The sequence below is a fragment of the Paenibacillus sp. cl141a genome (genome assembly GCF_900109305.1).
Taxonomy (GTDB): domain Bacteria; phylum Bacillota; class Bacilli; order Paenibacillales; family Paenibacillaceae; genus Paenibacillus_AQ; species Paenibacillus_AQ lautus_A.
The window spans coordinates 745599-803269 of the sequence record NZ_FNZO01000002.1; the positions used below are offsets into that span (position 1 = coordinate 745599).

Sequence of the window (57671 nt, forward strand, 5' to 3'; positions counted from 1 at the left end):
GTGACTGTTGATTATGAGGACCAAGGTTCCGCTATTTGATCTTAGATGGCGAGTTTTGGGTTATATGAGGACACCAGATCCGCTATTACTCAAAAAATGGCTGTTAATCGAGGTGTTTAGAGTAAATAGCGGATCCTGTGTCCGGAAGATCGGAAAAAGTGGCTGTTTTTTTCTAAATAACGGATCTGGTGTCCACTTAGTGTAACTAATATTCTCTCATGGATATCTGCAATATCGCCGGTACCCAATTCACAAGCTCCCTCCTTGCTGTCTTCATATTCTCACTTGGAAGAACGCATGCCTTCCTTCTTCTTCCCTGAACTGTTGTATTCCCCCATCATTACTACCATTTACAAGCGGAGTTTATAGGTCCGGGCTCGTTGTTCTCCGTTTGCGATGTCCAGAATCTGCAGCTCGACCAGTTTATGCAATAAGCGTCGGGTGTGTCGATCACTCACCCTAAGATGATTAGCAAGCTCCAAAGGGGTTATCGGGCGCAGAAGTCGCCGGGCAAATCGCACGGCTTCTGCCTCAAGCCAGCTTAATGACGCAGGTACATCGGTTGCAACGAATCTGCCGACGAAGGATAGGATGAGCTGCTGGCACTGCTTTGGCTCTTCGACGATGGAGGGATAGGCTATGGGAAGGAATGTCCAGCCATCCAGTGCCAATAAACAGTGGCGACGGCATAAATCCTTAAACCTTCTGACGTCCAGATCGCGGGCATGCGGTCCGTATCCTTGTATTTCGATGCCTCCTCTAGCATCGCCGGGCATATAAGCGAGGTCCAAATAACGATAACCATTGCTGAAATCGCGTACCTCCCATTCCGGATGCAAGTCATTGAAATGACCGATCGCTGGAAACCAAACGGCACGTAGAAACTCGACGGTGCCATGGCCTAGGCCTTTATTAAGGATTTCGAGCCTGCGGGGATTCTTCTCATTGAGGATATTTGTGTGTATCCAGAGCTCATATTGTTGATCGAACCGTGACATGATCAGTTGCCCTCCTCAGTATAAGACAGATTTTGCTAGAACATAAAAAAGCCGCCCCATACAATGCAACCCCAATCCTTCATTGGGGCACTTTGCATAGAAGCGGCGTGTACTTCACGTCCTTATGTTGGCTAGTATAACTTGTGTTTTGCAGGTTTAGCAATAAGTATTGTTCTCATGATTGAATGGATACCGATATTCGGATCGTAATTACATCAGTCTATATCGACCATGAAAAAATGTCCCTGATGAGAAGCCGATGCAATGGCTGCCTATATCAAGTGGCTTTTTTATTGCGGTCAATAAGCACCTTGCGGATATCAGATGGACGTGAATCTTTCAGTTACCTCTGTACGAGCTCATTGGTATAAGAAAGAAGGTGCATTATCCCAACCAGCACAAGCGATTAAAAACTCAATGACTGCGACATTTTCGCTCCACAAGGCATGATAGACACTGAGGAGACACGGAACGAAAGTCTATTTAATATGACGTCATATATGATGAAAATAACTATTTTTTTAATATATATTGTGTATTATATATTTATGGTGTACATTAATTACAACCGATTCATATATAACATGCTTAATTGGAGGTGAATCGAACCCAAAGAGAAGAAGCGGAAATGGAGGTTCGGTCTGTAGGTAAGCAGGAAGCATATGGCTGGGAAGTTCTGAACACAAATCTGATACCAAGAGAGGATGAGTGAAGCATGAACCATTCCGTTAAAAAGGTGAATATGGGTGTCATCCTATGCAGACATTGCAACGCTCTAATCGATACGGTAGATACGAATCGAATCGCGACCTTTTATGGCGTATGCAATCAACCGGAATGCCGGCAGCAGCGCAGCGCTACGAATGCGTCGATACGTGATGTAACAGAAGAAGAGTAAACGGACAGGAACCGGCTATTATTCTCAAGTGAACGCGCCACTTTTATGTGGTGCGTTTTTGTGTTATGCGAATACGGCGAGGATCCACCCGGCTTGGCAAAAAAGAGCTTGTAGTGCGCTTGACTTGATTTGGCTGCTTCCGGGTTAACCGTGTTGATCATCTGCGCCGGGGATGAATTGGCACGGTCTGCCCGATGAAAAGTGGCCCTTAAGGATGCTTATCCATCATGCTAAGATGGAACTGCAATTCCAATTTCCGACAGGACCAGGGCCCCTTAATGTCTTTCACTCTCGAAGGGTTCCATTCATTTTATATCTAACGAACAGGAGGTTGTCAGTTTATATGAACATATTTGTTGCAGGCTCTACGGGAGTCATCGGCCAGCGGCTGCTTCCCAAGCTGGTGCAAGCCGGTCATGAGGTTACAGGCATGACCCGCAATAATCAGGGTAAAGGGTTGATCGAATCCTGGGGAGCAAGAGGGATCGTTGCGGATGCTTTTGACCGCGAAGGAATGATCGCCGCAATCGGGGAGATCCGGCCGGATGTCATTATCCATCAGCTTACTTCGTTAAGCCAATGGAATCTGGAGGATAATGCCAGGATTCGGATAGAGGGAACGCGTCATTTGGTGGAAGCCGCCCAAATCCATGGCGTTAAGCGAATGATTGCCCAGAGCATTTCTTGGGCGTACGAGCCGGGAGAGCATCCCGCCACCGAAGACGCCCCCCTGGATGTCCAAGCGCCTGCACCTCGCAAGTCGACGATAGACGGTATCGTATCGCTGGAGCATGCCGTTGCCCAAATGCCGAGCCACGTCATTCTAAGGTACGGAATGTTCTACGGACCCGGCACGTGGTACGACGCCAACGGAATCATGGCGGAAAAAGTACGAAGTCGAGCTCTGCCGGCAACGGATGGCGTTCAGTCCTTTCTCCATGTCGAGGATGCGGCGATTGCCGCTCTGCTGGCATTGGACTGGCCGTCAGGCCCGGTCAACATCGTTGACGATGAGCCTGCCGTGGGAACGGCATGGCTGCCGGTGTATGCCGATGCGCTGCAAGCGCCAGCTCCAGCCTATCAAGCAGGGAGCAAGCGCGGCGAGCGCGGCGCATCCAACGCCAAAGCCCGGAAGGAGTATGGCTGGCAGCCGCTCTATCCCACGTGGCGAACCGGGCTAGCGCAATCGCTGAGGTGAAAGAGCTTAACTGTCCGTCGCCAGGCTGGCGTTTAAGAGTCGATACGCTCGGAGTATGCTATTCCCCTTTCTCGCGTTCATTTTTCTGCATGAACAACTCCCTGATGTAACAGGTTTTGTATATCGTGCGCACTGCTCCCTGCGCGCACGATGCGTGGTTCGGGGCATGCTCGGATGGCTGGTTGCCATATGCCTTTCATGAAGGATCGCTATTTTCGGTAATATGCGTTTCCGTCGAATATTGCGTATTCATAGACGTTAACGGATCTCGCCTTTCTTGTGGTGATAGATCCCGAAGATAAGAGAGCTCCTTGTTGATATGGGAATGAAAAGAAAGCTATAGTTAATAGAGGAAATTCATGGCCATGAGAAAACAGGCCGGGCTCCAGCTGAGGTCGGCTTATCATAGAATAGTAGCCAGGATCCATCTGATTTGACTAACACCCAATAAGGAGGGGCTATGATGACTGAACGGCTGCCATGCCGAAGCGAAGGATGCTCGGCAACGATATTGCCGGCAACCGCGGCCAAAACCGACGGTTATTGCATGCCGTGCAAGCAGGAGATGGAGCGCGCAGAACGGCAGCGTTACATAGAACAGCACCGGAGAGATATCGACTTATACGAGGGGATAACAGACCCGGTAGAGATTCTTAAGATCATGCATACCCCCGTGAAACGGGATCCATTCATCCGATATATTCCCTATCATCTGAAAAGAGAAGAGGTATATTCCGCTTTATCTGCGGGTGATGCCGACCGCATGCTGAATGCAGCCCTTGAACTGCTGGAATCGGGCGATGAGGACACTTGCCAGGAGATTCTTGTGTCCCTGATCTGCTATCGGAACTGCTCGCTTGAATCCTGCATACCGATACTGCTGAAACGGGGGATTTATTACCCTGGCATTTTGTTCAAAGATGCATCTACCCATAGCCGCGACGAACTGCTTCAACAAGTGGAACAGGACAAGGATAACCGCAACCATCTGCTGTTGGCCTTGGCTTGGATCGGGGATGATCAGGTTGTGCGCCAATTTCAAGAATGGAGGTCCGGTCCTCCATCTTGGGCTAAGGAGCTGTATGTTCCGCCTGAAGCTTATGCGCATGAGGGGGGCTGGGAGCTCACGGAGAATGGGAGCAAGCGCCGACTATTCTACCATGACAGCTACGCCATAGCGAAAATAGTGCCATCAGAAAGCGCTTATGAAGCGGAACCTGAGCCTGCACAATTTTTGAAGGAGGATTCCGCTTCCTGTCCATGGTGCGGAAGCAGCTTGACCACTTTGGCGGATCTGGACATCAGCCATCCGAGGCTTCGATTCCTGGGGTTGTCTGGTGAGAGGCTTCGAGTGACCACCTGCGTGACATGCAGTTGTTACGATACGATCTATATGGATGTGGATTTCCATGGAAAATCCGAATGGAGCCAGACTAATATTAAACCGGAATATGTGCGTGGGCCTGATTCCGAGGAGAATGAGCGAAGTTTTGCGTCGGCGGGGCAATCCTTGCGGCTTGCGGACAACCCTCGCAGCAGCTATTATGCCGCCTATTGGGCGCTCGGTCCGGCGGTCTCGCAAATCGGCGGTTACCCGGCTTGGATCCAGGACGCCGTCTACCCTTCCTGCCCTTGCTGTTCCCGGAGCATGACATTCATCGGGCAGCTGGATTGGGAACAGATCGAGGAGTACGGGGAAGGCATCTATTATATGTTCCTGTGCGCGGACTGCATGTTCACGGCAACTCTATTCCAACAAACATAGGCTGAACTGAATCCAGCCAAAAAAGATCTTCCGGCTATCAGCAGCGGATATACTATTTTTTCCCTATCATCTTTTGTTATGGTATTATATACCATTATGGATTGAGAATGGAGGCCTCATTCGTGAAGAAATGGAATCGCAAGGTAGCTTATATGTTAGTGACGATATTATTAGCAGTCAATTGTACGGTGCTGGGCTCTGCGGGAGCAGCGGAAGCAACGAATGGAGATTCCCGTCCCATACCGGCAAGCGTGGCCGGGGGCAGCGGACATGGTGTTGCGTCATGGAGCGACGGCTCCGTGACCGCCTGGGGTTATAACAAGTCAGGTCAAGTAGGTGACGGGACCAGCATTCATCAATTGGTGCCAAAGCAAGTCGCGGGTCTGGCGAATATCGTTCAGGTGGCGGCAGGCGACAATTCTTCATTTGCCTTGGACAAGAACGGGGACGTGTGGGCCTGGGGCGATTATTACTCGCCTTATATTAACGGGGATCCGTTGTTACCTTTTCAAAAACGGGGAGGGCTCATAAAGCTGGAAGGACTAAAGGATGTAGCCAGTTTGGCCATTTCAAACCATGGTTCTGTCGCAGTGCATAAGGATGGGTCTGCAACGATATGGAGTCCGGCGTTTGATCCGAATGATCATTTGAAGATGACGGTAAAGTACTTTCCTATCAAGGGCGTCACGAATGCAAAAACAATAGTGGTCGCCGGACATGAGGCCCTGATTCTCGGTAAAGACGGCAGCGTCGATATGTTAACGGTATATAACAGTTTCTACGACCGGTTCCGCCTGGAACGCGAGTTTCGCGAAGTTGAACCGTTGGTTGCTTCCTCCATTACCGGAATCGCCGCGCATTGGTATGACGTGTTTCTGCTGCATGAGAACGGAACAGTGCTGAGGTGGAATGTGAATACGAAGCAGCAAACGCCGGCTGCGGTGAAGGGATTAAACGATATCCAAGAGATACGAACAGGGGCCAACCGTTTATTTATGCTTAAAAACGATGGCACGGTCTGGCAGTGGAATTACAACGATCCGACGGCAAAGCCTTTTCGAGTGAAAGGTCTGGCAGGTATAACGGCACTTTGGGGAAGCAAGGGGTATGCCGGTTATGCAACCAATCAGGACGGCAAGGTGCTGGCTTGGGGAGAAGAGAAATATCAAGGCAGCGGCTCGCCTAACGAGAACGATGGGAATCCGGTCAGGGTGCAGCCTCCTTTATCATGGACGGTAAACGGACAAACGGTTAGCTTCTACGGTTCTTCCGCCATAGTGAAAGGCAAGCTGTATGTACCGCATACTAGCGTATTTGAAGCCCTCGGGATTAAAGTGAAGCGCGGACAGTCCAATCCGGATCCGAAACACGGAAATCAGCGAATTCCGGTATGGTCTTTCTCTTATGGCGGGAACACCGTATCCATTAAATCCAGCGATCCCGCCGTTGTATTGGTGAACGGGATGGTGACGCGAGAAAATGCCAGCGTTCCATTCCTGGCGAATTCGACCATGTTTCCATTGGAGTTGATCACATCAAAGCTTGGCATTCCGATGTCCTGGAATAAGACGACAGGGGAAGTGATCCTGGGGAAAACGCCATAAGAATAGGATGAAGGCACGCCCAAACGGCGTGTCTTTCGTTATTTTGAGGAACTGCATCCATAGGAACTGTATCCATAACGATAAATAGAGAGCTTCCAAAATAATTGGCGTATGGGCTGGAAGCTCGCCACTGTTCGTGGATATTCTAAAGGATCGCCACCCCGTTTCCGAGGGAAGCGATCTTTTGTAGTTTGAATTACTATCAGTGGGCACCATTAGCGCCTTTGGTCACAGCCCAAAAAATAAGAGCAACAGTGCTGACGAAGGCTCCGAGCACGCATACCCCATGCCAGCCGAAGTGAGCGTAAATATGGGTTGAAGAAATGGAACCGGCAGCACTTCCGATGGAATAGAACATCATGTAGCCGCCAACAATCCGACTGCGCGCCTTCGGCCGCAATGCAAAAATCATGCTCTGATTCGTGACATGCACGGCCTGTACCGCCAAGTCCAACAGAATAATGCCAATGACCAAGGCGAACAGCGACCGTTCCATGTAGCCGATGGGCAGCCATGACAGCAATAGCAGGAACAATGCAATTCCCGTCGTTCGCTGTCCATAACCTCGATCGGCCAGCTTACCGGCCTTTGCTGCAGCCAATGCCCCTACGACGCCCACGAGGCCGAACGCCCCGATAGCCGAGTGCGAAAGGGATAGCGGCGGCGAGCTAAGAGGCAGTACCAATGGGGTCCACAACATGCTGAAAGCCGTAAAAATCAGCATAGCCAACACAGCGCGGATACGTAATAGCCGTTCTTGCAGGAACAACATCCATACCGACTTAAGCAGTTGAGCATAAGAAAGAGTCTTTATCTTGCGCGCAGCATTTGGCAGCACCATATATAATGCGTAAACCATGAGCAGCATCAACGCAGCCGAAACCAGATAAACGAAGCGCCATCCTGCAAGGTCCTTCAGGATTCCGGAAACGGTTCGCGCAAGAAGGATCCCAATCACAATTCCGCTGGTTACCATGCCGACGACACGCCCTCTTTCGGCAGGGGCAGCCATAGTTGCCGCGAATGCCACGATGGTCTGCGTTACAACGGCAAGCAGTCCGACCAAAGCCAAGCCTGCGAAGAGCATCGCACCGGAAGAAGCAGTACCTACGATAACCAGAGCTGCTGCGGAGATCGTCATCTGACCGATAATCAATCGGCGCTGGTTCAGCAGATCGCCGAGAGGCACGAGCAGCAGCAGTCCCAATGCGTAGAAAACCTGCGTGACGGTAATCACAATGCCGATGATGGAATAATCCATGTTGAACTCGTTTGACAGCTGATCGAGCAGCGGCTGTGCAAAGTAGATGTTAGCAACCGACATGCCGCAGGCAATCGCAAACAATAACGTCACGTAACGAGCCATCGGAGCAGCATAACCGCATTCAGACGAACTCGCCGCCCCCTGTGACGTATCAGCCCCCGTTTCGTTACGGGCCGCTTTTTTATCGGGCATTCCCTCCATTTTCATGCATCCAATCCTTTCTTTTTTTCGTACCGATCGGTATATTAAAATCATCGATAAATATATCCCACAGTGACAATTCATGTCAATACGTTTATTGAAATGATTTAAAATTATGATTGGAGGTTTTGATATAAATGCAAAAATCGGATATTCGGTGTTTGACAAAAGCATTCGTAGATTTTAAAATTATTTTACTGATTGGTAATGAAATTGAACTATTGCTTACCGCCTGTGATCATCGAGCTTCCTTTAAATCTAAAGTAACGAGAGGTAATTAACGATGGGACGAGTCCGCGAATTTGATGAAGAGAAGGTATTGGATGCCGCGATGCAGCTGTTTTGGGAGAAGGGATACGAGGCTACTTCATTAAGCGATTTGACCTCCAGAATGGGCATTCAGCGGCCCAGTATTTACTCTGCGTTCGGAGACAAAAAAGAGTTGTTCGAAACCGCGCTGCGCAAATATACGAGAGGGCATGCTTCTGAGGTGCGAACCAGGCTGCAACATCATCGATCGGTCAGGGAGGCGTTCCGAGCCTTTTTTGAAAATGTAGTGGATGAGGAATACGCCGAAAGCCGCAGCCGCGGATGTTTTTGCATTAACACGATGGTCGAGCTTGCGCCTCATGATGAGAAATTTGAAATTCTGACAAGGGAGCATCAGATGTATCTGGCGGTCATATTCCAAGAAACCATTGAGCGGGGCATACAATCGGGCGAGCTTGCGAAGGGAACAGACGCCAAAGCTTTATCGCAAGCGCTCATCGTATCCTTGATTGGGCTGACCGTGATGTTGAAATCCCGTCCGGAGCGCTCTTTCGTAAACAATACGATAGAGATGACTCTTACACTGCTTAAATAGGATGCTTTCGAGGGTCATGCGTTACGAGTTGTTGCAGCCGTCCAACCATAGTAAACTGTTCTAAAAAAACAATAATAGGTGTTTCGATGAATTTGAACATACGGACAGGACGGACAGAGGACCTTCAGGAAATCATGGCTTTCTCCGAAGAGTATGGCGCGCGCCAGGGTTACCGAGCCTACGACTGGACACTTAGGCCAAGAATACGGCTGCGCTTAAGCTGTATCAAGGCTTAGGTTATGACCTGCGGGGAGAAGTGAATGTCCCGGATAGAGCGGCAAGCTTTCCGGTATTCGAGAAGGTGCTTGGATAAACAGGCCGTGATGTAAGCCTGCTATGGATCAGCGCGTAACGCGGGTCCGTGGCTGGCTTTTGTTGTTTATTGGCAAACCAACGATTACGCCGGCCGCGGTGATGAGGCTTGCCCGGTTGCCCATTTAGCACTCTATTTAGATTTTTTTCAAAATAGGTATTGCAATTGAATGCAGATGTAAGCGATAATGTATTTAGATGAAATTCTAAATAGAAATATGGGTGATGCACATTGGGGTTTCCGGAAACATTCAAGGCGTTATCTGATCCGGTGAGACGGGACATCCTGGTTATGCTCAAACGCGGCAAAATGTCTGCCGGAGAGATCGGTCAGCATTTCGATATGACCGGGGCGACCATTTCGTATCATCTGTCGCAGCTGAAGAAGGCCGGACTGATATTTGAAACAAAATATAAAAATTATATTTATTATGAGATCAACGTGTCCGTCTTCGAAGAAATCATGCTGTGGTTTTCACAATTTAACGGGGGGAAACAAGATGAGGAAAAAGAATAGTTCGATGCTGGTTATAACAACGCTGATATGCTTGCTGCCAATTATTTTATCGATGACGCTGTACAATCAATTGCCTGATCAGGTGGCGGTTCACTGGGACGCGGCTGGCAACCCGGATAATTATGTGCCTAAGGCGGTTGCGGCGTTTGTGCTTCCGTTGATTACGGCGGTTATTAACGTCATTGTCAATGTGGGGCTTAACAACGATCCCAAGAAAATGAACGCTGCCCCGGTTTTAAGAACAATGGGTCTATGGCTCATCCCCGCACTGTCTCTCATTCTCATGCCAATCACGCTGTTTAAGGCTTTGGGGGCCGAGCTGCCGATCCAGACGATTGCACCGGCTCTAGTGGGCATGCTGCTCGTGATCACCGGCAATTATTTGCCGAAGAGCAAACAGAACTATACGGTGGGCATCAAGCTGCCTTGGACGCTGAACAGCCAGGATAATTGGAATAAAACGCATCGTTTTGCCGGGTACCTGTGGATGGCAGGCGGAGCGTTCATGATCCTGACGGCGTTTCTGAAGGTGAACCTTGTCATCGCCATCGTCCCTGTCATTATTCTGATCGCGGCGGCTCCGGCGATTTACTCTTTTTCTTTGTTTAAAAAGGGCGTGTAACGGACAGGGCTGCAACGCATGAACAATATCGCGAACGGCAACAAGCTGACTCCATAATGTGGGTCAGCTTGTTTATTTTACGGGAGAGCGCTTGCGACGGCTTATTTGCCGTACGGGTCAATCGTCTGGATGGTGCCGTCCTCGTTGTAGGTCAGCTCGGTGAATTTGACGCTGCGTTTGTTGTCTGCACCGCCGGACAGGGAGCTGTCATGGTAGAAGAGATACCATTTGTCCTGGAACTGAACGATGGAGTGATGGGTCGTCCAGCCGATAACGGGTGTCAGAATCGTGCCCTTGAACTCAAATGGGCCTGTTGGACTATCACTCGTGGCATAGACGATTTTGTGCGTTGATCCGGTGGAGTACGATAGATAGTAGGTGCCGTTGTATTTATGAACCCAAGGCCCTTCAAAATATCTTCGCTCCTCATCCCCTGCAACGATCGGATTGCCCTTCTCATCCACGATGGATATTTCTTGGGGCGATTCCTTAAAAGTAAGCATGTCGTCGCTCAGCTCAGCGACCCGCGGTCCGATGGCGGGCGCATCTGCCGCAGGTCCCTCCGCATCCGGAATGTGTGAACCGGTCTGCCATTGTTCCAGCTGTCCGCCCCAGAGACCGCCGAAGTAAATATAGGCCCGGTTATCGTCGTCCACGAATACGGCAGGATCGATGCTGTAGCTGCCCGGAATGTAGTGGGGCTCCGGCTTGAATGGACCGGAAGGCGAAGAGCTTGTAGCTACGCCAAGACGGAAAATATCGTCATGATCCCTGGCGGGGAAATATAAATAGTAAGTGTCGTTCTTGAAGGCAGCATCCGGTGCCCACATTTGCTTCTTTGCCCATGGAACATCCTTCACATGAAGGGCTTCGCCATGGTCCACGCATGGAGCATTCACATCCTCCATCGAGAGAACGTGGTAATCCTCCATGTCATACTGGTCGCCGTTATCATTGGACGTGTTCTCGTGATCCAGGTCATGGGATGGATAAATATAAATTTTACCCTCGAATACGTGGGCGGAAGGGTCTGCGGTATAGATATGGGTTACGATCGGTTCGTTAGGCTGTACGGGCTTGGTCATCACATGTCCTCCTTGAATCGTTGCGTTGTAAGCGTTTGTATTTATTTTATCAGAAGCTTTCCACTCAAAAAACCTAATAAAATTAGGTTTTTCACCTAAAAATATTAGATCTTTTGGGATATAAGGGAGTCGGATATAATCAAGCATAGAAAAGACAGGAGGTGCATGATGCAAAAATACTTGTCCATTCTCTCGGAGCTGGAAACCCAAATTTCGGAAGGACAGTATCGTCCGGGACAAAAGCTGCCTTCCGTGCGGCGTGCGGCAGCCATGTACGGATGCAGCATCAGCACCGTACTGCGGGCATACGCCGAGCTGGAGAAACGGCATGCGATTTATTCCGTATCCCAAAGCGGGTATTATGTGGTCGACCGTCCGAAATCGGAGGAGGACGGGAGCGTACATGCGATGATCGATTTTTCCTCGGCCTCCCCGGACGTGAATGTATTCCCGTATTTGGATTTTCAACATTGCCTGAACAAGGCGATTGATACCTATAAATATGAGTTGTTTACGTATGGCGATACGCAAGGGATGGAGAAGCTTCGCCATACCCTGGTCTCTCACCTGGCCGGAAATCAGGTGTTCGCTACCGCTGAGAGAACCGTGGTCACGGCAGGCGCTCAGCAGGCGCTCGAGATCTTGGCGAAAATGCCGTTCCCTGGCGGAAAGTCCATCATTCTGGTGGAACAGCCCAGCTACAATAACTACCTGAAGTTTCTGGAGAGTGAGGGATTCCCCGTTATCGGAATTGCGCGCACGTCAGCAGGCATCGATCTGCAGGTTTTGGAGGAGCAATTCCGAACGGGACGCATTAAATTTTTCTATACGATGCCGAGATATCATAATCCGCTGGGCACTTCCTACAGCGCCGAGCAGAGGAAGGCCATTGCAAACCTGGCGACCCGATATCACGTTTATATTGTGGAAGACGACTATATGGCCGATTTAGGCGAAGAACGGGGATACGATCCAATCCATGCTTACAACAGGTCCTCCCACGTGGTGTATCTGAAGAGCTTCTCGAAGATCATTTTTCCCGGACTGCGATTAGGGGCCGTCGCCCTGCCGGAACGATTGCTCGAAACGTTCCATGCCTACAAAAGTTACGGGGATACGTCGCTGCTGTCCCAAGCGGCACTCGAAATTTATATCAGCAACGGGATGTACGAGCGGCATAAACAGAAAATTTACGGCCAGTACGACACTCGTATGCAAGCGCTGAACGCTGCGGTGCGGCGGTTCGAGGGGACCGGGTTCATTGAAGCCATGCCCGGCGACGGCGGCATATATCAGCTGTTTAAGCTGCCCCAGACCGTGAACCTGGAACGGTTGATCAGACGGCTGAAGAAACGGAACGTTCATGTGGTGTCCGGCAAGCTGTTTTATCTCTCCGACTACCTGATGCGCGAGAAGTTTATACGTATCAGCATTTCCAGAGCGCGATTGGACCAGATCGAGGAAGGGGTTCGTGTTATAGTGGAAGAAGTAAAGCGGGAGATCGGAAATCTGTGGTAATGCCATATCGTGTAACGAAGGAGCGAGGCTTGCATGGAGTCTAAAGAAAAAGTGTACAACACGGCGGTCGAAGCTACGCTGGAGGTCATTGGCGGAAAGTGGAAACCGGTCATTCTCTTTCATCTTACTTTCGGTAAAAGACGAAATAGCGAATTTTTAAGCCTGATTCCCCAGATCACCCAGAAAATGCTGACACAGCATCTGCGGGAGCTGGAAGAGGAGGGCGTGATAGTACGCACAACGTACAATCAGGTTCCACCCAAGGTGGAGTATGAACTGAGCGAGTATGGCTGGAGCCTGAAGGAGATTCTTCATCTGATGTGCCGATGGGGAGATGCGCATATCGAGCGAAAATATGGCGAGTCCGCAACCGTGCTGGAAAAGCCTGCGCTTGAAGAAACGCATTAACCTGCAGGAGAAGAGCCGGCTATTTCTCTAATAGTCGGCTCTTCGTCATGCAGGTTGCGCGATCACTTATGGAATGACTTTACGCCGCCGGAGCTCGTCAAAGATGTTCATGAACATGGCCTCCGTATCGACATACTCATGAAACCCGAAGCGGCGGGCCTTCGAGCCGTCTGCAAAGAAATCATAATCCCAGGAGAACACGAAATCACCGAACTTCCAGGATGAAACCTCTTCATAATCGTGCTTCGCAAGCCCATGCTTCTCGACCATGCGATTCCAAACCGGCTCTTTATCCGCCATGACCGTTTCCAGATTCATCTGCAGGGGCGGTGCGGTTTCCATCTCAAAATACGATGCGATCTTCGGCCACAATTCGTTCCAGCGGAACAGGTCGCCGTTCGTAATATTGAAGGCTTGATTGGCGCAGCGTTCATCGGTCGCTGCCCAAACGGTCGCTTTCGCGAGCAGATCGGCATCGGTCATCTCGAGCAGGCTGTGATAGGCTCCCGGCTTACCTGGAAAACGCAGAGGAATGCCGAGCTCTTTCGAAATCGAGGCATAAACGGCAATGACCATCGCCAGATTCATCGGGTTTCCAAGGGCGAATCCGCTGACAACGGAGGGGCGCAGCGCGGACCAGGTCCAGGCTTTGCCTTGCTGCCGTTCCTCCAGGAAGTTCTGCTGATCCACATTGAATTCCGGCGGCATAGGATTCGCATCCGTCTCCCGGGCCGGCGTCTTGAACGGACCGAGATGCGCGCCGTATACCTTATAGCCCTGCATCAGGCTGACATGCTGCAGATTGTCGGCAATGGGCTCGATGGCTTCCACGACATGAACGAGCATGGCCAAATTCGGCGCGACGAGTTCGGCCCATGTTGGCCGGTCCTGATAGGCTGCGTAGAAGATATGCGTCACTTCGGTCAAGGAGCTTAATTTGGCGATCGTATCCTCGCGGTCAAGGAGGTCGGCGGAGATATAACGTACGCGGTTCGTGGATTCCCCGCCTCGGCGCGATACGCCGATGATATCCCAGCCTTGAAGCGTCGCAAGATACTCGATGAGGTTGCGGCCGATCACCCCGTTGGCCCCTACAACCAAAGCCGTTTTTTGCGAATGATGTGAACGTTGATCTGTATTCATATAAGTTCATCTCCTAACGTCATGTTCTTGATTAATGTCATTTTGCACGTTAGGGTTTGGCTTGAGAAGTACGCACTTTGAAGTGATGTAATTACTTTTTGGTAACGTTTAAGCAGCACCGGCCCTTTAACTAAAGAAATATTTGAACTGCATGTCTAAAACCTGCTTTCCTCATCAGATTCTGATAATAACAAAGACAGAAATTGGACTCGACAGCCTGCTCCCATCGGTGATTGAGCGACCACACCCGCATTAAAAGGAAGCGGGGCATCCATTCCGAAGTATCGAATCAATTTCCAAACTTCACCATCGGATGAGTAGTAAAAGGAAATCGTTTTGTCTTTCTTCGTCATTTTCAAATAAGGATTGCTGACGAATACACGCTCAGAGTTACAGTCATCCGACACACCGTTCCGAGTAACGACGGACACGATGGTAGCATGCTCACCATTGAATTCATAACATAGCTTGGCCCAATTGTTCTCGTCTGCCATCAACATCAAGCACCCGGAATCATATAAATGGTGCATGTCTACTTGAAGCTGCGTTATTAGCTGGAATGTTGATTCAACCTGAAGATGAAGATAGGGTGCAGAATGAGCCATATGTTTTCCTGCAGGGTCTTTGAAAAAATCAGCTTTCGATGGAGCATCCATGATGAGCCCGTCATCTGTCGTAAACTCCCAATGTCCAGGTTCATTAAGCCACATAAGTTTCTCTCTTGCTTCAGGATGAAATAAATTTTTACTCATCGCCATGTCTCCTCTTTTACGTATATGATAACGCGGATAGCATCCATTGCAAACTTTTTCCTCATGATCCCATAAGATCCAGACGATTTGAGATCATGATATCCTTAAACAGGCGGATCCCAAAAAAGACTTCCGGTAATTACGCGGAAGTCTTTTTATCGACAGGGATGGTTAACCCAAGTGCTCGGTTAGATATAGGTAAGAAACAGGGTAGCGATGCCAAAGTAGATAACAAGCGAGAGAATATCGTTAATGGTTGTAATCAGTGGACCGGAAGCCACAGCCGGATCGATCTTGAATTTGAACAGAATGAGGGGGATGACGGTGCCGGCCATCGTGCCCACGATGAGCGTGGCAATCAACGAGCTTCCGACCACAAACCCCAAGTAGAGGTTGCCCTGCCAGAAGTAAGCGATCAACGAAATCAGAATGCCGCACGTCACCCCGATCATCAGCCCGACCTTCAGCTCCCTGGCTAACAGCCGGAACACCAGCGATTTGGTCATTTCTTTGGTGGTTAAGCCTCTTACGATGACAGCAAGCGACTGCGTTCCGGTATTTCCGGTCATTCCCGCAATCATGGGCATGAAGAAGGCGAGCGCCACCACCTGTGCCAGCGTCTCTTCAAATCGGGAAATGATTGTTCCCGAGATCAGCCCGATGAATAAGAGGAGGATTAACCACGGCAATCTTCGGTAGGCGGCAACGGTTGCTTTGGTGTTGAAGTCGATGGTTTTGCCTCCGGTGGCGTTCATTTTCCGGATGTCCTCATCGGCTTCCTTAATGACGACGTCCAGAATATCGTCAACCGTAATGATTCCTACAAGACGGTTGTCCTGTTCAACGACGGGGATGGCGACCAAATCGTATTTTTGGATCATGTGCGCGACCTCCTCCTGATCGGCATCCACGGGCACGGACAGCACCCGGCTGTGCATGATGTCCACGATATATTCCTCCGGCTCGGCCAAGATGAGTCCCCGGTATGACACCACGCCTATCAGTTTCTTGTCATGATCAATGACGTAGAGATAGTTGATGGTTTCCGAAATCGAGACGTAGGTTTTCAGCTTCTGGACCACCTCCGAGACGGTGTAATGCTGGGGGATCCACACATAACGGTTCGTCATGATACGGCCGGCGGTTTCCGGCGGGTATTTCATCAGGTTCAGGACAAATTGGGATTCCTCGTCCCGCATTCCCTTAAGAAATTCGTCCTTCTGCTCGGGTGAGAGCTCGTCCAGCAGAATGGCGAGATCGTCATTATCCATCAGGTCAAGAATGATGGCCGTTCTTTCTTTGCCCAGCCTGCCCAGAACTTCGATTTGCTGATCATGCTCCATTTCCTGAATCATGTCCGCCAGTTGTTCCTCGTTCAGAAACTGCAGAAATCGGGTTTGGTCCATATCGCTCAGGTGGCTATGTATTCTTGCCAGGTCATAAGGGAGAAATTCGTCGATGATGCGCTGAAAATCATTTGACGTCTTTGCCTTTAGGCTCTCTGTTATATCCGGTATCCATTGCTCCAGTGTCCGGGAATTCACGCCATGACTCCTCCTTTCTTGTTCCGATCCATCTAACGAAATGTACGTATTATAGGGTTCACCATAACGACTAGTTGTTAAACAGCATGGATACGGCGCGTGCATGAAAAAAGGATTGGCGAACGAAAAAAAGAATCCTCCGCAAAAGTTGCAAACGCTTGCAATTTACAATAAGATATAGGCGCACAAATTCATGAGTAGGGGTGAGTATATGAAATACAGGCGTCTTGGGAAAACCAATTTGAAAGTATCGGTAGTCGGAGTGGGAACCTGGCAGTTTGGCGGTGATTGGGGGAAGGATTTCAACCAAAAGGAAGTCGATGTCATCTTGACGCATGCCAAGGAGCTGGGCATTAATTTGCTGGATACAGCCGAATGTTACGGGCCTCATCATATGTCCGAGAACTTCATCGGTGATTTCTTGGCACGCGACCGCCGCGAGGATTGGGTCATTGCCTCCAAGTTCGGCCATCGATGGCATGAGCAATGGGAGAATGCTTGGGATGCGAAGCAGATCCGAATTCAGCTGGAGGAATCACTTAAAGCGCTTCGTACCGATTATATCGACCTGTATCAATTCCATTCCGGCTCGGATGAAGTGTTCAACAATGATGAGATGTGGACGATGCTGGACAAGCAGGTTCAGGCGGGAACCATCCGAAATCTGGGCATATCCATCGGAAGCAACAGAAATATCTATCAAACCGACAAGGCGGCGGAGGTGAACGCCAAAGCCATCCAGGTTGTGTATAACCGTCTCGATCAGGCGCCGGAGGAAGAGGTTCTCCCTTCATGTTTGAAGCAGGATCTTGGCGTATTGGCGCGAGTTCCGCTGGCGAGCGGCTACTTAAGCGGAAAATACAAGCCTGGAACGGTGTTCAGCGACAATGTGCGGAAGAACCGTGATCAGGATGAGATCAACGCCAAGCTGAAGCTTGTGGAGGAGATCAAGCAGAATGAAGTGCCGGAGGGCGTGAATATGGCAGAGTGGGCCTTGGCCTGGTGCCTGAAGCATCCGGCCGTCAGCTGCGTCATTCCCGGCTGCAAGAGCGTGGAACAGGTGGAGATGAACGCGAAGGCCGTGGAGCTGGATTTGGTGCAGGACGACCATCCGGGAGCCTGGAGCCAATAAGCCGCTAATAGGGCGAGGATCGAAAAAGCACCTATACGGGTGCTTTTTCTTGTGTCCTCCATAGGTATTGGAAATTCTATTCTAAATCTTCTCTAAACAGGCATAACCGGAAATTAATAATCGCTTGATTAGGGCCGGATAGGTTCAATGCGTGGATGCCGCGGTCTTCCTGAACATTTCAATCAGGCTGGTAAAGCTGTCCCCTTCACGGCCGTTCGCCATCCCCCGCTTGAAGATCTGCAGAACCGCCTCAGGCAATGAAACGTCCACCCCTGCGTCATGTGTGGTATGAACGATGTGCTCAACGCTGGCAGCACCCATAGCGAGCCGATCCACGTCCCCCGGATATTCTCCTGCATCGATGCGCGGCGTATAGAATTCAATGAATTCCGGCAGCGAAGCCATGGTGCTGATCGCATGGGGCTTCAATTGCTCCGCCGTGATGCCGTTTGCTTGGCCGACCGCAACAGCGTGAAGATAACTGAGCATCCCCGTCCAGAACATATCCATTCCGATCTGATAATAAAGCGCGGCGAGTCCTGGATCTTCACCCCGGTAGTCCGTACTTGTCAGCACTTCAAGCACTTTTTTATGTGCCTCGAAAACTTCGATGGGACCACTGTAAAAAGTGAACGACTCCGGCTTGCCGATACCCGAAGGAGGAACCTGCACACCGCCGGTAAGGTGCATGGCGCCGTGGCCCGCCAGCCATTTGGCTGCTTTCCTGGCGTTCTCCGGGGTATCCGAGCTAAGATTGACGAATACTTTACCCGCGAGTATGTCTGCGGCATTTTCCAGGATGGCGTACATCGCATCGTAGTCGGTAAGGCTTAGAATTACTAACTCATTCGCGTTCAGTGCTTCCTCAATTGTGACGGCTCTGACCGCACCCAGTTCGACAAGCTCATCGGCTTTGCCGGCCGTACGATTCCACAAAGTGACCTCATGACCATGGCTCAGATAAGTGCGTGCCATCGCTTGGCCCATCGGCCCCAGGCCTATGATCGTCACGGAGTTTCTACTTGGATTACTGTTTCTCATATTGAATTATAGCTCCTTTCAAATAAGTCTGACCAAATGCTAAACGATGACACTAGTGTCAAAGTCAAGATCTTCATTGTTGACGAGAACTATTATCAATTATGCAAGGCCAGATCTGGATGAATCCCTGTCTGCATGTGGTTGAAGCTTTTATTTGCGAGTTTGCCCACGCAGACTCGACGATGCTGCAGAGCCATTACAGGGGAATAGACTGACTGTACGGGACTTTGTTATAGTAAACGTAACGGGATTTTTTGGGGAGGAACAGATGAAACCTATCAATAAACTCAGCATACAAGATGATTTTGTCGGTTTTTATTTGTTAAAAGAATTGAATATGAGACAGACCAACGGCACGCCGCCGAAAGACTATTTCGATATTGTTCTCGCGGATGCCAGCGGTCAAATATCGGCCAAGTATTGGGATGTGACCATACAAGATAAAGAAACGTTCCTGCCGATGCAATTGGTCAAAATCCAGGGAACCGTACTGAGCTACAGGGACCAGCCTCAAGTCAAGATCAGCCGTATCCGCAAGGCCACCGATGCGGATGGCGTCTCGTTAACGGATTTTGTGAGGGCCGCGCCCATTCGCCCCGTGGATCTGCTGCATACGATCAAACTTACGATGAACGAGATTACGGAGCCGCAGGTACGAAGCATCGTACAGTATTGCGTGTCGAAGGTGGAAGAGAAGCTGATGCATTATCCGGCTGCCAAAACCTATCATCATGCCTATTACGCCGGGCTGGCTTACCATATCGTCCGCATGCTGGAGATTGGCGATTTCATCTGCAAGCAGCGGCCGTTTTTGAAGCCGGATTTGATCAGGGCGGGCATTATCCTGCATGATATCGCGAAGCCGGAAGAGATGATCGCACAGATGGGCATCGTAACGGATTACAGCAACCAGGGAAAACTGATAGGGCATATCGCCCTGGCGTCCAACTGGATCGTGGAGGCGGCGATCGAGAACGGCATCGCGCTTGAATCCGAAGTGGTTTTGGGCTTGCAGCATCTGGTGCTATCCCATCATAACCTTGGAGAGTGGGGCAGCCCGGTTCAGCCGCAAACTGCCGAGGCCGTCGCGCTGCATCATATCGATCTGCTGGATGCCAAGCTGCAGATGGTAGAGGACGCCCTGGATACGACGATTGAAACCGAGCCGTGGACACCGATGATCCGCGGCTTGGATAATAAAGCGATTTATCGGTTGAAGGTATGACGATGAAGGCATTCCCCGATCCATTGGATCGTGGGGATGCCTTTTCATTATGGCATAGGACGGCTCATGTTCCCTGGATCGGCAGCGTAAAACGCACCGTTGCCCCGCGAAGCGGGTTGTTCTCTGCAACAATATGTCCTCCATGGTGCTGAACGAGAAGTTTGGCGATATACAGTCCCAGACCGGAATGCCCTTTTTGCCTGGAGGAATGCACCTGACCCTGATAAAAAGGCTTAAACACCTGCTGCAGATGCCGCTGCTGCCCAAAGCCCGTTCCGTTATCCGTGACGGCCATCATTACCTGCTGCTCGGTGATCTCGATATGCCATAGAATCCGTCCGGCTTCAGGGGTGTAGCGAAGGCTGTTGGAAACGAGATTGTCCAGAACCTGGATGATGCGATAAGGATCGAGCATGACCGGAGTCTTGGCCGTTCGGTTATCGTAAACTTCCGTTTGGAAGGCGATGTTCTTCCCCCTGCATAAAGCGGCGTATTCCCCGGTTTTTTCGTCCGCCAATTCTTCGATATCCACGGGAAGCGGCTGAAGCCGAAAAGACACCTTCTCGATCTCCGCCATGGTGTTCATGTCTTGAAGAAGCTTCGAAGCGCGGGTTGTGTTCCGTTTGATGACCTGCAGGTACTGCAGCCGTTTGCCTTCATCAGACTGCACGTTCATCTGCTCCAGCCCCTCGACATGGCCTTGGACAATCGCAAGCGGTGTCCGAAGGTCGTGAGCGAGGGCCGCAAACATGGTGCTTCGTTCTTGCTCCATTCTCCACTCCCGCTCGATGGAATGCTCCAGCTCCTGACGCATGTCTTCAAAAGCCTTTGTTAGCCGGTTTACCTCCGTTATGGACGAAGCCCCGGACATGCTAAAGCGTAAATTACGCTCTTTAATTTTCTCGGCCCCTTGCAGAAGCTGCTGTAGCGGAGCACTGATTTTTCGGCTGAACCGCCTGCCAAATACCAAGGTGAACAAGACGATATACAAAAATGGCGTCAGGAAGAACGCAAGGAGCCCAAAGGTCACCAAGGGATTCAGCGCAGGATTGGCCGCCGTTACCTTCAGTCTGTATCCAACCAGAAGAGCTCCGATCAGATTGCCGTCTCCGGAGACAACCGGCTTGTATGCTACGATTTCATTCATGCCGCTGCGCGTCTGGTTTAATCGCGCCAGGATTTTCTGCCGGCTAAGCGATTCATGGATACGAAGATCCCCGTACAAGGGTTTGCCGGTAAGGGTCACGACAAGGTAGGACATGCCCTGTGAGGGAATCACCTTTTCCAGCTCGGCTTGCCCCTCCGTGCCCATGATGGAGTCGCCCCGGGTCTGGGCGTATTCCGTAATCACGGGGATTTGCGCCTCGTAATGATTTGCCGGGAGCGCGATGTCATGGTTGAACAAGTAACCCAGCAGCAGCACGAGCAGTCCCCAGGTTACAAGCGTAGCCAGCAAACTGCAGACTAGGATCGAGACGAAATGTCGGGCGAACGTATTTTTGATGGAACGCTGTTTCATCATTGGGGATCCCACTTGTAGCCGATGCCCCAGACAGTTTGAATAAAACTGCGGTTCTGTGCGTGAGCGGCCAGTTTGGCCCGGATTTTCTTGATATGCTCGGTAATGGTAGAGTCGTCCCCATCGGCGTCCAATCCCCATAACCTCTCGTAAATCTGCTCTCTGGAAAAGACCTGCCCCTGATGCATCGCCAGCAGTTCTACGATCTGAAACTCCTTATTCGTAAGCGTGAGGTCGTGCCCGTTGCAGCTAACCGCATGCCCCTTGCAATCGATCGTCAGGGCTTGGAACCGCAGGATGCCCTGTTCTTTTTGCGTGTGGATTCGCTGTTCCCGCCGCAGATGGGCATGGATCCGAGCTTTTAATTCTGCGAGGCTGAAGGGCTTGAGCAGATAATCATCCCCGCCTGCCGCCAGACCTTTAATTCGGTCCACTTCACTCTGGCAGGCACTCAGGAACACAATGGGGCACCGCGTCGTTTCCCTTAGCTGCTTGCAGACCTCGATACCATCCATCTCGGGCATCATCACATCGAGTATGATCAGGGACGGCTGCTGCTTGCTCTGGATTAACGCCTCCTGTCCGCTCCCCGCCGTGAGTACGTGGTAGCCCTCCAGCTCCAATGAATCTTGTATAAAAGAGATGATGTCTTCTTCATCATCCACCAATAGGATCGTTTCGTTTGCCATATCCATTACATCCTCCAAGAAATAGCTATTATTCATAAGGTCTATCTGATTAGTGTGCACTTCATTTCTAAAGAAAGAATAAAGAAATGGCCTTTAAAATTCAGTAGTTTAAGCATCACTGCGCATGCGGATCATTCTTCCGATCGCTGTTGCCCCCAGATTTCTATCAATCAATTAAAAATTGTTGAAATCCAGGTGCAAAGGCGACCGCTGTCGCTTCTCCAGAACGATTCCGCCTTCTCCGTTGATGTAGGGGCACTTCATAGCTCCTCAAACAGTGGAACTTTTCTTTATCCTTTCTTTATGATTGTACCTTAACCTGTAGGCACAATGATAAGGAGGTACGATGATGGCAACGAATTCACAGCCCAGAATACAGCTCATCGATAGCTTGAGAGGATTTGCACTATTAGGCATCTTTTTGGTGAACATTACGTTTTTTACGACATCGCTGCAAACCATTTCGTTCGGGGTCGAATTATGGTCGGGCGGGTACAATGAAGTCCTGATGACGCTGCGCGGGATCGTTATTGACGGCAAATTCATTTTGATCTTTTCCTTCCTGTTCGGTTACGGCATGGTGCTGTTACGGGAGAGCAGCCAGGCGAAAGGCCGCAGTTTTAACCGCATTTATGCCCGAAGATTAACCGCTCTGCTTCTGATCGGCCTGATCCATGGGATTTTGATATGGTACGGGGACGTTCTAACGCACTACGCGTTTATGGGATTCCTCCTGATGCTGTTTCAGCGCTGCAAGCCGAAAACGCTGCTGATCTGGTCGATATCCCTGCTGCTGCTCGTTCCCGTCCTGCTAACGGGAGCAAGCCTGCTGAACCCGGCATCGGGCCAGGTATTCGAGCCGTTTAGCCCAGCGGATGCCCATCAGATGGGGGTCTATTTCCAGGAGCGGGATGCCGCTATTTACGGGGAAGGGTCAACGGCCCAGATCATGGCTCAGCGGCTGAACGATTATATCAGCTCGATATTCAATATGGTGATTTTTTACCCGCAAATTTTAGGCATGTTCCTGATGGGCGCCTACTTCTGCAAGCGCCGTATTTTGCATGAGGTCCAGAAGAACCGGAAGGGGATCATCCGATTGGTCGTCATTGGCGGAAGCCTCGGTCTTCTCCTTCAACTCGCAATGACGCTAGTGGATGGACTTCCATCTTGGGGCGAGGCGGTAGTTCTATTCGTAGGGGCGCCGCTCTTGACCATGGGCTATATCGGCATGTTTGCACTTTTATACCAAAATAACTCCTGTAAAAAGGTGCTTCATGTGTTTTCCTATCCCGGCAAAATGGCCTTCACCAACTATTTGCTTCAATCGATCCTGTGCGGATTGATTTTTTACAGCTACGGTCTGGGGTGGTACGGAACCATCGAGCCGGTATGGCAGATGCTGATGGCTGTGGTCATTTTTGCTGTGCAAGCGGCCTTCAGCAGAGTCTGGTTGAAGCGGCTTCCGATCGGACCGTTCGAATATGTTTGGCGCCTGTTTACGTATTGGGGAACCCCCGTGAAACAAAGAGAAAGGGTGCATGTTCGATCCTGAAGAACAAGGCTGCCCATTTAAACCATCGCTGCATCAAAGCACCCAAGCTTTAAATAAAACCCTTGCAATTTCAATTCGGGGTGTAATACAATGCTTCTTAAATAATCAACACGATATGTTATAACAAGCGATGATGGAAAGAGTAAGCGAAAGAACGTTCCTGACAGGAAAGGGCAGCCACCGACTGAGAGCGCCCGAGTGAAGGTTCTCCGCCGAAGTTCATTCCGGAGCTGGTATTCTGATCGTTTGCATGTTTCGTGCAGACCGTAGGTTTACCCGTAACCCTTGCGTTAAGAGGTTCAAGTGAGATGTGCTTGCTATATTTTTCGCATATCTAATAAGGGTGGTACCACGACTCCTCGTCCCTTTCCGGGCGGGGGGTCTTTTTTGTTTATATAAACCAGAAAAAATGCGAGGGAGAGATTCTAGATGAGTCAAGGACGTTTGGAGCAATTGAGATCGGAGCTTGATACTGTCAATCTTCAGCTGCTGGAGCTGCTGTCGGAGCGGGCACGGATCGCCAAGGAAATCGGTCAGGAGAAAGTGAAGCAGGGAGTCCCTGATTTCGATCCGGTACGCGAGAAAAAAATGCTGGATACCTTGGTGGAACATAACCAAGGGCCTTTCGATAATGAGACGGTGCGTCATTTGTTTAAACAGATTTTTCAGGCATCCTTAAAGCTGCAGCAGGTCGATCACAAGAAGCATCTGCTGGTGAGCCGGAAGAAGAAGCAGGAGGATACGCTGATTGAGCTGGGCAATACGGTGATCGGCGGCGGCACGCCGGCGATGATTGCAGGGCCTTGTTCGGTTGAGAGTTATGAGCAGGTGCGCCAGGTTGCGGCAGCGCTCAAGGAAGCCGGGATTACCGTCATGCGCGGAGGAGCGTTCAAGCCGAGAACATCGCCTTACGATTTTCAGGGCTTAGGCGTGGAAGGCTTGAAAATTCTAAAGGAAGTGGCGTCCGAGTTCGGACTGAAGACGATCAGCGAAATTGTGGATCCTGCCCATATCGAGCTTGCGTGCGAATACATTGACGTCATTCAGATCGGTGCGCGGAACATGCAGAACTTCGAGTTGTTGAAAGCGGCGGGGGATGTCCAAACGCCGGTGCTGCTGAAACGCGGTCTTGCGGCCACGATCGATGAGTTCGTGCACGCTGCGGAGTACATCGTCTCCCGCGGCAATACGCAGGTTATGCTCATTGAACGCGGCATCCGGACATATGAGAAGGCAACGAGAAACACCTTGGACATCTCGGCGGTGCCGATCCTGAAACAAGAAACGCATCTGCCGGTGCTGGTGGACGTGACGCATTCCACGGGCCGCAAAGACATTCTGGCCCCATGTGCCAGAGCGGCCCTGGCTGCGGGTGCAGACGGCGTGATGGTCGAGGTTCATCCCGATCCGGCCACGGCGTTGTCCGATGCGGCGCAGCAGCTGAATATTCCGGAATTCCATGATTTCCTGGCTAACGTGAGAAAATCCGGATTGTTGTAAGCAGCATCGTTTTTAACTTCTGGAAAATGAAGGATTGACAAATCGCCGTTCATTCCCTAAGATAGTTATCAAAATTCATATCGAAATGTTTTGATTAGAAATAGTAAAAGCGAAATGACTTTTCAGAGAGCCGTTGGCAGGTGCGAAACGGTAACGTCGTTCCCTTTGAACTCGTCTATGAACAGCTGCCTGAACATGTAGGGTTAGCCGGAGTTCCACCGTTACAGGGATAGATGGTGATGGCCATCGAAGAAGATCATTTTGCATAAAATGAATTAGAGTGGTACCGCGGGTTCAACCTCGCCTCTATACGTAGAGGCGGGGTTTTTTTGTTGGTTAAATTCCGGGTTTAACCAACCCTGCTTGATATAGATAAACCAAGATCAGCGACCAAGGAGGAATTCCGAATGGAACGTAATATTATCGTATTGGACACAACCTTGCGCGACGGAGAGCAGGTTCCGGGCGCCAAATTAAACGTACAGCAAAAAATTGAGTTTGCGCAGCAACTGAAGCGGTTGAACGTCGATATTATCGAGGCGGGCTTTCCCGCGTCTTCGGCAGGAGACTTTCAAGCGGTTCAGGAAATCGCACGCACCGTGGGCGACAGCGTCTCGATCACTGCGCTTGCGCGCGCGGTGAAGGGCGATATCAATGCGGTATATGAAAGCATTAAGCTTGCGCAAAACCCGCTGATTCATATCGTGCTCGGTACCTCGAACATCCATGTGGAGAAGAAATTCAACCGCTCCAAGGATGCCGTGCTTCAGATGGGCGTGGATGCCGTGAAGTACGCCAAAACGCTGCTGCCTCAAGTTCAGTATTCGACGGAGGACGCATCCAGGTCCGATTTTGAATATCTGTGGAAAACGATTGAGGCCGTGGTAAAGGCCGGGGCAACGATGATTAACGTGCCGGACACGGTCGGTTATGCCGTTCCGGACGAATTCGGCGAATTGATCCGCAAAATCAACGAGCGCCTGAAAAACCTGAACGATCAGGTAATCCTCAGCGTTCACTGTCATAACGACCTGGGACTTGCTACGGCGAACACGCTCAGCGCCGTGCGGAACGGCGCCCAGAAAGTGGAATGCACCATCAATGGTTTAGGGGAGCGCGCAGGCAATACTTCGCTGGAAGAAGTCGTCATGGGACTGAAGGTCCGGGAGAATCATTTCAAAGCTTCCACCAATGTCCGTCACAAGGAGCTGTTCCGAACCTCCAGGCTGCTGACGCATTTGACGGGCCTGGATGTGCAGGTGAACAAAGCGATAACGGGCGAGAACGCATTTGCGCACTCTTCCGGTATTCATCAGGACGGCCTGCTGAAGGATAAGCAGGTCTATGAAATTATGTCGCCGGAGGAAGTCGGCGCCGACAGCATGGAGTTGATCCTGACGGCGCGATCGGGAAGGCATGCGTTCAAGAACGCGGTGGAGAAGCTGGGCTTCGAGACGGGCGAAGGCGAAGATTTTGAAGCGCTGTTCGAGAAATTCCTGCAGTTGGCCGATGCCAAGAAGGAAGTATATGACCATGACGTCTTTTATCTGGTGACCCAGCACCGCACCCATGAAGAAGTCAGCAGCCATCTGTACGAGCTGGACTCCTTCCAGGTCGTCACCAATGATCTGTATCCGACGGCAACCGTGAAGCTGAAGAAAGGCAGCGACACATTCAGGGACAGTATGGTGGGGGATGGTCCGATCGATGCGCTGTACAGTGCCATTAAAGCATTGGTCGGTTTGGACGTGCAGTTGAAGGATTACAAAATCAACAGTCTGTCGAGAGGAAAAGAAGCCATCGGCCGGGTAAACATCCGTATCGAATACCAGGGCAAAATCTATTCCGGACGCGCGATGGATACGGATATAATCAAGGCCAGCGCGCTGGCCTTTCTTAACGGGATCAACGCGGTATTGCTTGATGCCGGCCACGATTCGCAGGCGCAGGCGCCGGTGAGTGCACGATAATGCCGTCGTAAGGATCCAGATGGTTGATAACGATAAGGGGCTGCCCTATAGAAGCTTTAAGAAAGCGGCCAGCAGGTCCAGAATATGCTGGCCGATATGGGGCACAGCAATCAGGTTTCTTTATCAATATGAACCAGCGGAAACAAACACGCCGAGCGTTCGAAGGATGTGAACGAAGAGAGAGGGTGAAGGAGCTTGAGAAGCTGACCAATACGGACATTCATCTGACGATGCTTCCGCCGAAGGTTGGGCGTCGAGAGGTCATGTTGCGGCACGGCGTTCCCTGCCAACGATACAGAGCGGATCCTGAAGCTAAGCGCTTTATTCGAGACATACCGTTGTCCTTTTGAGCTTGTGCTTGCATCGGAACTGAACAATCTGTAGCGGTGCAGGCCGCCTGGAATTTCCCGAACGTTCATGTCGGCGGGATTTATGCAAAAGTCGATCCTGACGGGATCGGCTTTTGCTGGTTAAACAAGAACCAGAGAAATCGGGATTGACATATCGATAAATCTAGATATAATGATACGTATGAAACCAATCGAGGTGTTTAAAGCGTTGTCCAATGAATCAAGACTGGAAATATTGCAATGGCTCAAGGAACCGGAACAGCATTTTACGCCCCACGAAGGGATTGATATGAGGGAAATCGGGGTATGCGTAAGCCAGGTGACCGAGAAATTGAACATGACGCAGTCCACGGCATCGCAGTATTTATCGATTCTGCATCGGGCAGGCCTGATCAAGACGGAACGCTTGGGGAAATTTACGTATTATAAGCGGGATGAAGAAGTGATCCGGGAAATCGGAGAGTATTTGAAGCAGGAGATATAGAACAGGAACTGAATGTTTCCTTAAAATAAGGAATATTCAGTTTTGTTTCGCATTACATATCTATATATTGCGATATGTATTTTTATTGGTTCGATATATCGACATTTCACGATATATAAATATAAAATAAAGGAGTGGAATCATGACGGGTTCATGGAAAATTTATGTTTTGGCTATTGTCAGTTTTTTAGTTGGGACATCGGAGTATATCATATCGGGGGTGTTGGATAAAATCGCGGCTTCGTTAGAGATTACCATCACCGCTGCCGGCCAGCTGATCACGATTTTCTCGTTGGTGTACGCAATCTTGACTCCCGTGCTTATGGCATTGACGGCTAAGGTGGAGAGACGGAAGCTGCTGGTCTATTCGTTGGGCGTGTTTGTGGTCGCCAATCTTTTGTCATTTGCTCTGCCGGGATATATCCCGTTTGTCATTGCCCGCGTGCTTATGGCGATGGGCGCTGGCATGGTGGTTGTCACGGCGCTTGGAATCGCCGCCAAAATCGCGCCGCCAGGCAAGCAGGCGAGCTCGATCGCCACGGTGGTCATGGGCTTCACGGCTTCGCTCATCATAGGCGTTCCGCTCGGGCGAATCGCAGCCGCTGCTTTTGGATGGAAGTCGGTGTTCGGGTTGATTGCCGTCCTGGGGATTCTTTCGATGTTTGTCCTGCATAAGGCCATTCCCAAAACAACAGGCGATGCCCCGGTCCCGCTGCTCCAGCAGTTCGCACTGCTCAAGAAATCCAAAGTGGCACTTGGTTTGGCGATTACGTTCTTCTGGCTGGGCGGGTATTCCGTCGCCTATACGTACCTGTCCCCTTATCTTCTGAACGTTAGCGGTTTGAATGAACAATGGATCAGTTCAGCCTTGTTTGCCTTTGGCGTTGCCAGCCTCATCGGCTCCAAGTTCGGAGGGTTCAGCACGGACAGATGGGGAGTACCGCTTACCTTAATCGGCGGCATGCTTCTGCATATTACTGCTTTAATCGTCCTGACTTTTACCGATGCGGGCGCATCCGTTATGCTGGTGTTTGCCGTACTTGTGATTTGGTCGCTGGCCGCTTGGTCAACCGGGCCCACGCAGCAGTATAATCTCGTCCAGCTGGAGCCGAATTCCTCGGGGGTCATGCTTGGCCTGAACCAGTCCATGATGCAGCTGTCCATGGCGGCAGGCGCGGGTATCGGAGGAATTGCGATCGAACGAATTTCGTTGTCGTCCATCGCCTGGATCGGCGCTGCGGGTGTTGCGATAGCCGCGGTTGTGTCGCTAGTACTGTTTCAATCCATTAAGCAGGAGAGCACGGATCACGCGGCACTCGATGCTTGAATGCATGACCGATGGTAACAGCCTGCTGCTCCGGGCCAGCGATGCTCCGGCAGTATCGCTGCTAAGATAACAAGAGTATGTACATGAGGCCCGGCTTCGTTTCTAAAATTCGTTAATGGAAGAAAGCAGTGGCAACGGCTGAGGCCGCGGCTCCTCGTACAGCCAAATGGACATCCATTTGACGCCCTCCAACCGGAACGTTTATGCTATGATCAATGGATGGCGGAAAATTTGGTTCCAAATGTTGCAGGAGGAGGAGTTCGCTTGGCTAAGCTTAAAGATATCGCCGAAAGGGTTGGCGTATCCATATCCACGGTTTCGCGGGCCATCAGCAACGATGCTAATCGTCCGGTCAATGAAGAAACCAAGCAGAAAATCCGGGAAGCAGCGCTTGAACTCGGTTATAAATTACATGAACCATCCCGAAGCGTACATGCTTACAATACGGCCGACAAACGGGTTGTCTGTGTCGTTCCCCAACACCTGATGGATGATCACCCGTATTTTTCAACGGTTCTAGCCGGTTTCCATAAAAAAATGGAGGAGCTGGGCCAGCCCCCGGCTATCGTCCGCACATGCGAAGAGATCGGCGATGCGGACCGGATACAGCTCATGCTGAGGGAGACGGGAGCGCAAGGGATCGTAGCCATAAGCTGGTACGACAAAGAGCTGTTTGAGCTGATGCAGCAGGCCGGGGTTGCCATCATGGGAGTAAGTTTGAATGATGACCGGCTGAACGTCCCGGTTGTAGACTGTGACCGGATTCTATCAGCGAGGGCAGCCGTACGCCACCTGATCGACCAAGGGCATTCGCGGATCGCTTATATCGGAGGCCCCGCATATTCCAAGCAAATGGAAAGCGAGGAACGGTATGTCGGATACAAATTCGCTATGCTCGAGGCCAACTTGGAGGTGCGCGAGGAGTGGCAGATGAACACCGGATGGAACGTGGACCGAAGCTTCAGCAAGTTGTCTGAGCTATTGGGAGGGCTTTCCAAAGGGCAATGGCCGACGGCTGTTTTCTGTGCAAGCGACATGCTTGCCATTCCAGCCATGCGGGCCGTCGTCGAGAACGGCGGCCGCATACCGGAGGATATCGCGATCGTAGGAATGGATAACATCGATGTGGCCCAGTATACAACGCCGCCGCTGTCCTCCGTATCCGTTCCCAAATACGAAATCGGCAGGGTAGCGGCCAAATCGATTGTGGATTATTTGGATGGCCATTTCCCGATGGCAACCAAGATATTGCTGCCATGCTCATTGATTGTGCGGGAATCCTCCAGACATACCCGAAACGATTAAAATATAACTTTTCATGTTCAATTAATTGACATTTTAAAAAGAAAAGAGATGATCAAACAGCCGCCGGGTTTCAAGCCGACGGCTGTTTTTTGCTGTTACTCACCAAAAAATAAATCATTTCACGCCAAAAACATCCAAAAAATTGTTTGACTTTGCCAAATGCCTATATTATTATGAGTGAAAATCCATGAAGCGTTTGGCATTCTGTTTTCCTTTTTTTTTGAGTTGGATAAGATCCGATCGCATCGTGATGTTCATATATATGATTGCGTTTTCATCTCTTTTGTATCAAAGTAAACGAATAATGCGAGATATTCCCCGTAGAGAAGTTGGAGCCCCTTCGATTGCAAGTTTAAACTCATGAAAGTATCAATAATTATCCAAACTAGATCCAAATATACCTTGATTTTATCCAAAAATAATTCCAAATAACTAGAATAACGTCCGACTCCATCGGATTTTATTTATAAACTCAGAAGATGTCATTGTTTATGACATGGAATTCCTGGAATGCCGCATTGAATAACTGAGCCTTTATGCGGTTGTCGTTTGTCAGATGACGGATAACAGAGCAAAGGAGGGAAATCGTAAACCGAGTGCTGCACCAGTTGGATCCATAGGAAGAAAACCGCTCTCCAGAAGGGAATCCGGTTGAGCAGGGGTACCCTGAAATGTAATTGTTTGTTTTGTTGGCGTATCTAGATTAACCAATACATACCGAGGTGATGCTCATTGGCAAATACGACCCTGCAGCCCGCAGCAAATGCGGTTTCCGAGACAAAGCGTAAACGCTTCATGTGGAATCGCATCCTTCGTAATTGGCAGCTTTATGCTCTGATTTCACCGGTCATCGCCTATTACGTCCTGTTCCAGTACGTTCCGATGTACGGCATCCAGATCGCCTTTAAGGATTTTATAGCAACGCAAGGGATATGGGGCAGTCCGTGGGTCGGCTTTGAGCACTTTGACCGATTTTTCAACAGCTATTATTTCTGGCGCTTAATCAAGAACACGCTGGGCATCGGTTTATACAGCCTGGCCGTCGGTTTTCCGATCCCGATTATTCTGGCATTGCTCATGAATGAGATACGGGCCGAGCGTTTCAAGAAATTCGTGCAGACCATCACCTATGCTCCTCACTTTCTTTCTACCGTGGTCGTTGTCGGGATGATGATGATCTTCCTGTCCCCCCGTTACGGCATCATTAACCATTTCATTGAAATGGTTGGAGGCCAGCCGATCAATTTCATGACAGAGCCATCCTGGTTCAAATCGCTGTACGTGCTGTCGGATGTATGGCAGACCATGGGCTGGAGCTCCATTATTTATTTGGCTGCCCTTGCCGGCATTGACAACCAGCTGCACGAAGCCGCGCGTGTCGATGGTGCGACGAGGCTTCAGCGCATCTGGCATATTAACATCCCGGGCATCATGCCAACGATCATCATCCTCTTGATCCTGAACATGGGCAGCATTATGGGCATCGGGTTCGAGAAGGTGCTCCTGATGCAGAACAACCTGAATATGGAGAGCTCCGACATTATAGCCACCTATGTCTACCGAATGGGGATCCAGAATGCCGAGTACAGCTTCTCCGCGGCGATCGGATTGTTCAATTCCGTCATCAATTTCATTCTGCTGGTTGCGGTGAACTTTATTTCGAAGCGGGTTAGCGAAACAAGTCTTTGGTAAAGAGGGGAGCATCGAACCATGCAAATTGAATCCAGAGGGGACCGTATTTTTAATGTCATCAACTATACGATTCTGATCCTGGTCACCATCATCGTCATGTACCCGCTGCTTTTTGTGCTCAGCGCATCGTTTAGCGACCCGCAGGCTGTTCTCCGGGGCGAGATGCTGCTGTGGCCAAAGGGAGTCAACCTGAATTCTTACGCGAAAATATTCCAGAACCAGGATATCATCAGCGGCTTTACCAACACACTGGTGTACACATCGCTCGGCACGTTCATCAACCTCACGATGACCATTCTTGCGGCCTATCCGCTGTCGCGGAAGGATTTTGTCGGGCGAAATGCCATCATGGCACTATTGGTTTTCACGATGTTTTTCAGCGGAGGGCTCATTCCGACGTATTTGCTGATCAAGAACCTCGGCATGCTGAACACGCTCTGGGTCATGATTATCCCGAATGCCGTATCCATCTGGAACATCATCATCATGCGCACCTTCTTTCAGCAGTCCATTCCCGGCGAGCTGCAGGAGGCCGCGACCATCGACGGCTGCTCGAACATCAAAATATTGACCCGGATCATATTGCCGTTGTCCATGCCGATTATCGCGGTGACCATTCTCTTCTATGCGGTCGGTCATTGGAATGCGTTCTTCAATGCACTGTTGTATCTGTCGGACAAAGATAAATTTCCGCTGCAGCTCATCCTGCGCGAAATCCTGATTCAGGGACAAACGAACGACATGGTCAAAATGTCGACCGAATCGGCGATCAAGCAGCAAAGGGAAGTGGAGGGCATCAAGTACGCGGTGTTGGTCGTGGCCAATATTCCGGTGCTGGCGCTCTATCCGTTCCTGCAGCGATATTTTGTCAAAGGCGTGATGATCGGGGCCATCAAAGGATAAATTCCTTGCATGGATAAATGGATGGAACACGATAAAGGGGAGGATTACGGATGAAGCTGAAGCAATGGGGAAGTTTTCTGTTGACCTGCATGTTGTCGGTATCGCTGGCGGCGGGCTGCAGCCCGAAGGGTTCGGGCGGAACGGACTCGGCCGATGAAGGGAAAGCCGCGATAAATGAAACGGGATTTCCGATTGTCGACGACAAGATGACGGTGACCGGCTTTGCCGGAAAGTTCTTTGCCAATGCCGACTGGAACAACATCAAACTGTGGCAGGAATATGAGAAAATGACCAATATCAAGGTGCAGTGGGACACGGTGCATAAAGACAATTTGGCCGAAAAACGCAACCTGCTGCTTGCCGGCGGCGATTATCCGGAGATGTTCTATGCTTCCGCATTCCCGAGGGCGGATTTGCTGAAGTACGGCAAGCAGGGCGCTTTTATCCCGTTGAATGACCTGATAAATCAATACGCGCCGAATTTTAAAGCGTTGATGGAGAAATATCCGGTCATCGAGAAGGGGATTACGATGCCGGACGGCAACATTTACGGGCTGCCGACGCTGTATGACCCGGAATTCCGGTCCGTGCTGTACGGAACGCCGTGGGTGAAGACGGAGTGGTTGACCAAGCTTGGGCTTCAAGAGCCGCAGACGCTGGATGAATTCTACGATATGTTGAAGGCGTTCAAGGAGAAGGATCCGAACGGCAACGGCCAGAAGGATGAATATGCTTGGGGTGGCGTAGGAACCGCCGGCATCGTCAACTATTTGCGGGGTTCGTTCGGCCTTAATTATCACGGAACCTCGAACATTAACGTGGATACCGACCCGGCGAGCGGAAAGGTCCGGTTCATTCCGACGGATCCAAGATACAAGGAACTGCTTCAATTCGTGAACAAACTGTATAAGGACGGCCTGCTGGAGCAGGATATCATGTCCGTGAAGAGCACGGAGGTGGACGCCAAAGGCGTGGAAGGCCTTCTCGGCGTTGTCGATAACGTGGACCCGGTCGCCATCTACAACCAGGAGGGTTATGTGGGGCTTCCGGTATTGAAGGGGCCGCACGGCGATCAGATGTTCAGCGCTACAGGCTCCCCGCTGGGGAACATCGGGATGTTTGTCCTGACCGATAAAGCGAAGAATCCGGCCGCGCTGATCCGCTGGATGGATTATTTCTACAGCGACGAAGGCATCCGCATGTTCTTCATGGGCTGGAAAGACGAAACGTATAAGGAAGATGCGGCCGGCAATGTGGATTACGTGGACGAAATCAAGAACAATCCGGAGGGTCTCAACCTGGACCAAGCGGTCGGGCAGTATCTGATATGGCCCGGCGGATATTATCCGGGATTCGTGACGCAGAAATATTTCAAGGGAGCGGAAGGCCTGCCGACGTCCGTAGAAAACGCAAAGAAAGCCGAGCCGTACGTCATCCCTCAAGACAAGGTCTGGCCGCCGTTTAACTTTACGGCCGATGAGCAGTCCGAGCTTACCGGAATCCAGACCGACATTCACACGTACGTGGATGAGATGCGGGACAAATTCATAGCCGGCAACGAGTCTTTTGATAACTGGGACCAGTATGTCGCTAACCTGCAAAAGATGGGGTCGGAGCGCTATCTGTCCATTTATCAATCCGCGGCCGACCGATATACCGAATAAGACAAGTACCAGAACATTAAAGGAGCGACATGAGATGACACAATTGAAAGCCATATTGATCGGGGCAGGCGCGCGCGGCGCCGGGGGGTATGCCCCCTATGCCCTGGACTACCCGCATGAACTGGCCTTCGTGGCCGTAGCCGAGGCCGATCCGGCGCGGCGCACCCGATTTGCCGAGGAGCATGGCATCCCGCCGGAGCGGTGTTACGATACCTGGGAACCGCTGCTGGCCGAGGCCCGGCTTGCCGATATCGCCGTCATTTGTACGCAGGACCGTATGCACTATGGCCCAACCATGCAGGCATTGGAGAAACAGTATCACGTGCTTTTGGAGAAGCCGATGTCCCCGGAGCCGAAGGAATGCCTGGAGATGGAGCAGGCCGCCATCCGTAACAACAGGCTTTTGACCATATGCCATGTGCTGAGGTATACCCCCTTTTGGAGTGCCATTAAACGCGTGCTTCAGGAAGGGACCATCGGCGAGGTGGCTTCGATCCAGCTGAACGAGAACGTGGGATATTGGCATATGGCGCACAGCTTTGTGCGGGGGAATTGGAATAACTCCGACAAGGCAAGCCCGATGATTCTGGCCAAATCGTGCCATGACATGGATGTGCTGTCTTGGTTGATGGACCGTCCCTGCACGCAGGTCACTTCGTTTGGCTCGCTGATGCATTTTCGTGAGGACCAGGCGCCCGAAGGCTCGGGGGACCGATGCCTGGATTGCAAAGTGGAACCCGTCTGTCCCTATTCCGCTCCCCGGTTTTACTTGAGCGATGAGTACAAGGGCTGGGCAAGGCATTTTACCCAGGAGCTGACCAAGCCGAACATTATTCAGGGGCTTCGCGAGACGGACTATGGCCGCTGCGTATATCGGAGCGATAACAACGTCGTTGATCATCAGGTCGTCAATATGGAGTTTGAGGGCGGGGCCACCGCGATGTTCAGCATGTGCGGATTTACGCATGAACAGGAGCGCAGAATCCAAATTATGGGTACCCGCGGCGAGCTTCGGGGAGAGGAAGGCAAGATCACGGTATACGATTTCCTGACCGGTCAGAAGACGGAGATTACGATTCCTTCGCAATCCAGCGGACATGGTGGGGGCGACAGCGGGATCGTGGCCAGCTTCCTGAGAGAGGTTCGGAGCTATAATGGACAGGAGAGCCTGACGTCGGCAAGCGCCTCCGTGCGGAGCCATCTTATCGCGTTCGCAGCTGAGAAATCAAGGCTGAATCAAGGCCGGTCCATCAATCTGAACGAATATGCGCGGGAATTGATGGCTGAAGAAAACGCGGTAAAATAAACGGAATTATATTAAAATTACATCATATGAAAAATTCGGAATAGATTTAAAAGAAGAAGCGGGCTGATCCTGGGGACAGCCCGCTTCTTCTTTTTATTTGACCTGGTCAATGGACAGGCTGACTTTATAATTCCCGTACTTCAGAAGCTCTTCCAGAAAATCGTTCAAATCCTTGGGCGAACCCGCCCGTACCCTGAGCCAATAACAGCCCTCACCGCTGACGCGGTGGGTTTCGGCGACCATGTCGTGCGACTGAATAAAGGACAGGAAAGGAGAGTGAGCCGTATGTAACGCCAAGAACACGGTGACAAAAGCGTGTACGGTCAGACCGATTTTGTCCGGATTCCAACGAAGCGTAAAGCCTTCAATGACACCCAGATCCTGCAGCTTGCGAACGCGGGCCCCGACGGCTTGTCCCGTCAAATGCACCCGCTGTCCGATCGCTTTGTGAGACAGGCTTGCATCTTCGAGCAGGTGTTGCAATATGCGAAGATCGACTTCGTCGAATTCATGAGCGCTTGGCATGCGAATGTTCCTTTCACGATGAAAGTGAGTTCCCCTAATTCCTTTCACGAAGCCGTAGGCAGGAATTATAGCGATCTCTATAATGGGTTTAAGAACCATATTAATTGAAACAAAGGGGAAATGAAAGTGAAACTTCAGCTTATACGTAATGCTACGTTAAGAATACAGTACGCCCATCTTGAACTGCTGGTCGATCCGATGTTTAGCGATGCCAAGGCGAACCCGCCCGTCTTCAACTCCGCGAATGACAGACGGAATCCGCTTGTCCCGCTGCCGTTCTCCATGGCTGACAAGCTCCGTCCGAACGCGGTGCTGGTCACGCACCTGCACCCGGATCACTGGGATCAAGACGCGATCGACGCACTGCCGAAGTCAACGCCGATCCTGTGCCAACCGGGAGATGAGGATACCTTATCATCACAGGGTTTTGCGTCCGTGACGGCAGTATCGGAATCCTTGGAATATGAAGGAATCTCGATCATCCGAACCGGCGGCCGGCATGGAACCGGTGAGATCGGCCAGATGATGGGGCAGGTATCCGGCTTTATTCTGAAAGCAGAAGGACACCCGACGCTTTATATAGCGGGCGATACCATCTGGTGCGATGAAGTGGAAGAAGCGCTCGATGCACATAAGCCCGATATGACGGTTGTCAATGCCGGCGGAGCCCGGTTTCTCGCGGGGGACCCGATCATCATGGATGAGGACGATGTGATCGAACTGCTGCGGTATGCTCCATATACGAAGGCCGTTGCGGTCCATATGGAAGCCATCAACCACTGCCTAGTGACAAGAGAAGCGCTGTCCGGTCGTCTGGCAGCTGAAGGCCTTGGCTCGCGAATCGAAATTCCGCAGGATGGCCAATGGGTCGAGTGGAAAGCGTAAAACCGCAACATGTTGCGGTTCGCTATAGCAGCGGGAAAAGTTTGCTGCCATCCGATGGCTTCAGCAGCAGTGAGACCGTCTGAATATGATATAATCTATGCAGGAAGCTCCGTGATACGGAGCTTTTTTTGTTGTCCCGCCTCATCTACTGCTTTTCATAAAAATAATCCCTATTTCAACGGGAACGTAATTTAATCCTGACATGCTAGATGTCAGGATTTATGGTTTAACATTCGATTCAGAAGTCAAAAAGGACGAAAACGCAAGGAGTGTAAACGATGAAGCTGGACCGGCTGCTTGGCATTACGATGGAATTGTTGACCAAAAGAAGAGTGACCGCCACAGCGCTGGCTGCTAGGTACGAGGTTTCGGTTCGCACGATTTACCGCGATGTGGACCTCATCAATCAGGCCGGCATTCCAATCGCTTCCTATCCCGGTGCGGATGGCGGGTTTGAACTGATGAGCGGGTTCTACCTGACGAGGCAGCACTTCTCCGTGGATGACTTTTTGGCTATCTATAATCTCTTAAAGGGCATCGAAGGGACTGTGAAAGGGAGATATACAGCGATCATGAATAAGCTCGGAACCCTGCAGCCTGCCCTGTTGAACGGAGGATGTCATGAACAAATCATAGTCGAGATGAGCACGTCGGAACATGAGCGGACATGGGTCCGGCAAATGTTGAAAGCTATTGAAGGCTCAAACCTGATAACCCTTCATTATACCAGCGCATCCGGCAGCCGCTCAGAGCGGCAAGTGGAGCCGCTGCAGCTGTACTGGGAACAAGGCGTCTGGTATTTGGAGGCTTACTGCTTGTTCCAGCAGGCGAAGCGAATTTTCAGGGTATCTCGCATATCCGGTCTTGAAATATCCGAGAACACGTTCCTCCGAAGAGAGGGCCTGGAGCGGGAGGAGCAAGAGGAAGTGCAGGGAATTGAGGCGCATCTTCGTTTCGATCCGTCCGCCGGTCCGCGGGTGATCGAGCAGTTTCCCGATGCATGCGCCTCCAGCGAGGGATATTTGGATGTCCAAACCATCTTCTATACCAAAGCTTATGCTAACTCGGTGATCCTAAGCTACGGTGCCAAGGTGGAGATCCTCTCGCCGCCGGAACTTAAGGAAGATCTGCTGAGAGAGCTGGAGGACATACGTAAACGTTACGAACCATGACGCAACAAATATACGCGTACCTTTAATTAACGCACAAGGAGGATTTCCATTTGACCATTTTAATAACAGGCGCTACCGGAACCGTTGGAAAACACATCGTGCAGCAGCTTGTGCTGCAAGGAAACGAAGTGAGAGGGATCTCACGCCATCCGCAGCAGGCGAAAGTGCCCGAGGGCGTTCAGATGTATGCTGGCAATCTCAATGACCCGGATAGTCTGATTCCCGCCCTGCAAGGCGTAACCGCGATGCATCTGATCATTTCCAGCGATGAGGCTTACGGAACCCTTCAGACGGATCCGCGGATTATCGAACTGGCCGAGAAGGCGGGCGTAAAACGGGTAACGGTGTTGGTGGGATATGAAGAAGGTCCAGTCGAAGCGGCCCTGCGAAACAGCGGAATGGAATGGACCCTGCTCAAGCCTGGTGAATTTATGGCGAATATTCTGGTCGATTGGCAGGAATCGATCCGCGACGAAGGCGTTGTCCGCGAGCCGTTCGGCCATGCGTTGAGTGCGAGAATCCATGAAGCCGATATCGCTCGCGTTGCCGTTGCCGCACTTCTGGAGGAAGGTCACCATGGCCAAGAATATTTCCTTACGGGACCGGAGGCCCTCTCGCGAACGGAAGCGGTTCGGATCATAAGCGAGGTAACAGGCAAGGAGATCCGTTTTGTTGAACTGACCGAGGAACAGGCGAGAGAGCAATGGAGAGAGCAGGGCTACGACGAAGAGTCGATTGAGTTTTATGTGCAAATGGGAAAAAATCCGCCCGAGATCGGTTCTAAGGTACTGCCGACGGTGGAGGAGGTCACGGGGCTGCCGGCAGCAACGCTTGCCGATTGGGTCCGTGATCATCTGGACGATTTTTAAGAGCGGGCCTTCTTAAGATGATGGAGACCGCGATGATAAAGGAAGAGAAGGGAATGTGATACTTGTCTTACGCCATTGAAACGAAAGGGCTTCGTAAATCCTATAACGGAACGGAGGTCGTTCGGGGAATCGATCTGCGAGTCGAACAAGGAGAGCTCTTTGCCTTGTTAGGTCCGAACGGCGCCGGAAAAACAACCACCATCCATATGTTATCCACCCTGATAAAGCCGGATGGCGGGTGCGCCAGCGTAGCCGGTTTTGATATCGTGGGCCATGCCCGAAACGTTCGGAGAAGGATTAGCCTGACAGGCCAGTTTGCGGCACTGGATGAAGGACTCTCCGGTCTTCAGAATTTAAAGCTGATCTCCAGGCTTTACGGTCATTCGGCAAAAGCGGCCCGGTCCGTAAGCGAGGAGCTGATCGAAGCCTTCGGACTCGGCGAAGCGAAGGATCGCGCGGTGCAGCATTACTCCGGCGGGATGCGGAGGCGGCTGGATATTGCCGCCAGTATCGTTACCGAGCCCGATGTTATTTTTCTGGATGAGCCGACGACGGGACTGGACCCGCAAAGCCGTGTTCAAGTGTGGGATGTTGTAAGGTCACTATTGAAACGGGGGACCACGGTGCTGCTCACAACCCAATACTTGGAGGAAGCTGATCAACTGGCGGACCGGATTGCCGTGATGGATAAAGGGAACTTGATAGCCGAAGGGACGCCCCGGCAATTGAAGGCTTCGATTGGCGACAGGACGTTAACCGTCCAATTCAACGAGCAGGCCGATCGGGATAAATTGGGTACGTGGTTATACGAGGCGCACGCCTTGACCGTATTGCAGGACGATCATCCGTTGGTACATAAGATCCCGGTGAAGGATGCGTTTGCTGCCCATCAGGCCATCCATATGCTGATGGAAAACGGGTTCGCCATTGACTATTTTGCCTTAAGCGAGCCGAGTCTGGATGAGGTCTTTCTGTCCCTGACCGACGCAAAGTCGAAAGGAGGCGCTCCATGAGTGCAAACCAGCATATGACAGCGAATAAGGACGGCTTGCCGACGGTTCGGCGAGCGGCCATCGATCCTCCCTCTGTCCTGACGTCGATCCGAATCTTTATGTGGAGAACCTGGCAGCATACCAAGCATAACGGGTTTGGTCTGGTGATGGATGCGGTTCTGTCGCCGGTTCTGCTGCTGCTCATCTTCAGTTACCTGTTCGGCGGTGCCATGGCCGGGTCAACCGGGGCTTATATTCAATTCCTCTTGCCCGGCATCCTGATCCTGACGGTCGTTCCCATGACCGTGTACAGCGGAACCACGATATGCTCGGATATTACCCAAGGGGTGTACAATCGTTTCCGAACGCTGCCATTCTGGCAGCCTGCATCCGTGCTTGGCTCCATCCTTACGGATGGGCTGCGTTATGCAACCGGCGTTACTGCTGCCCTCGGTACGGGCGTGGCGCTGGGTTTCCGCCCGGAAGGCAGCGCCATTCAGGTGTTGTGCGCCCTAGCCTTCATCCTGTTGTTTGCCTTCAGCGTCAGCTGGATATTTGCGCTGGTCGGCGTCGTGGCCAAGCGGCCGGAGACGGTGTCGGGGTCCAGCATGATCGCGATATATCCGCTGTTGTTCGCCAGCAGCATTCTGGTGGATTCGTCGACGATGCCGAAATGGACAGCGACCCTTATCGATTTGAATCCCGTCAGTATGGCGGCTACCACCGTCAGGGCGCTGATGAGCGGTACGGCAGGAACGGCCGAGATCATGACCGGAATCGGAGTCTGCGTGCTGTTTATGGGGATATTTGCCCCGCTTACGCTTTATCTGTACCAGACGAAAAACGAGCGGTAACAAGCACAAAAAAACCAGGCTGCATGAGCATGCAGCCTGGTTTTTATCTATGGTACGTCATTGCAGTTAATTTCCATCGTATCGCTGTTTTTGGACCCACGATAAATACACAATACTACAACGGAAAGTATAAGTCTATATTTTTTTCGGAAAACCCCTATACTTAGAGCTATTCTTAAGCAAAGAGGGGGAGATCGGAGTGCTGAATCCAAACGAAAACGCAGAGCGGGAATATCTTGCATGGGTATTAAAGGAGCTTCAACGGGCATCGGAGGAATTAGAGGGGAAGGTGTCCGATTCGTATAAGGATATCATTGAAGCCAAGAAATACCTGTGGGTCAACATGGCCCAATTGGATGCGGCGGAGCGTGCGGCCAACCGGGTTGATATTTCTTTGTCGATCGATACCGGAGAGAAACAGGCGGCCAGGCTGCAGAGGATGCGCAAGCTGCTTGCCTCGCCTTTTTTTGGGAGGGTGGATTTCCGTACGAACGAACCGAAGGAAGAAGAGGGCGCCTACTATATCGGCATCCATTCGTTCACGAACCCGGAGAGTCAGGAGCATCTCATCTATGATTGGCGCTCGCCGGTTGCCAGCCTGTTTTATGATTACAATGCCGGTCCTGCGTCGTATGAAGCGCCCATGGGGAGGCTGCAGGGTGAAATTACCGTCAAAAGGCAGTACAAAATCAAAGACGGCCACATGGAATATATGATCGAGAGCTCCATGAACATCCATGACGATGTGCTGCAGAAGGAGCTCAGCAGCAACTCGGACGAGAAGATGAAGAATATCGTGGCTACCATCCAGCAAGAGCAAAATGCCATCATCCGAAACGAAACCGCGCATGAGCTGATCATTCAGGGAGCGGCAGGCTCGGGCAAAACCTCGGTGGCCCTGCACAGGGTGGCCTTTCTCCTGTATCGCCATAAGGAAACCTTGACTTCCAGCAACGTGCTCATCATATCCCCGCATAAAGTGTTCTCCGATTATATATCGAGCGTGCTGCCGGAGCTTGGCGAAGAGAAAATCATGGAGGTCACGATGGAGGAGCTTGCTGCCAAAGAGCTGGGAGGATTATGCCAGTTCCAGACCTTCTCCGAACAGGTGGACGAAATCGTACACGCCCATGACGAGCAGGCCATCGAACGGATCCGGTACAAGGCCGGTTTGGATTTTGTGCATGAGCTGGATGCTTATCTGGAATATGGTGATCAGCAGTTTTTCCAGCCAACGGATATTCAGATGAAGGGAGTGCTCATACCGGCCTCGGAGGTCATGGATAAATACCTGGGCACCATGAGTTTGCCGGTCAGGCAGCGATTGGAGAAGACCGCCTCGGTCCTGTCGGGGCAGGCCCGTACGGAGGACGGCGAGAGGCTGACTTCGGCGGAAGCCAATAAAGTCAAAGCCGCGATCCGAAAAATGTTCAAATATCCAAATGCGTTAAGCCTATACAAGGCATTCTTCTCGTACAGGAACCAACCGGACATGTTCATCATGAAGGGGAGGAGAACGATCGAATACGCTGACGTTTTTCCGCTGATTTACCTCAAGATGCATCTGGAAGGGAGTACCCCCTACGATATGGTAAAGCATCTGCTGGTCGATGAAATGCAGGATTATACTCCGATTCAGTATGCCGTCATCTCCAAATGGTTTGCTTGCAAAAAAACGATTCTCGGCGACAGCAACCAATCGGTCAACGTGTATGCTTCAACCTCGCTGCCCGATATCCAGCGCGTGTTTCCTCAAGCCGATACGATCGAACTGGTAAAAAGCTATCGTTCCACGCTGGAAATCATGAAGCTTGCAAAGCGGATCCATCCGCGCAGCACCATGGTTCCCGTGGAGCGGCATGGTGAAGAACCGCTGCTGATCCGGTGTCATGATGCGGTGCAGGAGCTGGCGTTCATTCAAGAGCTCACCCGAAACTTTCCGAATTCCGGGATGCAGACGATGGGGATCATATGCAAAACGTCATCGCAAGCCCGGCAGGTGTACGAGTCGGTCAGGGGGTTAATGGACAACGTGAGCCTGCTCGATTTTAATAGCGACCGCTTTCAGGAGGGAATCACGATTACCTCCGCCCATATGGCCAAAGGGCTGGAATTCGACCAGGTTATCGTTCCTTTTGCGGGCGCCGTAAACTATCGTACCGAGATGGATCGAAGCTTGCTCTATGTTGCCTGTACCCGGGCCATGCATAAGCTGCTGCTGACCTATTCCGGCGAGCCCGCGACGTGGTTGGCCGGCTCGGTGTAAACCGGATCAAGACCGTGCCATGCGTCAGAATATATCGTGATCCAGAGCCGCGGCCCATGTGCGCGGCTTTTTCATTAGATTATTGGATTCAAATGTCCTTGATCGACGTTATGTCAAAATTTAAATAAAACATCAGACGGTTTAGGAAGGAGGACTCCTTTATATCTAGAAACTATTAATATGGGAGCATCACAGCAAACGTATGGAAGGGGGAACGTAACGGACTGAATCATCCAATAACAGGACAGGAAGTGATATGGGACATTGGACTCTCATCGAATACTTGGAGACTTTTTCAGGAAGACGTGGCCATTTTACGTATTGTCGATTTGCTGTCACTTAGCAGCCAATATCATCCACGTGAATTTCCCGAGGGTGCTGGGCAATTTCACGGATGAATTGAAGGATGGTTTATTGTCGGTCAGCGGCGTTGTGCAGTACAGCTGGACGCTGCTGGGTATCGGCGTCGGTTTTGCCGTCATCGGCGGGATCGGCCAGTTTCTGGTCATGTACACGGGACGTTATTTCGAATTTATGAACCGGCGCCGCCTGTTTGTCCATTTTACGGGGCTCAGCGAGCGGTTTTATTCCAAGAACGGCGTCGGCAAGCTGCTAAGTTATTTCATGAACGACGTGACGACGGTAAGGGAAGCGATCTCGATGGGGATCAATCAGACGGCAAACGCCTCCATCCTGCTGGTATCCACGATTGCCATGCTGCTGATAACGAATGTTCCGCTGTATCTGGTGGCCGCAAGCATCGTTCCTTTGCTGCTGATACCGATCATCGTCGTCTGGCTCGGGCCGATCATCAGGAGAAGATCGCTTCAGGTTCAGGAAGCGCTCGGCGTGATGACGGAGTCGGCGGAGGAGCAGTTTGGCGGGATCCGCGTCACGAAGAAGTTTGCGGTGGAAGAGACGATGAAACGGCGCTTCGGGACGACGGTGGACAGCATCCGGGACAAGCAGCTGCGGCTGGTGCGCGTGTCGTCGCTCTTTCAATCGATCATTCCGTTTCTTGGCGCATCCTCCCTTATTATCGCCCTTTCATTCGGCGGTTACTTAACGATCATGGGACGCATCTCGGTCGGTAACTTTGTCGCATTGACGCTTTACATTCGCATGCTGATGAACCCGCTGCAGCAGATCGGGAATGTCATTAATGTCGTCCAGAGAGCGAGGGCCTCGCTTGACCGCTTGAACGATCTGCTGGATAAGCAGGCCGACATTAAGGAACTGCCTGGCGCCAAGGAGCTGAATCTGGAGTATCCAGGCATTGAGGTGCGGGATTTATCTTTTTCCTACGATGCTTTGGACGGCCATGAGGGAGGTTCCAGGCAGGTGCTGCGCGGCATTCGGCTGAGCGTTCCGCCCGGCGCGACGCTGGGCATCATCGGCCGTACGGGAAGCGGCAAAACCACGCTGATGAAGCTGCTGCTGCGCACCTACGACCCGCCTCCGGGGAAGGTGCTGATCGGCGGCGAGGACATTCGGAAGCTTACATTAAAAAGCCTGCGCGAAGGAATCGCATACGTTCCCCAGGACGGCTTCCTGTTCAGCTCGACCATCCGCGAGAATATTGCTTTCTATAGAAGGGACACAGAACCGGCCGTCGTCGAGGAAGCGGCACGAAAGGCACGGGTGTATGACAATATTGCGGAGTTTCCGGACAAGTTCGAGACCCGCTTAGGGGAGCGCGGCATTACCCTTTCCGGCGGACAGCGGCAGCGGACAAGCCTGGCGCGGGGAATCATCAAGGATGCGCCCATCCTCATTCTGGATGACAGCGTAAGCGCCGTCGATGCGGTGACGGAGACGGAAATCATGGAGACGATTCGCGACATCCGGGAGGGGAAGACCACGATCATCATTGCCCACCGGATAAGTGCATTGAAGCATGCCGATGAGATCATCGTCCTGGATCAGGGAGAGATTGTCCAGCGGGGTACGCATGAAGAACTGCTGTCTACGGACGGACTGTACCGGACGCTGCATGACATTCAGGAAGAGGGGATGAAGTTTCATGGCACAGGCCATTAACAATTGGCAGCTGGATCAGAAGGCGGATTTGAACGCCCCTCAGTCCAAGCCAAAGTATATTTCCACGTTCCGGGCTTTGTCGGGCTATATGAAGGAACACCGGCTGACCTTTGCCGGGTTTATCGGCTGCACCTTGATTGCCATCTCGGCAGAGCTGCTGCAGCCGTACCTGATGAAAATCGCGATCGACGATAATCTGATGGTCGGCAAGAACGATTACCGGAGCTTGATGATCATCTGCGGCATCTATTTTTCGTTATCGCTGCTCAGCATGATGTTTACCTATCTGCAAAATAATTTGCTGCAAAAAGCGGGGCAGAGCATTGTAGCGAGCATTCGCAAACGGCTGTTTGCCCATATCTCCAGGCTGTCGATGTCGTATTTCGACAAGGTGCCGAGCGGAAGCTTGATTACGCATGTATCCAGCGATACCGAAGCGATCAATCAGTTTTTTAACCAGGTGCTGCTCAGCCTGTTCCGTGACGGCTTCACGCTGATCTTCATCCTTGTGATGATGTTCCAGCTGGACGTCACGCTGACCTTATACTGCCTCATCCTGCTGCCGATCATTGCAGGGATCGCGATTGCGTTCCGGCGGTATATGCGCCACACCTATCAGATGGCGAGAACGCGGTTATCCCGGCTGGTGGCTTTCGTGGCGGAGAATCTCTCAGGCATGAACCTGATCCAAGTGTTCCATCAGCAGAAGGAGCAGGAGAAGCAGTTCGAGGAGCGGAATGACTCTTATTTCAAAGCCAACATCCGGGAGATCCGGACCAATGTGCTGTTTAACCGCTCCTACGAGATATTGAACAACCTGGCGATTGCGTTCGTGACGTGGCTCGGCGGGCAAGCCGTTCTGGGGACGACGCTGGAGTTCGGCGTGCTGTATGCTTTTATTACGTATATCCGTTTATTCTTCCAGCCGATCAATACGATCACTCAGCAGTGGAACACGCTGCAATCGGCGACGGTGGCGATTAACCGGATATGGAGCCTGCTCGCGATTCAGCCTGAGGTTACGGATCGACGCATGCCGGAGGCCTTGGAGAAGTCGAAGGTTCAGGGCCGCGTCGACTTCGACCGGGTCACGTTCGGTTACGAAGGCGGGGCTCCGGTCATTCGGGATTTGGATCTTCATATCAAACCCGGGGAAATGATCGGGATCGTCGGAACCACCGGCGCGGGAAAAAGCTCGCTCATTAGCCTGCTGTGCCGTTTCTACGACGTGAACGAAGGGAGCATTCGGATTGATGGGATCGACATCCGGGAGCTGGCGCAGTCCGATCTGCATCGGATCGTGGGCCTTGTGCAGCAGGAGCCCTATCTCTACTCCGGAACGGTGCTGGACAATGTACGGCTGTTCGATGAGGACATATCCAGGGAACGGGTGATCGAGGCTTGCCGCTTTATCGGCGCGGATTCAATCATCAGGAGGATGAAGGAGGGATATGACACCCGGCTGTCGGAGCGGGGCAGCGGCTTGTCCGCCGGCGAGCGGCAGCTGATCTCCTTCGCGCGAATCATCGTGTTCCAGCCCAAAATTCTCATTCTGGACGAAGCGACCGCCAACCTGGATTCGCACACGGAGCAGCTCATCCAGAATGCGCTGCAGCTCGTTGCCGAGGGGCGGACGACCCTTGTCATTGCCCACCGCTTATCCACCATCATGGGGGCGGACCGAATCTTGGTCATGAGCAGAGGCCGAATCGTGGAGCAAGGAACCCATGAGGAACTGCTGGATTCCCATGGGTATTACGAAGAGCTGTATCTTCACTCCCAAGGACAGAAGCAGGAGCGGGAGGGGGTCGCAGGCTCGTTGTATCGCACGAAATAAACGGCACCCGATTGGAGGACGGAGCTTCATTAGCTCAGTCCTCTTTTTGCTTCTGAACCTCCGATGAGGTACGCAAATCTATAAGGTGCTAGCCAACAGGTCAATGAAGTTCAGCGCCGTTCTGGAGACATGGTGATCCTTCAGCCAGATTAAGGCCGAGGAGGCCGCAGCCGGGGTGTCCTTGATTTTGAAGGCATGCACCGCTGCGGGCAGCTGCTGTTTGATCAGGGTCTCGGGAACGATCGCCACGCCGAACCCCGAAGAGACCAAGCGCAGCAGCAGCGAAATGTCGGAGCATTCGGCTACGATGTTGGGCTGCAGCTTCTGCTCCGAGAAAGCCATCTGGATCGTATAATACACGCCCAGCCCTTCCGTGCTTGGCAGAATAAGCGGATGCTGCGCGATATGGGGGAGGGTCGTCTCCTGTTCGATGGATGGCTCCGAGGTTAGCATGTAAAAAGGCTCCGTCTGCAGATGAAGGATCGAGAAATCGTCCAATTCAAGCGGCAGGCGAACGATCGCTACTTCGAGCGACCGGTTTCGCACGAGCTCACAGAGCTGATACGACTCGTTTTGCTGAATTTTATACGAGACTTGGGGATATCTTGCCCTGAACTCATGGAGCCATGACGGCAGCTCTACCGAAGACAGGGTATTGATACCAAGGCTCAGCGTTCCTTTATCTCCGTTCCCGACCTCTTTCACTTCGGCTTTAGCCTCTTCCATGAGCTGGGTCATTTGGAGCGCGTATTTGTACAGCGCTTTCCCCGATTCGGTGATTTCCAGCCGCTTCCCTCTTCGATATACCAAGACCGATCCGAGTTCTTCCTCCATGGCTTTCAGCTGCTGACTGAGCGGCGGCTGGGATATATGAAGCCGGTTGGCGGCGAGCGAGATGGTGCCTTCCTCCACGATGGCAATAAAATAGCGGAGCTGCCTGATATCCATATGCTTATGCAAACCTCCTTGTATATGAAAAACCTTCATAAATTCAATTTTTTAAGTATTTTTCATATGGTTCTGTCTCATGGTAGCATACCCATATATACGATAGAAAGAGGGGGAGTATCGGTGCTGCGTATAACAGCTATGCTATTGATCCTTTTCCTGTCGGCCTGTCAACCAAATTCGGAGAAACACGAGGTGAAGAAGAATATGGATCGTCAACTCATTGAATCCGCCGAGCAAGGGAATACGGAGCAAGTACGACAGCTTCTTCAATCCGGCGCTAACATCGATGCGACGGATGAACAGGGAAGAACGGCGGTGATGGCGGCAACCTACCGCAATCATGTCGATACGGTAGACGCCTTGATTCAGGCTGGCGCCGATATCAATATTCGGGATCATCAACTGAATAATGTGTTTTTGTATGCCGGTGCTGAAGGAATGCTGGACATCCTGAGGCTGGCCATTGATGCCGATGCGGATGTGACGCTCACGAACCGTTTTGGCGGTACGGCTCTCATTCCGGCCTCCGACCGCGGTCATGTGGAGATTGTGCAGGAGCTGCTGACCCGGACCAGCGTCGATGTGAACCATATTAATAATTTGAACTGGACCGCGCTGCTGGAGGCTGTCATTCTGGGTGACGGCAGCGAGAACTATCAGCGAATCGTGAAGCTGCTGCTGGATCATGGGGCAGACCCTGAGCTTCCGGACGGGAACGGCGTAACCCCCCTGCAGCACGCCCGGGAGCGAGGATATCAAGAAATCGAACGCATCTTAATGGAGGCTGCAAACTAAGGGATGTCGAAAAGAGGGAAGATATAAGCGAGAAGGGGATGAAGGTTATATGAACGAACACAGCACGCCATACTGGCTGCTGCATGTCCGACTGGAAACGGGTTACCGCTACGAGGATGACGTCGTGACCGGAACCGAAACAGGACTTTTTCATGTGAAGATAGAGAATGGGGCTTTTTCTGAGATTCGTCCCGCGGAGGCTTTGCCGGATACGCTGCTGCCGACATGGGATATGAAGGGGAATCTGATGCTGCCCTCTTTTAGAGATATGCATATCCACCTGGACAAAACCTATTATGGAGGACCATGGAAGGCACCGCTTCGTCCGGCTCACGGAATCTTCAGCCGGATCGAGGAGGAAGAGAGGCTGCTTCCCGAGCTTCTTCCCACCGCCAAGGAGCGAGCGGAGGGACTGCTGGATCTGCTGCTGCGTTACGGTTCTACCCATGTCCGCTCCCACTGCAATGTGGATCCAGTCGTCGGTCTGAAAAATTTGGAAGCCACCTTGCAGGCGGCTGAAGGATATAAGGAAAAAGCGTTTGTGGAGATCGTTGCTTTTCCACAGCACGGTTTGCTTCGCAGCCAGTCCGTATCCCTGGTCAGGGAAGCGCTCCGGAACGGAGCCGCGCTTGTAGGCGGGCTGGATCCCACGACGGTAGACGAGGATATGGAGAAATCGCTGAACACCGTGATGGAGCTGGCGGTGGAAGCCAACGCCGGCATTGACCTGCACCTGCATGAGTCGTCCCAGATCGGACTGAATGCCTTTAAAGGGGTAGCTGATCTTACGGAAGAGGCGGGTTGGAACGGAAGAGTCACGCTCAGCCATGCCCTCGCTTTCGCGGACGTCTCACCAAGCGAGGTGGATGAAGTGGCGATACAGTTAGCGGACTTGGGCATTTCCATCACCTCCTCCGTACCGCTTGGCCGAACCATCCCGATCCCGCAGCTGCACCGCCGCGGGGTGAATATCTCGCTTGGGCAGGACAGCATTATGGACCATTGGTCCCCGTTTGGCAAAGGGGATAACCTGGACAAGGCGGGCACGCTGGCCGAACGCTTCCATATGAGCGATGAGCGTTCGCTCGGACAGGCCCTCGGGTTTATTACGGGAGGCGTAACGCCGCTAGACCAGGACGGCCGCTATGCATGGCCAAACGTCGGAGATTCGGCGGATGCGGTGATTGTGGAAGCCAGCTGCTCCGCAGAAGCCGTTGCCAGGCGGTCCAACCGCCATGCCGTGCTGTTCAAGGGAAAACCGGTTCACGGAATATGATAAAGGGGCAGCCGCTGCATGCCGGACTTTTCCGGCATGCAGCGGCTGTTGTTGGATGATGGGCATTGCATGCGCCAGCCCCCTTATTGATGAACGCCTTTGACAACGAAACCGTCTCCCGCCCGGTTCGGATTGGAGGGAATGGAGGTAACGGTTGAATTCTGAAGCATGATGCCCCCATCATCCGCCGTGAGTTTGGGACGTTTCCCATTGACGCGGCAGCAGGAGAAGACAACGGGGGACAAACGTGCCATCTTGGCAAGCGCCCCATTGATTTGCGGCGCTTCGACGATCCATTCCGCCGAGGTCTGCGGACCGCCGTACCGCTGCAATGTTCGAAAGGTCCAGTTCCGGGATACGTTGCGAAGGCAGATCAGCCAGTTCGACCCGCTGCGCTTGATGATGCTGGCATGCATGCGGTCACCCGGCTGAATGGGCAGCGGAATGATCGTAACCGAGGCGGGGAGAATCTCCCACCAAGCATAATAATAAGCCTTGCCGTCTATCCAATCATGACCCGTTCCGGTTTGTATCAAATTGCTGTTGCTGAATCCGTCAATGCCGATCCAGGCCGAGGAGTAGGACGCCCCGCGGCTTGGCCGAACAAACGGCACATTCCATTTGGCGGAGACCCGTTTGAAAGCTCCTTTTTTTCCAGTGATAGAGTATCCGCTCCAATTGCTTGATATCCATCCGATGTTGCGACGCGGCTTGGCTGAAGTGTCAAGTTGGCATGTGTGATTCCACTGACCTGTCGTGGAAATCCCCATAATCTCCACCGCCTTTACTAGATTGATAGTATATCTAATGAAGAATCGGTAGAGTTGGTATGGGTTATGTGTTAGAAAGTTTGAACGGCGGCTTTTGAATCTAGTCTTCAGGTAAATCCAGTCTTAAGGGATATGCCGTAAGGCAAAAACAAACAGGATCATGGCCCCTATGGAGGTGACCGTCCGTACATGGTTCCAGGCCGTCCATTTACTTAGGTAGGCATGCCAGACCTCGCTTCCTGCGCTGCTCGCAGGATCAACGGCAGCCAGCGCGTCATTGAGGGGAACATTGAAGGCCAGCGTTACGATGAATCCCGTCAGATACAGCAGACCGGCAGCCAGCAAGTAGACGGATCCGGGTTCTCCCCAGCGGAGGATGGATAGGACCGCAAGAACGATACTGGTTAGGGCGGTACCTGTAAACAGTACACCAAACGTGGGGTTGAGAATGGTTGCATTGATGGACTGCATGGCGTTAATCCCCTGTTCGTTCGGAATCCGCGATAAAGCGGTCATCATGAAGGATGAGAAGGCGAAGAACAGGCCGGCTATAAGGCCCGAGCCTGTCACTGAAAATAGAGCCAGCAAAAAAATCAAGCGATCACTCATGGGTAGGTTACCTCCAGTTTAATGTGTAGTTCTGACGTTTGATCTATGTGTATCCAACAAAACAATTGTTTGTACATACAAATATATTAGCGTTTTCGGCAAATGTAAAGACCTAAAATTGAAGGAATGAAGATATAGAGGGATCTGTATACTTGTTTTTACTATATATGGTAATAAGCATATCTACGCTATTTACTAAATAGAGTTGAATATACGCTTTCGTAAGCGTATCCAAAATTTGGATCATATATTCTGTGTGTTCAGCCAAAAGGAGGGATCCGTATGAAGTCAGGCAAGAGGGGGATTTGGCTAGTAACGACGGCTTTATTAAGCGTTTCTTTGTTGTTCGGTTGTACGGGGGGCAAGGGAACGCCGGCCGATACCGGCGATCCGGAGCCGGGAAAGGACGGAGAGACAGCCAAGAAAACCATTACCGTTACGTTTCGGGATGACGGGATCGGCGAGAACGGAGCGTTCTATAAATGGCTTAAGGAAGTGTCGGCCAGTTACCCTGACAAAAGCGTAGAGATTAAGCCGACACCGATTCAGGCATCGGAAGGCGATTATTTTGCCAAGGTGGCCCTGGCGCTGAAATCCAAAGATACGGCGCCCGATATCGTGACGGAAGATACCTTCATCTTGAACTCGGATGCCAGCGCCGGCTATCTGGAGCCGCTCGACGATAAATTGGCGGGATGGGAAGACTGGGGCAACGGCTCCTTCATCGAAGCGATGAAGAAGGGGGTCACCGCCAGCGATGGCAAGGTATACGGCGTGCCGTACAACACGGATTCCAGAGGCCTTTGGTATAACAAGGATATTTTCAAACAAGCGGGTCTTCCGGAGGATTGGCAGCCTAAGAATTGGGAGGAGGTCTTAAACGCTGCGCGAACGATCAAGGAGAAGGCGCCCGATGTTGTACCGATCTGGATGAACATGGGCAAGGCTACAGGCGAAGCAACCTCCATGCAAACCTACGAGATGCTGCTCTACGGAACGGGCGAAAGGCTGTTTGACGATGCCAGCGGCAAATGGATTACGAAAAGCCAAGGCATTCTGGACGCGCTGACTTTTGTGGAAACGGTCAACAAAGAGAAGCTGGGACCGCCGCTCTCCAAAGTATTGAACGGCCAGGCAGGCAACACGGCTTCCCGCGAATACCTGCCGCAGGGCAAGCTGGCGATTTCGCTGGACGGCTCCTGGATCACGGGCAACTATATGGAAACAGGCGCGGCCCCATGGCCAGAATACAAAGACGTGCTGGGCTTTGCGCCGATGCCGACCAGCCAAGGACAGGAGCCCGGCTCGATTACGCTGGCCGGAGGCTGGGCGCTGTCGATTCCAAGCAATTCCAAGAACAAAGACGAGGCATGGGAATTTATCAAGTATGCGCTGGGCAAGGAAAATACCCAGAAGCTCGTCATGTCCTCCGGCAATATTACGGTGCGTGCCGATGTTGCCAAGGATCCGGAATATACGAAAATGCCGTTTAACGAAATCGCGACCGAATACCTGCAGAACGCAGAGTTTAGACCGGCTCAGGAGAAGTATCCGGAAGTGTCGACGCAGATCCAGACGATGGTGGAATCCGTAGCAACCGGAACATCGCCTGCGGATGCCATGAATAAATACGCGCAGGATGTTACCCGCATTGTTGGAGCGGATCATATCGTGGAGAAATAACCTGCTATAAGCAAAACCGGCTTGCTCAAGCGCTCCCGTCATCGTGGAGACTTGGGCAAGCGGTTTTTCAGATCATCCGTATGGAAGGAGAACCACACATGAGCAGTCTGTCCGCGGGCGTTTACCCGAAACGAAGAAAAACGTATACCTGGCTCTTTTTTTTGCTGCCTTCAATCGCGATTATGCTCGTGTTTTTTATATATCCCATCCTGTTAACGTTCTTCTACTCCTTCACCAATCTGGCCTTGACCGGGGAAGCGGCGAGGGAGCTCAAGTTTATCGGCCTTGACAACTACACCCGGATGTTCCAGGATCCCACGGTTCGGATCAGTATCTGGAACACGCTGGTATTTCTTATCGGTTCGGCGGTGATCGGGCAGCAGGTGCTGGGATTTCTGATTGCGCTGCTGATGAAGCAGAGGAACAAGACGTTTCGACGCATGATTGGAACGATTGTGCTTGCGGGCTGGGTAACGCCCGAGATCGTGTGCGCCCTTTGTCTATACAGCTTCTTCGGGGATGAAGGCACGCTGAATGCGATTATCACCTTTTTCGGATTTTCGGAAGTGACCTGGCTGTTTACCGTCCCGATGCTGACGATCATTCTTGCGAATATTTGGCACGGCACGGCCTTCTCGATGCTGGTATTTCAAGCCGCGCTGGATGACGTGCCGAACGAAATCGAGGAAGCGGCGGTAGTGGATGGAGCCTCCAAGTGGAAAATCTTCACGCGCATCATCATCCCTTACATCAAAAGCACCATTACCACGAACATGATGCTGGTTACTTTGCAGACGCTCGGGGTGTTCGGGCTCATCTATGCGATGACCGGAGGCGGTCCCGGCAACTCCACGACGACCCTGCCGATCTTTATGTACAATCAGGCGTTTGTGAACTATCAATTAGGCTATGGAACCGCTATTTCGCTGCTGCTGCTGTTGATCGGGATTGTGTTAAGCCTCCTGTATATCAGGTCGATGAAAGAGTAACCAGGGGTGAAATCATATGAATGCCAAACAACGTAAATTAGTCTATCGAATTCTGCCGTATGCGATCCTTGCGGGGATCGGCATTTGCTTCGTGCTGCCGCTGCTCTGGGTGCTTGTGGCTTCCGTCGATCCGAATGCAATGCAATCCCTCAAAGTGCCCAGCAAGATTACCGGCGCTAATTACGTAGAGGTGATTACCAGCAGCGAGAACCAGCGCGCTTATCTGATCGGCCTGGTGATGTCGCTTGGCCAAGCCGTATTGGTTGTCCTGCTGGCGCTGCTAGCGGCTTACCCGTTATCCCGTTATCAGATGAAATATAAGAAGCCCTTCATGCTCACCATTCTGTTCATGACCTCGCTGCCGATTACGGCCGTTATGGTCCCTGTCTACCAGCTGTTCCTGGGGTTAAAGCTGTATGACAACATTTTTGGCGTCATCTTGTTCTATGTAGCGTCGTCCATGCCATACGGGATATGGATGATGAAGAATTTCATGGATTCCGTGCCAAGCGATCTGGAGGAAGCCGCATGGGTGGACGGGGCCTCGGTGTTTACGGGGATCCGCAAGGTGGTGGCGCCGCTGATGGTTCCGGGGATATGCACGGTGGCAATCTTTACGTTCTCGGGCAGCTGGGGCAATTTCTTCGTTCCGTATATACTGCTGCAATCGCCCGAGAAGTTCCCGGCTTCCCTGAAGCTGTACCAGTTCTTCGGGCAGTACGGCATGGTCGACTACGGCAGCCTGGCGGCCTTCTCGGTGCTGTATGCCATCCCGGCGATCATCATGTATATTCTGTCCCAGCAGTTCATGTCCAAGGGCTTCGGGCTGCAGGGCGGAACGAAAGGATAGGCATGCGAATAAAAAGGCAGGACGGCTTGATGCCCGACACAAAAAAACGGCAGAAATGCCGTTTTTTTGTGGTTTAACTGGCGAATGCCTTCCGTTTCGCTGTTCGTTACCGATCGGGTTTAGGTTCCGTGTGTGCCGAAATCCAATGAGTCCCGAAGACGTTTGATATCCCGGATCGGAGGCAATCCGAACATGCGGGCATACTCCCTGTTGAACTGGGTGGGGCTCTCATAGCCGACCTGAAATCCCGCGTCCAGCTCTTGATGCGAATGGGGCGAAGCATCCCTATGCAGGCATGTGGGTTACGAAGGACGGATATATCCGCCACGAGCTGCTCCCGAACGGGCGTTATGATGAAGCAAGAGGACCGCGGCAAAGCGCCTATCAAGGCCGCTATTTCATAGAAGGCGATCACATCGAATATGTGGATGATACCGGGTTCACGGCCGACGGCGATTTTCGGGACGGCGTTCTCTATCATGCTGGAATGGTATTGTATCGGGAAATTTAACGTTATGTCATGGCAAGAATGCGGAATTGATTTCGAAATACAGAATAGGAACGGGAGGGGTGTTGTTGTATGTCAAGCATAAAAGGAAAAGTCGTGGCCATTACAGGCGCGAGCAGTGGGATCGGCGAAGCGGCGGCCCGGCTGCTGGCTCAGCGTGGCGCACATGTGGTGCTCGGGGCGAGAAGAACGGACAGGCTTGAGAAGCTGGTTGCCGCATTGAATGGGGAAGGCGGCTCAGCCGTTAACCAGTCGCTGAATGTCGTTCATCTCGATCAGATGGAATCCTTCATCGCTTTGCGGTGAGCCGATTCGGGCGGGTGGACGTCTTCCTCAACAATGCAGGCATCATGCCGCTATCCCCCTTGGAAGCCTTGAAGGTGGACGAATGGAACCGGATGATCGACGTGAACGTCCGCGGCGTCCTGCATGGCATTGCGGCAGGGCTGCCGGTGATGCAGAAGCAGGGCTTTGGTCAATTTATCAATATCGCTTCCATCGGTGCGTATGAGGTATCGCCTACCGCGGCCGTTTATTGTGCTACCAAGCACGCGGTTCGTGCAATCTCGGAGGGCCTGCGCCAGGATGTTGGCAGCAGCGGTATCCGGGTTGCGCAAATATCGCCGGGCGTGACGGAGTCGGAGCTGGCCGGCGGCATCTCCGATGATACGGCCAGACAAGTTATGAAGGAGTATCGAAGAATATCGATCCCGGCGATATCGATTGCGCATGCGATTGTGTATGCCATCGAGCAGCCGCCGGAAGTCGATGTGAATGAAATCATCATTAGGCCAACTGCTTCAGGGAGCTAACGAATCAGCTGTTGAGTTCAATCTCAACAGCTTTTTTTGTTGGAAGGATTTGTTATACTTAGTTGTGCAGTTGCGTGAGGGCACGTATAGCGTTAGATACCTTGAATTTTTAGCATGATGAATGGAGGAGGACAAGGTGGGAGTTAAACGAATCGTTGCGAATATCGATACGATGGATGCCGTTGCAGCCAAAACGTTTTATCAAGATGTGTTGGGACTGGATATGATCATGGATCACGGCTGGATCACCACGTATGGCTCGCAGGAGAAAATGAGCGTTCAGATCAGCTTTGCTTCCGAGGGGGGCGGCGGCACGCCGGTACCGGATTTGTCGATCGAAGTGGACGATATAGAGACCGTGCTGGAGGGCATGAGGCGGGGAGGTTTTCGCATTGAATATGGGCCTGTTCATGAGCCTTGGGGAGTACGGCGCTTTTTTGTCCGCGATCCGTTCGGCAAGCTGGTCAACATATTGACTCATCTTTAGCATGATTGAGCACATTGGCGGCAAAGCCGGCAGCTCTCTGCCAAGACCCGGATTCGCCCTATATACCTATGGATGATGAGATATGTTATACTGTTTATAATATAAACAATTATTAAACATCAGATGCAAGGATGCAGAAAGGAAA

Annotated in this window: 49 protein-coding genes, 2 pseudogenes and 1 other annotated feature; of the genes and pseudogenes, 37 read left to right on the forward strand and 14 right to left on the reverse strand. The window is 51.7% G+C overall.

What is annotated here, in order from left to right:
- Positions 1–350: 350 nt before the first annotated feature.
- A complete protein-coding gene (locus BMX45_RS08550; protein ID WP_090909297.1) occupies positions 351–998 on the reverse strand; it encodes a transcriptional regulator in 648 nt (215 codons plus the stop codon).
- 715 nt (positions 999–1713) lie between these two features.
- Between BMX45_RS08550 and BMX45_RS08555 the strand changes: the two genes are divergently transcribed.
- The 4 genes from BMX45_RS08555 to BMX45_RS08570 all read left to right on the forward strand — a co-directional run bounded on the left by BMX45_RS08555 (position 1714) and on the right by BMX45_RS08570 (position 6463).
- A complete protein-coding gene (locus tag BMX45_RS08555) occupies positions 1714–1896 on the forward strand; it encodes a GapA-binding peptide SR1P (protein ID WP_009591018.1) in 183 nt (60 codons plus the stop codon).
- Positions 1897–2239: 343 nt separating this feature from the next.
- Positions 2240–3094 carry an NAD-dependent epimerase/dehydratase family protein gene (locus BMX45_RS08560; protein ID WP_090909298.1) on the forward strand — a complete coding sequence of 285 codons (855 nt, stop codon included), beginning with the start codon at positions 2240–2242 and terminating at the stop codon, positions 3092–3094.
- Positions 3095–3557: 463 nt separating this feature from the next.
- On the forward strand, positions 3558–4859 hold the full coding sequence (locus BMX45_RS08565; protein ID WP_090909299.1) for a DUF1963 domain-containing protein: 1302 nt from the start codon (positions 3558–3560) through the stop codon (positions 4857–4859).
- Between the two features lie 122 nt (positions 4860–4981).
- Positions 4982–6463, forward strand: coding sequence for a stalk domain-containing protein (locus tag BMX45_RS08570; protein ID WP_090909300.1), 1482 nt, complete (start codon positions 4982–4984; stop codon positions 6461–6463).
- A 202-nt stretch (positions 6464–6665) separates the two neighbouring features.
- Here BMX45_RS08570 and BMX45_RS08575 read toward each other — a convergent pair whose 3' ends face one another.
- Positions 6666–7829 carry an MFS transporter gene (locus BMX45_RS08575; protein WP_090909545.1) on the reverse strand — a complete coding sequence of 388 codons (1164 nt, stop codon included), beginning with the start codon at positions 7827–7829 and terminating at the stop codon, positions 6666–6668.
- Positions 7830–8211: 382 nt separating this feature from the next.
- On the opposite strand from BMX45_RS08575, the gene BMX45_RS08580 reads away from it, so the two are divergent.
- From BMX45_RS08580 to BMX45_RS08595, 3 genes are all read left to right on the forward strand, one after another.
- On the forward strand, positions 8212–8793 hold the full coding sequence (locus tag BMX45_RS08580) for a TetR/AcrR family transcriptional regulator (RefSeq protein WP_090909301.1): 582 nt from the start codon (positions 8212–8214) through the stop codon (positions 8791–8793).
- A gap of 544 nt (positions 8794–9337) precedes the next feature.
- A complete protein-coding gene (locus BMX45_RS08590) occupies positions 9338–9622 on the forward strand; it encodes an autorepressor SdpR family transcription factor (protein WP_015736836.1) in 285 nt (94 codons plus the stop codon).
- Positions 9606–10244 carry an SdpI family protein gene (locus tag BMX45_RS08595; protein ID WP_090909302.1) on the forward strand — a complete coding sequence of 213 codons (639 nt, stop codon included), beginning with the start codon at positions 9606–9608 and terminating at the stop codon, positions 10242–10244. The genes BMX45_RS08590 and BMX45_RS08595 overlap by 17 nt, the downstream gene beginning before the upstream one ends.
- 101 nt (positions 10245–10345) lie before the next feature.
- Here the strand turns inward: BMX45_RS08595 and BMX45_RS08600 are convergent, their stop codons facing one another.
- Positions 10346–11329: a glycoside hydrolase family 43 protein gene (locus tag BMX45_RS08600; RefSeq protein ID WP_090909303.1), complete on the reverse strand. Its 984-nt coding sequence runs from the start codon at positions 11327–11329 to the stop codon at positions 10346–10348.
- Between the two features lie 168 nt (positions 11330–11497).
- Between BMX45_RS08600 and BMX45_RS08605 the strand changes: the two genes are divergently transcribed.
- Both BMX45_RS08605 and BMX45_RS08610 read left to right on the forward strand, forming a co-directional pair.
- Positions 11498–12847: an aminotransferase-like domain-containing protein gene (locus BMX45_RS08605; protein WP_090909304.1), complete on the forward strand. Its 1350-nt coding sequence runs from the start codon at positions 11498–11500 to the stop codon at positions 12845–12847.
- 33 nt (positions 12848–12880) lie between these two features.
- Complete coding sequence (locus tag BMX45_RS08610) at positions 12881–13255, forward strand: winged helix-turn-helix transcriptional regulator (RefSeq protein ID WP_090909305.1); 375 nt, start codon at positions 12881–12883, stop codon at positions 13253–13255.
- Between the two features lie 66 nt (positions 13256–13321).
- Here BMX45_RS08610 and BMX45_RS08615 read toward each other — a convergent pair whose 3' ends face one another.
- The 3 genes from BMX45_RS08615 to mgtE all read right to left on the reverse strand — a co-directional run bounded on the left by BMX45_RS08615 (position 13322) and on the right by mgtE (position 16694).
- Complete coding sequence (locus tag BMX45_RS08615; RefSeq protein ID WP_090909306.1) at positions 13322–14398, reverse strand: SDR family oxidoreductase; 1077 nt, start codon at positions 14396–14398, stop codon at positions 13322–13324.
- A gap of 155 nt (positions 14399–14553) precedes the next feature.
- A complete protein-coding gene (locus tag BMX45_RS08620; protein ID WP_090909307.1) occupies positions 14554–15150 on the reverse strand; it encodes a DUF1349 domain-containing protein in 597 nt (198 codons plus the stop codon).
- Between the two features lie 188 nt (positions 15151–15338).
- The gene (mgtE, locus tag BMX45_RS08625) at positions 15339–16694 is read right to left on the reverse strand and encodes a magnesium transporter (RefSeq protein ID WP_090909308.1); all 1356 of its coding nucleotides are present in this window, start codon (positions 16692–16694) and stop codon (positions 15339–15341) included.
- Positions 16695–16905: 211 nt separating this feature from the next.
- Here mgtE and BMX45_RS08630 point away from each other — a divergent pair, with 211 nt between their 5' ends.
- Positions 16906–17826: an aldo/keto reductase gene (locus BMX45_RS08630; protein WP_090909309.1), complete on the forward strand. Its 921-nt coding sequence runs from the start codon at positions 16906–16908 to the stop codon at positions 17824–17826.
- 144 nt (positions 17827–17970) lie between these two features.
- Here BMX45_RS08630 and BMX45_RS08635 read toward each other — a convergent pair whose 3' ends face one another.
- Entirely contained in the window at positions 17971–18867 is an 897-nt protein-coding gene (locus BMX45_RS08635; protein ID WP_090909310.1) for an NAD(P)-dependent oxidoreductase, read from the reverse strand.
- Positions 18868–19135: 268 nt separating this feature from the next.
- Between BMX45_RS08635 and BMX45_RS08640 the strand changes: the two genes are divergently transcribed.
- The gene (locus tag BMX45_RS08640) at positions 19136–20092 is read left to right on the forward strand and encodes a 3'-5' exoribonuclease YhaM family protein (protein WP_090909311.1); all 957 of its coding nucleotides are present in this window, start codon (positions 19136–19138) and stop codon (positions 20090–20092) included.
- Positions 20093–20156: 64 nt separating this feature from the next.
- Here BMX45_RS08640 and BMX45_RS08645 read toward each other — a convergent pair whose 3' ends face one another.
- On the reverse strand, positions 20157–21611 hold the full coding sequence (locus tag BMX45_RS08645; protein WP_254778000.1) for a sensor histidine kinase: 1455 nt from the start codon (positions 21609–21611) through the stop codon (positions 20157–20159).
- Complete coding sequence (locus BMX45_RS08650) at positions 21611–22306, reverse strand: response regulator transcription factor (RefSeq protein WP_090909313.1); 696 nt, start codon at positions 22304–22306, stop codon at positions 21611–21613. The genes BMX45_RS08645 and BMX45_RS08650 overlap by 1 nt, the downstream gene beginning before the upstream one ends.
- A 343-nt stretch (positions 22307–22649) precedes the next feature.
- Here BMX45_RS08650 and BMX45_RS08655 point away from each other — a divergent pair, with 343 nt between their 5' ends.
- The 10 genes from BMX45_RS08655 (at position 22650) to BMX45_RS08705 (ending at position 36356) form a co-directional block, all read left to right on the forward strand.
- Entirely contained in the window at positions 22650–23855 is a 1206-nt protein-coding gene (locus BMX45_RS08655; protein WP_090909314.1) for a DUF418 domain-containing protein, read from the forward strand.
- Between the two features lie 429 nt (positions 23856–24284).
- A complete protein-coding gene (locus BMX45_RS08660) occupies positions 24285–25355 on the forward strand; it encodes a bifunctional 3-deoxy-7-phosphoheptulonate synthase/chorismate mutase (RefSeq protein ID WP_090909315.1) in 1071 nt (356 codons plus the stop codon).
- Positions 25356–25436: 81 nt separating this feature from the next.
- Positions 25437–25666: a binding site (T-box leader), on the forward strand.
- 96 nt (positions 25667–25762) lie between these two features.
- The gene (locus BMX45_RS08665) at positions 25763–27325 is read left to right on the forward strand and encodes a 2-isopropylmalate synthase (protein WP_090909316.1); all 1563 of its coding nucleotides are present in this window, start codon (positions 25763–25765) and stop codon (positions 27323–27325) included.
- A gap of 531 nt (positions 27326–27856) precedes the next feature.
- The gene (locus BMX45_RS08675) at positions 27857–28159 is read left to right on the forward strand and encodes an ArsR/SmtB family transcription factor (protein ID WP_009591021.1); all 303 of its coding nucleotides are present in this window, start codon (positions 27857–27859) and stop codon (positions 28157–28159) included.
- A 142-nt stretch (positions 28160–28301) separates the two neighbouring features.
- On the forward strand, positions 28302–29486 hold the full coding sequence (locus BMX45_RS08680) for an MFS transporter (protein ID WP_090909317.1): 1185 nt from the start codon (positions 28302–28304) through the stop codon (positions 29484–29486).
- A gap of 264 nt (positions 29487–29750) precedes the next feature.
- Positions 29751–30791 carry a LacI family DNA-binding transcriptional regulator gene (locus BMX45_RS08685; RefSeq protein ID WP_090909318.1) on the forward strand — a complete coding sequence of 347 codons (1041 nt, stop codon included), beginning with the start codon at positions 29751–29753 and terminating at the stop codon, positions 30789–30791.
- A 732-nt stretch (positions 30792–31523) separates the two neighbouring features.
- Positions 31524–32483 (forward strand): ABC transporter permease, encoded by a 960-nt coding sequence (locus BMX45_RS08690; protein WP_090909319.1) that lies wholly within the window; start codon positions 31524–31526, stop codon positions 32481–32483.
- 18 nt (positions 32484–32501) lie between these two features.
- The gene (locus BMX45_RS08695) at positions 32502–33386 is read left to right on the forward strand and encodes a carbohydrate ABC transporter permease (protein WP_090909320.1); all 885 of its coding nucleotides are present in this window, start codon (positions 32502–32504) and stop codon (positions 33384–33386) included.
- Between the two features lie 50 nt (positions 33387–33436).
- Positions 33437–35050, forward strand: coding sequence for an extracellular solute-binding protein (locus BMX45_RS08700; RefSeq protein ID WP_090909321.1), 1614 nt, complete (start codon positions 33437–33439; stop codon positions 35048–35050).
- 34 nt (positions 35051–35084) lie between these two features.
- Entirely contained in the window at positions 35085–36356 is a 1272-nt protein-coding gene (locus BMX45_RS08705; RefSeq protein ID WP_090909322.1) for a Gfo/Idh/MocA family protein, read from the forward strand.
- A 93-nt stretch (positions 36357–36449) separates the two neighbouring features.
- Here the strand turns inward: BMX45_RS08705 and BMX45_RS08710 are convergent, their stop codons facing one another.
- A complete protein-coding gene (locus tag BMX45_RS08710) occupies positions 36450–36881 on the reverse strand; it encodes an Lrp/AsnC family transcriptional regulator (RefSeq protein ID WP_036660077.1) in 432 nt (143 codons plus the stop codon).
- 126 nt (positions 36882–37007) lie between these two features.
- On the opposite strand from BMX45_RS08710, the gene BMX45_RS08715 reads away from it, so the two are divergent.
- The 8 genes from BMX45_RS08715 to BMX45_RS08750 all read left to right on the forward strand — a co-directional run bounded on the left by BMX45_RS08715 (position 37008) and on the right by BMX45_RS08750 (position 47796).
- On the forward strand, positions 37008–37766 hold the full coding sequence (locus BMX45_RS08715) for an MBL fold metallo-hydrolase (protein ID WP_090909323.1): 759 nt from the start codon (positions 37008–37010) through the stop codon (positions 37764–37766).
- A 278-nt stretch (positions 37767–38044) separates the two neighbouring features.
- Positions 38045–38938: a helix-turn-helix transcriptional regulator gene (locus BMX45_RS08720; RefSeq protein WP_090909324.1), complete on the forward strand. Its 894-nt coding sequence runs from the start codon at positions 38045–38047 to the stop codon at positions 38936–38938.
- Between the two features lie 50 nt (positions 38939–38988).
- A complete protein-coding gene (locus BMX45_RS08725; protein ID WP_090909325.1) occupies positions 38989–39807 on the forward strand; it encodes an NAD(P)H-binding protein in 819 nt (272 codons plus the stop codon).
- Positions 39808–39869: 62 nt separating this feature from the next.
- Entirely contained in the window at positions 39870–40820 is a 951-nt protein-coding gene (locus BMX45_RS08730; RefSeq protein ID WP_090909326.1) for an ATP-binding cassette domain-containing protein, read from the forward strand.
- Positions 40817–41653 (forward strand): ABC transporter permease, encoded by an 837-nt coding sequence (locus BMX45_RS08735; protein ID WP_090909327.1) that lies wholly within the window; start codon positions 40817–40819, stop codon positions 41651–41653. The genes BMX45_RS08730 and BMX45_RS08735 overlap by 4 nt, the downstream gene beginning before the upstream one ends.
- A gap of 199 nt (positions 41654–41852) precedes the next feature.
- On the forward strand, positions 41853–43919 hold the full coding sequence (locus tag BMX45_RS08740) for a HelD family protein (protein ID WP_090909328.1): 2067 nt from the start codon (positions 41853–41855) through the stop codon (positions 43917–43919).
- 264 nt (positions 43920–44183) lie between these two features.
- Positions 44184–45959: an ABC transporter ATP-binding protein gene (locus tag BMX45_RS08745; RefSeq protein WP_090909329.1), complete on the forward strand. Its 1776-nt coding sequence runs from the start codon at positions 44184–44186 to the stop codon at positions 45957–45959.
- Positions 45943–47796: an ABC transporter ATP-binding protein gene (locus BMX45_RS08750; protein WP_090909330.1), complete on the forward strand. Its 1854-nt coding sequence runs from the start codon at positions 45943–45945 to the stop codon at positions 47794–47796. Before BMX45_RS08745 ends, BMX45_RS08750 begins: the two co-directional genes overlap by 17 nt.
- A gap of 78 nt (positions 47797–47874) precedes the next feature.
- On the opposite strand, the gene BMX45_RS08755 is transcribed toward BMX45_RS08750, so the two are convergent.
- Positions 47875–48744 carry a LysR family transcriptional regulator gene (locus BMX45_RS08755; protein WP_090909331.1) on the reverse strand — a complete coding sequence of 290 codons (870 nt, stop codon included), beginning with the start codon at positions 48742–48744 and terminating at the stop codon, positions 47875–47877.
- A gap of 141 nt (positions 48745–48885) precedes the next feature.
- Here BMX45_RS08755 and BMX45_RS08760 point away from each other — a divergent pair, with 141 nt between their 5' ends.
- Positions 48886–49542 carry an ankyrin repeat domain-containing protein gene (locus BMX45_RS08760; RefSeq protein WP_139212447.1) on the forward strand — a complete coding sequence of 219 codons (657 nt, stop codon included), beginning with the start codon at positions 48886–48888 and terminating at the stop codon, positions 49540–49542.
- 49 nt (positions 49543–49591) lie between these two features.
- Positions 49592–50818: an amidohydrolase gene (locus tag BMX45_RS08765; RefSeq protein ID WP_090909333.1), complete on the forward strand. Its 1227-nt coding sequence runs from the start codon at positions 49592–49594 to the stop codon at positions 50816–50818.
- 83 nt (positions 50819–50901) lie between these two features.
- Here BMX45_RS08765 and BMX45_RS08770 read toward each other — a convergent pair whose 3' ends face one another.
- Together BMX45_RS08770 and BMX45_RS08775 are read right to left on the reverse strand one after the other, a co-directional pair.
- Complete coding sequence (locus BMX45_RS08770; protein WP_090909334.1) at positions 50902–51588, reverse strand: G1 family glutamic endopeptidase; 687 nt, start codon at positions 51586–51588, stop codon at positions 50902–50904.
- A gap of 123 nt (positions 51589–51711) precedes the next feature.
- On the reverse strand, positions 51712–52197 hold the full coding sequence (locus BMX45_RS08775) for an anthrone oxygenase family protein (protein WP_090909335.1): 486 nt from the start codon (positions 52195–52197) through the stop codon (positions 51712–51714).
- Between the two features lie 282 nt (positions 52198–52479).
- On the opposite strand from BMX45_RS08775, the gene BMX45_RS08780 reads away from it, so the two are divergent.
- The 3 genes from BMX45_RS08780 to BMX45_RS08790 all read left to right on the forward strand — a co-directional run bounded on the left by BMX45_RS08780 (position 52480) and on the right by BMX45_RS08790 (position 55719).
- Positions 52480–53880, forward strand: a complete 1401-nt coding sequence (locus tag BMX45_RS08780; RefSeq protein ID WP_090909336.1) for an ABC transporter substrate-binding protein — start codon at positions 52480–52482, stop codon at positions 53878–53880.
- Between the two features lie 98 nt (positions 53881–53978).
- Positions 53979–54869 carry a carbohydrate ABC transporter permease gene (locus BMX45_RS08785; protein ID WP_090909337.1) on the forward strand — a complete coding sequence of 297 codons (891 nt, stop codon included), beginning with the start codon at positions 53979–53981 and terminating at the stop codon, positions 54867–54869.
- Between the two features lie 16 nt (positions 54870–54885).
- Complete coding sequence (locus tag BMX45_RS08790) at positions 54886–55719, forward strand: carbohydrate ABC transporter permease (protein WP_009591022.1); 834 nt, start codon at positions 54886–54888, stop codon at positions 55717–55719.
- A 119-nt stretch (positions 55720–55838) separates the two neighbouring features.
- Here the strand turns inward: BMX45_RS08790 and BMX45_RS31735 are convergent.
- Positions 55839–55973: pseudogene (locus BMX45_RS31735) on the reverse strand (AraC family transcriptional regulator); the annotation flags it as partial.
- Here BMX45_RS31735 and BMX45_RS08795 point away from each other — a divergent pair.
- The 3 genes and pseudogenes from BMX45_RS08795 (at position 55964) to BMX45_RS08805 (ending at position 57526) form a co-directional block, all read left to right on the forward strand.
- Positions 55964–56230 carry an Atu4866 domain-containing protein gene (locus tag BMX45_RS08795; RefSeq protein ID WP_302847882.1) on the forward strand — a complete coding sequence of 89 codons (267 nt, stop codon included), beginning with the start codon at positions 55964–55966 and terminating at the stop codon, positions 56228–56230. The pseudogene BMX45_RS31735 and the gene BMX45_RS08795 sit on opposite strands and share 10 nt — an antisense overlap.
- A gap of 69 nt (positions 56231–56299) precedes the next feature.
- Positions 56300–57039: pseudogene (locus BMX45_RS08800) on the forward strand (SDR family oxidoreductase).
- Between the two features lie 136 nt (positions 57040–57175).
- On the forward strand, positions 57176–57526 hold the full coding sequence (locus BMX45_RS08805; RefSeq protein ID WP_090909339.1) for a VOC family protein: 351 nt from the start codon (positions 57176–57178) through the stop codon (positions 57524–57526).
- Positions 57527–57671 lie beyond the last annotated feature (145 nt).

Excerpts from the sequence above, each read along its gene's own strand:
- BMX45_RS08720 (WP_090909324.1), top strand. The coding sequence starts at position 38,045 with ATGAAGCTGGACCGGCTGCTTGGCATTACGATGGAATTGTTGACCAAA.
- BMX45_RS08645 (WP_254778000.1), bottom strand. The coding sequence starts at position 21,611 with ATGAAACAGCGTTCCATCAAAAATACGTTCGCCCGACATTTCGTCTCG.
- BMX45_RS08595 (WP_090909302.1), top strand. The coding sequence starts at position 9,606 with ATGAGGAAAAAGAATAGTTCGATGCTGGTTATAACAACGCTGATATGC.
- BMX45_RS08655 (WP_090909314.1), top strand. The coding sequence starts at position 22,650 with ATGGCAACGAATTCACAGCCCAGAATACAGCTCATCGATAGCTTGAGA.
- BMX45_RS08660 (WP_090909315.1), top strand. The coding sequence starts at position 24,285 with ATGAGTCAAGGACGTTTGGAGCAATTGAGATCGGAGCTTGATACTGTC.
- BMX45_RS08550 (WP_090909297.1), bottom strand. The coding sequence starts at position 998 with ATGTCACGGTTCGATCAACAATATGAGCTCTGGATACACACAAATATC.
- BMX45_RS08765 (WP_090909333.1), top strand. The coding sequence starts at position 49,592 with ATGAACGAACACAGCACGCCATACTGGCTGCTGCATGTCCGACTGGAA.
- BMX45_RS08600 (WP_090909303.1), bottom strand. The coding sequence starts at position 11,329 with ATGACCAAGCCCGTACAGCCTAACGAACCGATCGTAACCCATATCTAT.
- BMX45_RS08675 (WP_009591021.1), top strand. The coding sequence starts at position 27,857 with ATGAAACCAATCGAGGTGTTTAAAGCGTTGTCCAATGAATCAAGACTG.
- BMX45_RS08695 (WP_090909320.1), top strand. The coding sequence starts at position 32,502 with ATGCAAATTGAATCCAGAGGGGACCGTATTTTTAATGTCATCAACTAT.
- BMX45_RS08735 (WP_090909327.1), top strand. The coding sequence starts at position 40,817 with ATGAGTGCAAACCAGCATATGACAGCGAATAAGGACGGCTTGCCGACG.
- BMX45_RS08575 (WP_090909545.1), bottom strand. The coding sequence starts at position 7,829 with ATGGCTCGTTACGTGACGTTATTGTTTGCGATTGCCTGCGGCATGTCG.
- BMX45_RS08680 (WP_090909317.1), top strand. The coding sequence starts at position 28,302 with ATGACGGGTTCATGGAAAATTTATGTTTTGGCTATTGTCAGTTTTTTA.
- BMX45_RS08640 (WP_090909311.1), top strand. The coding sequence starts at position 19,136 with ATGAAACCTATCAATAAACTCAGCATACAAGATGATTTTGTCGGTTTT.
- BMX45_RS08780 (WP_090909336.1), top strand. The coding sequence starts at position 52,480 with ATGAAGTCAGGCAAGAGGGGGATTTGGCTAGTAACGACGGCTTTATTA.
- BMX45_RS08665 (WP_090909316.1), top strand. The coding sequence starts at position 25,763 with ATGGAACGTAATATTATCGTATTGGACACAACCTTGCGCGACGGAGAG.
- BMX45_RS08635 (WP_090909310.1), bottom strand. The coding sequence starts at position 18,867 with ATGAGAAACAGTAATCCAAGTAGAAACTCCGTGACGATCATAGGCCTG.
- BMX45_RS08630 (WP_090909309.1), top strand. The coding sequence starts at position 16,906 with ATGAAATACAGGCGTCTTGGGAAAACCAATTTGAAAGTATCGGTAGTC.
- BMX45_RS08605 (WP_090909304.1), top strand. The coding sequence starts at position 11,498 with ATGCAAAAATACTTGTCCATTCTCTCGGAGCTGGAAACCCAAATTTCG.
- BMX45_RS08705 (WP_090909322.1), top strand. The coding sequence starts at position 35,085 with ATGACACAATTGAAAGCCATATTGATCGGGGCAGGCGCGCGCGGCGCC.
- BMX45_RS08785 (WP_090909337.1), top strand. The coding sequence starts at position 53,979 with ATGAGCAGTCTGTCCGCGGGCGTTTACCCGAAACGAAGAAAAACGTAT.
- BMX45_RS08620 (WP_090909307.1), bottom strand. The coding sequence starts at position 15,150 with ATGAGTAAAAATTTATTTCATCCTGAAGCAAGAGAGAAACTTATGTGG.
- BMX45_RS08700 (WP_090909321.1), top strand. The coding sequence starts at position 33,437 with ATGAAGCTGAAGCAATGGGGAAGTTTTCTGTTGACCTGCATGTTGTCG.
- BMX45_RS08770 (WP_090909334.1), bottom strand. The coding sequence starts at position 51,588 with ATGGGGATTTCCACGACAGGTCAGTGGAATCACACATGCCAACTTGAC.
- BMX45_RS08750 (WP_090909330.1), top strand. The coding sequence starts at position 45,943 with ATGGCACAGGCCATTAACAATTGGCAGCTGGATCAGAAGGCGGATTTG.
- BMX45_RS08610 (WP_090909305.1), top strand. The coding sequence starts at position 12,881 with ATGGAGTCTAAAGAAAAAGTGTACAACACGGCGGTCGAAGCTACGCTG.
- BMX45_RS08650 (WP_090909313.1), bottom strand. The coding sequence starts at position 22,306 with ATGGATATGGCAAACGAAACGATCCTATTGGTGGATGATGAAGAAGAC.
- BMX45_RS08555 (WP_009591018.1), top strand. The coding sequence starts at position 1,714 with ATGAACCATTCCGTTAAAAAGGTGAATATGGGTGTCATCCTATGCAGA.
- BMX45_RS08565 (WP_090909299.1), top strand. The coding sequence starts at position 3,558 with ATGACTGAACGGCTGCCATGCCGAAGCGAAGGATGCTCGGCAACGATA.
- BMX45_RS08790 (WP_009591022.1), top strand. The coding sequence starts at position 54,886 with ATGAATGCCAAACAACGTAAATTAGTCTATCGAATTCTGCCGTATGCG.
- BMX45_RS08710 (WP_036660077.1), bottom strand. The coding sequence starts at position 36,881 with ATGCCAAGCGCTCATGAATTCGACGAAGTCGATCTTCGCATATTGCAA.
- BMX45_RS08580 (WP_090909301.1), top strand. The coding sequence starts at position 8,212 with ATGGGACGAGTCCGCGAATTTGATGAAGAGAAGGTATTGGATGCCGCG.
- BMX45_RS08560 (WP_090909298.1), top strand. The coding sequence starts at position 2,240 with ATGAACATATTTGTTGCAGGCTCTACGGGAGTCATCGGCCAGCGGCTG.
- BMX45_RS08615 (WP_090909306.1), bottom strand. The coding sequence starts at position 14,398 with ATGAATACAGATCAACGTTCACATCATTCGCAAAAAACGGCTTTGGTT.
- BMX45_RS08775 (WP_090909335.1), bottom strand. The coding sequence starts at position 52,197 with ATGAGTGATCGCTTGATTTTTTTGCTGGCTCTATTTTCAGTGACAGGC.
- BMX45_RS08755 (WP_090909331.1), bottom strand. The coding sequence starts at position 48,744 with ATGGATATCAGGCAGCTCCGCTATTTTATTGCCATCGTGGAGGAAGGC.
- BMX45_RS08760 (WP_139212447.1), top strand. The coding sequence starts at position 48,886 with ATGCTATTGATCCTTTTCCTGTCGGCCTGTCAACCAAATTCGGAGAAA.